The 57,671-nt window shown below is 40.6% G+C and carries 59 protein-coding genes (1 of these 59 running past the window's edge); 4 read left to right on the top strand and 55 right to left on the bottom strand.

Annotated features, from left to right (window positions below; genetic code table 11):
- Positions 1-980: the 3' portion of an LCP family protein gene (locus tag HCK02_RS03835; protein WP_167628805.1), read on the top strand. 76 nt of this gene lie to the left of the window's left edge; only the last 980 of its 1,056 coding nucleotides appear in the window; its start codon lies beyond the left edge, outside the window; the stop codon is at positions 978-980.
- 58 nt (positions 981-1,038) lie between these two features.
- Here HCK02_RS03835 and HCK02_RS03830 read toward each other — a convergent pair whose 3' ends face one another.
- The 36 genes from HCK02_RS03830 to HCK02_RS03655 all read right to left on the bottom strand — a co-directional run bounded on the left by HCK02_RS03830 (position 1,039) and on the right by HCK02_RS03655 (position 35,682).
- Positions 1,039-2,088, bottom strand: coding sequence for a glycosyltransferase family 4 protein (locus HCK02_RS03830; RefSeq protein ID WP_167628804.1), 1,050 nt, complete (start codon positions 2,086-2,088; stop codon positions 1,039-1,041).
- Positions 2,089-2,108: 20 nt separating this feature from the next.
- A complete protein-coding gene (menC, locus tag HCK02_RS03825; RefSeq protein WP_167628803.1) occupies positions 2,109-3,224 on the bottom strand; it encodes an o-succinylbenzoate synthase in 1,116 nt (371 codons plus the stop codon).
- Positions 3,221-3,970, bottom strand: coding sequence for a WecB/TagA/CpsF family glycosyltransferase (locus tag HCK02_RS03820; RefSeq protein ID WP_167628802.1), 750 nt, complete (start codon positions 3,968-3,970; stop codon positions 3,221-3,223). The genes menC and HCK02_RS03820 overlap by 4 nt, the downstream gene beginning before the upstream one ends.
- Before the next feature lie 95 nt (positions 3,971-4,065).
- Entirely contained in the window at positions 4,066-4,464 is a 399-nt protein-coding gene (gene ssb / locus HCK02_RS03815; protein WP_167628801.1) for a single-stranded DNA-binding protein, read from the bottom strand.
- Between the two features lie 243 nt (positions 4,465-4,707).
- Positions 4,708-5,139: a 3-hydroxyacyl-ACP dehydratase FabZ gene (gene fabZ, locus HCK02_RS03810; protein WP_167628800.1), complete on the bottom strand. Its 432-nt coding sequence runs from the start codon at positions 5,137-5,139 to the stop codon at positions 4,708-4,710.
- A gap of 29 nt (positions 5,140-5,168) precedes the next feature.
- On the bottom strand, positions 5,169-6,164 hold the full coding sequence (mreB, locus tag HCK02_RS03805; protein WP_167628799.1) for a rod shape-determining protein MreB: 996 nt from the start codon (positions 6,162-6,164) through the stop codon (positions 5,169-5,171).
- 157 nt (positions 6,165-6,321) lie between these two features.
- Positions 6,322-7,623 carry a UDP-N-acetylglucosamine 1-carboxyvinyltransferase gene (murA, locus tag HCK02_RS03800; protein ID WP_167628798.1) on the bottom strand — a complete coding sequence of 434 codons (1,302 nt, stop codon included), beginning with the start codon at positions 7,621-7,623 and terminating at the stop codon, positions 6,322-6,324.
- 212 nt (positions 7,624-7,835) lie between these two features.
- Positions 7,836-8,069 carry a DUF1146 family protein gene (locus HCK02_RS03795; RefSeq protein ID WP_167628797.1) on the bottom strand — a complete coding sequence of 78 codons (234 nt, stop codon included), beginning with the start codon at positions 8,067-8,069 and terminating at the stop codon, positions 7,836-7,838.
- Between the two features lie 114 nt (positions 8,070-8,183).
- A complete protein-coding gene (locus HCK02_RS03790) occupies positions 8,184-8,585 on the bottom strand; it encodes a F0F1 ATP synthase subunit epsilon (protein WP_115753932.1) in 402 nt (133 codons plus the stop codon).
- Positions 8,586-8,606: 21 nt separating this feature from the next.
- Entirely contained in the window at positions 8,607-10,028 is a 1,422-nt protein-coding gene (atpD, locus tag HCK02_RS03785) for a F0F1 ATP synthase subunit beta (protein WP_167628796.1), read from the bottom strand.
- 77 nt (positions 10,029-10,105) lie between these two features.
- Entirely contained in the window at positions 10,106-10,978 is an 873-nt protein-coding gene (locus HCK02_RS03780) for a F0F1 ATP synthase subunit gamma (protein ID WP_167628795.1), read from the bottom strand.
- 41 nt (positions 10,979-11,019) lie between these two features.
- Positions 11,020-12,534, bottom strand: coding sequence for a F0F1 ATP synthase subunit alpha (gene atpA, locus HCK02_RS03775; RefSeq protein ID WP_167628794.1), 1,515 nt, complete (start codon positions 12,532-12,534; stop codon positions 11,020-11,022).
- A 27-nt stretch (positions 12,535-12,561) separates the two neighbouring features.
- Positions 12,562-13,101, bottom strand: a complete 540-nt coding sequence (locus HCK02_RS03770; protein ID WP_167628793.1) for a F0F1 ATP synthase subunit delta — start codon at positions 13,099-13,101, stop codon at positions 12,562-12,564.
- The gene (gene atpF, locus HCK02_RS03765) at positions 13,098-13,610 is read right to left on the bottom strand and encodes a F0F1 ATP synthase subunit B (RefSeq protein WP_167628792.1); all 513 of its coding nucleotides are present in this window, start codon (positions 13,608-13,610) and stop codon (positions 13,098-13,100) included. Before atpF ends, HCK02_RS03770 begins: the two co-directional genes overlap by 4 nt.
- Before the next feature lie 94 nt (positions 13,611-13,704).
- Positions 13,705-13,923, bottom strand: coding sequence for a F0F1 ATP synthase subunit C (atpE, locus tag HCK02_RS03760; RefSeq protein ID WP_003723467.1), 219 nt, complete (start codon positions 13,921-13,923; stop codon positions 13,705-13,707).
- 52 nt (positions 13,924-13,975) lie between these two features.
- Positions 13,976-14,692 (bottom strand): F0F1 ATP synthase subunit A, encoded by a 717-nt coding sequence (gene atpB, locus HCK02_RS03755; protein WP_115753937.1) that lies wholly within the window; start codon positions 14,690-14,692, stop codon positions 13,976-13,978.
- Positions 14,693-14,698: 6 nt separating this feature from the next.
- A complete protein-coding gene (locus HCK02_RS03750) occupies positions 14,699-15,097 on the bottom strand; it encodes an ATP synthase subunit I (protein ID WP_167628791.1) in 399 nt (132 codons plus the stop codon).
- Positions 15,098-15,875: 778 nt separating this feature from the next.
- Positions 15,876-17,018, bottom strand: a complete 1,143-nt coding sequence (gene wecB, locus HCK02_RS03745; protein ID WP_167628790.1) for a non-hydrolyzing UDP-N-acetylglucosamine 2-epimerase — start codon at positions 17,016-17,018, stop codon at positions 15,876-15,878.
- Between the two features lie 15 nt (positions 17,019-17,033).
- Complete coding sequence (gene upp, locus HCK02_RS03740) at positions 17,034-17,663, bottom strand: uracil phosphoribosyltransferase (protein WP_167628789.1); 630 nt, start codon at positions 17,661-17,663, stop codon at positions 17,034-17,036.
- 133 nt (positions 17,664-17,796) lie between these two features.
- Positions 17,797-19,038, bottom strand: a complete 1,242-nt coding sequence (gene glyA / locus HCK02_RS03735; protein ID WP_167628788.1) for a serine hydroxymethyltransferase — start codon at positions 19,036-19,038, stop codon at positions 17,797-17,799.
- A 134-nt stretch (positions 19,039-19,172) separates the two neighbouring features.
- The gene (locus HCK02_RS03730; protein WP_167628787.1) at positions 19,173-19,580 is read right to left on the bottom strand and encodes an arsenate reductase/protein-tyrosine-phosphatase family protein; all 408 of its coding nucleotides are present in this window, start codon (positions 19,578-19,580) and stop codon (positions 19,173-19,175) included.
- Entirely contained in the window at positions 19,577-20,623 is a 1,047-nt protein-coding gene (locus tag HCK02_RS03725; protein ID WP_167628786.1) for an L-threonylcarbamoyladenylate synthase, read from the bottom strand. Before HCK02_RS03725 ends, HCK02_RS03730 begins: the two co-directional genes overlap by 4 nt.
- Positions 20,624-20,887: 264 nt before the next feature.
- The gene (gene prmC, locus HCK02_RS03720; protein WP_167628785.1) at positions 20,888-21,760 is read right to left on the bottom strand and encodes a peptide chain release factor N(5)-glutamine methyltransferase; all 873 of its coding nucleotides are present in this window, start codon (positions 21,758-21,760) and stop codon (positions 20,888-20,890) included.
- Positions 21,750-22,826, bottom strand: coding sequence for a peptide chain release factor 1 (gene prfA, locus HCK02_RS03715; protein WP_167628784.1), 1,077 nt, complete (start codon positions 22,824-22,826; stop codon positions 21,750-21,752). Before prfA ends, prmC begins: the two co-directional genes overlap by 11 nt.
- Before the next feature lie 19 nt (positions 22,827-22,845).
- Entirely contained in the window at positions 22,846-23,424 is a 579-nt protein-coding gene (locus HCK02_RS03710) for a thymidine kinase (RefSeq protein ID WP_167628783.1), read from the bottom strand.
- A 143-nt stretch (positions 23,425-23,567) separates the two neighbouring features.
- Entirely contained in the window at positions 23,568-24,434 is an 867-nt protein-coding gene (gene thrB / locus HCK02_RS03705; RefSeq protein WP_167628782.1) for a homoserine kinase, read from the bottom strand.
- Entirely contained in the window at positions 24,434-25,489 is a 1,056-nt protein-coding gene (gene thrC, locus HCK02_RS03700; protein ID WP_167628781.1) for a threonine synthase, read from the bottom strand. Before thrC ends, thrB begins: the two co-directional genes overlap by 1 nt.
- Before the next feature lie 2 nt (positions 25,490-25,491).
- Positions 25,492-26,778, bottom strand: a complete 1,287-nt coding sequence (locus HCK02_RS03695) for a homoserine dehydrogenase (protein WP_167628780.1) — start codon at positions 26,776-26,778, stop codon at positions 25,492-25,494.
- Positions 26,779-26,973: 195 nt separating this feature from the next.
- A complete protein-coding gene (locus HCK02_RS03690) occupies positions 26,974-27,219 on the bottom strand; it encodes a type B 50S ribosomal protein L31 (protein ID WP_115753950.1) in 246 nt (81 codons plus the stop codon).
- Positions 27,220-27,322: 103 nt separating this feature from the next.
- Positions 27,323-28,594: a transcription termination factor Rho gene (rho, locus tag HCK02_RS03685; protein WP_167628779.1), complete on the bottom strand. Its 1,272-nt coding sequence runs from the start codon at positions 28,592-28,594 to the stop codon at positions 27,323-27,325.
- A gap of 63 nt (positions 28,595-28,657) precedes the next feature.
- Entirely contained in the window at positions 28,658-29,929 is a 1,272-nt protein-coding gene (locus HCK02_RS03680) for a UDP-N-acetylglucosamine 1-carboxyvinyltransferase (protein ID WP_167628778.1), read from the bottom strand.
- Positions 29,930-30,022: 93 nt separating this feature from the next.
- A complete protein-coding gene (locus HCK02_RS03675) occupies positions 30,023-31,087 on the bottom strand; it encodes a lysylphosphatidylglycerol synthase transmembrane domain-containing protein (RefSeq protein WP_167628777.1) in 1,065 nt (354 codons plus the stop codon).
- An 8-nt stretch (positions 31,088-31,095) separates the two neighbouring features.
- Positions 31,096-32,118, bottom strand: coding sequence for a glycosyltransferase family 4 protein (locus tag HCK02_RS03670; RefSeq protein ID WP_167628776.1), 1,023 nt, complete (start codon positions 32,116-32,118; stop codon positions 31,096-31,098).
- Positions 32,111-33,388: a glycosyltransferase family 4 protein gene (locus tag HCK02_RS03665; protein WP_167628775.1), complete on the bottom strand. Its 1,278-nt coding sequence runs from the start codon at positions 33,386-33,388 to the stop codon at positions 32,111-32,113. The genes HCK02_RS03670 and HCK02_RS03665 overlap by 8 nt, the downstream gene beginning before the upstream one ends.
- A gap of 320 nt (positions 33,389-33,708) precedes the next feature.
- On the bottom strand, positions 33,709-34,563 hold the full coding sequence (fba, locus tag HCK02_RS03660; protein ID WP_036073218.1) for a class II fructose-1,6-bisphosphate aldolase: 855 nt from the start codon (positions 34,561-34,563) through the stop codon (positions 33,709-33,711).
- 201 nt (positions 34,564-34,764) lie between these two features.
- Positions 34,765-35,682: a diacylglycerol kinase gene (locus HCK02_RS03655; protein ID WP_167628774.1), complete on the bottom strand. Its 918-nt coding sequence runs from the start codon at positions 35,680-35,682 to the stop codon at positions 34,765-34,767.
- Between the two features lie 300 nt (positions 35,683-35,982).
- Between HCK02_RS03655 and HCK02_RS03650 the strand changes: the two genes are divergently transcribed.
- Positions 35,983-38,718 (top strand): GW domain-containing glycosaminoglycan-binding protein, encoded by a 2,736-nt coding sequence (locus tag HCK02_RS03650; protein WP_167628773.1) that lies wholly within the window; start codon positions 35,983-35,985, stop codon positions 38,716-38,718.
- A 116-nt stretch (positions 38,719-38,834) separates the two neighbouring features.
- On the opposite strand, the gene pyrG is transcribed toward HCK02_RS03650, so the two are convergent.
- The 6 genes from pyrG to HCK02_RS03620 all read right to left on the bottom strand — a co-directional run bounded on the left by pyrG (position 38,835) and on the right by HCK02_RS03620 (position 44,587).
- Positions 38,835-40,436 (bottom strand): CTP synthase, encoded by a 1,602-nt coding sequence (gene pyrG / locus HCK02_RS03645; RefSeq protein WP_167628772.1) that lies wholly within the window; start codon positions 40,434-40,436, stop codon positions 38,835-38,837.
- A gap of 360 nt (positions 40,437-40,796) precedes the next feature.
- Positions 40,797-41,345 carry a DNA-directed RNA polymerase subunit delta gene (rpoE, locus tag HCK02_RS03640; RefSeq protein ID WP_167628825.1) on the bottom strand — a complete coding sequence of 183 codons (549 nt, stop codon included), beginning with the start codon at positions 41,343-41,345 and terminating at the stop codon, positions 40,797-40,799.
- Between the two features lie 118 nt (positions 41,346-41,463).
- A complete protein-coding gene (locus HCK02_RS03635; protein WP_165849995.1) occupies positions 41,464-41,613 on the bottom strand; it encodes a hypothetical protein in 150 nt (49 codons plus the stop codon).
- Positions 41,614-41,753: 140 nt separating this feature from the next.
- The gene (gene argS / locus HCK02_RS03630) at positions 41,754-43,424 is read right to left on the bottom strand and encodes an arginine--tRNA ligase (protein ID WP_167628771.1); all 1,671 of its coding nucleotides are present in this window, start codon (positions 43,422-43,424) and stop codon (positions 41,754-41,756) included.
- Positions 43,411-43,857, bottom strand: coding sequence for a YwiB family protein (locus tag HCK02_RS03625; RefSeq protein ID WP_115753959.1), 447 nt, complete (start codon positions 43,855-43,857; stop codon positions 43,411-43,413). The genes argS and HCK02_RS03625 overlap by 14 nt, the downstream gene beginning before the upstream one ends.
- 73 nt (positions 43,858-43,930) lie before the next feature.
- Positions 43,931-44,587, bottom strand: a complete 657-nt coding sequence (locus HCK02_RS03620) for a site-2 protease family protein (protein WP_167628770.1) — start codon at positions 44,585-44,587, stop codon at positions 43,931-43,933.
- A gap of 73 nt (positions 44,588-44,660) precedes the next feature.
- On the opposite strand from HCK02_RS03620, the gene HCK02_RS03615 reads away from it, so the two are divergent.
- Positions 44,661-44,846, top strand: a complete 186-nt coding sequence (locus HCK02_RS03615; RefSeq protein WP_115753961.1) for a 2-hydroxymuconate tautomerase — start codon at positions 44,661-44,663, stop codon at positions 44,844-44,846.
- 32 nt (positions 44,847-44,878) lie between these two features.
- On the opposite strand, the gene HCK02_RS03610 is transcribed toward HCK02_RS03615, so the two are convergent.
- The 13 genes from HCK02_RS03610 to HCK02_RS03550 all read right to left on the bottom strand — a co-directional run bounded on the left by HCK02_RS03610 (position 44,879) and on the right by HCK02_RS03550 (position 56,580).
- Positions 44,879-46,192, bottom strand: a complete 1,314-nt coding sequence (locus HCK02_RS03610; protein WP_167628769.1) for an HD domain-containing protein — start codon at positions 46,190-46,192, stop codon at positions 44,879-44,881.
- A 17-nt stretch (positions 46,193-46,209) separates the two neighbouring features.
- A complete protein-coding gene (gene lipL / locus HCK02_RS03605) occupies positions 46,210-47,043 on the bottom strand; it encodes a lipoyl-[GcvH]:protein N-lipoyltransferase (RefSeq protein WP_167628824.1) in 834 nt (277 codons plus the stop codon).
- Between the two features lie 301 nt (positions 47,044-47,344).
- Positions 47,345-47,545: a hypothetical protein gene (locus HCK02_RS03600; protein ID WP_167628768.1), complete on the bottom strand. Its 201-nt coding sequence runs from the start codon at positions 47,543-47,545 to the stop codon at positions 47,345-47,347.
- A gap of 24 nt (positions 47,546-47,569) precedes the next feature.
- Positions 47,570-47,893, bottom strand: a complete 324-nt coding sequence (locus tag HCK02_RS03595; RefSeq protein WP_167628767.1) for a YxeA family protein — start codon at positions 47,891-47,893, stop codon at positions 47,570-47,572.
- Between the two features lie 187 nt (positions 47,894-48,080).
- Complete coding sequence (locus HCK02_RS03590; protein WP_167628766.1) at positions 48,081-49,562, bottom strand: DUF6056 family protein; 1,482 nt, start codon at positions 49,560-49,562, stop codon at positions 48,081-48,083.
- A gap of 11 nt (positions 49,563-49,573) precedes the next feature.
- Entirely contained in the window at positions 49,574-50,530 is a 957-nt protein-coding gene (locus tag HCK02_RS03585; protein WP_167628765.1) for a glycosyltransferase family 2 protein, read from the bottom strand.
- A gap of 147 nt (positions 50,531-50,677) precedes the next feature.
- Positions 50,678-52,342: a peptide ABC transporter substrate-binding protein gene (locus HCK02_RS03580; protein ID WP_167628764.1), complete on the bottom strand. Its 1,665-nt coding sequence runs from the start codon at positions 52,340-52,342 to the stop codon at positions 50,678-50,680.
- A gap of 156 nt (positions 52,343-52,498) precedes the next feature.
- The gene (locus HCK02_RS03575) at positions 52,499-53,113 is read right to left on the bottom strand and encodes a DUF1648 domain-containing protein (RefSeq protein WP_167628763.1); all 615 of its coding nucleotides are present in this window, start codon (positions 53,111-53,113) and stop codon (positions 52,499-52,501) included.
- Positions 53,114-53,140: 27 nt separating this feature from the next.
- Positions 53,141-53,773, bottom strand: a complete 633-nt coding sequence (locus HCK02_RS03570) for a nicotinamidase (RefSeq protein WP_167628762.1) — start codon at positions 53,771-53,773, stop codon at positions 53,141-53,143.
- A gap of 2 nt (positions 53,774-53,775) precedes the next feature.
- Positions 53,776-54,300, bottom strand: a complete 525-nt coding sequence (locus tag HCK02_RS03565) for a dihydrofolate reductase family protein (protein WP_167628761.1) — start codon at positions 54,298-54,300, stop codon at positions 53,776-53,778.
- Positions 54,290-55,315, bottom strand: coding sequence for a zinc-binding alcohol dehydrogenase family protein (locus HCK02_RS03560; RefSeq protein ID WP_167628760.1), 1,026 nt, complete (start codon positions 55,313-55,315; stop codon positions 54,290-54,292). Before HCK02_RS03560 ends, HCK02_RS03565 begins: the two co-directional genes overlap by 11 nt.
- Positions 55,316-55,431: 116 nt before the next feature.
- Positions 55,432-55,692 carry a hypothetical protein gene (locus HCK02_RS03555; protein WP_167628823.1) on the bottom strand — a complete coding sequence of 87 codons (261 nt, stop codon included), beginning with the start codon at positions 55,690-55,692 and terminating at the stop codon, positions 55,432-55,434.
- Positions 55,693-55,758: 66 nt separating this feature from the next.
- Positions 55,759-56,580, bottom strand: coding sequence for an HAD family hydrolase (locus HCK02_RS03550; protein WP_167628759.1), 822 nt, complete (start codon positions 56,578-56,580; stop codon positions 55,759-55,761).
- A 128-nt stretch (positions 56,581-56,708) separates the two neighbouring features.
- On the opposite strand from HCK02_RS03550, the gene HCK02_RS03545 reads away from it, so the two are divergent.
- The gene (locus tag HCK02_RS03545; RefSeq protein WP_167628758.1) at positions 56,709-57,563 is read left to right on the top strand and encodes an alpha/beta hydrolase; all 855 of its coding nucleotides are present in this window, start codon (positions 56,709-56,711) and stop codon (positions 57,561-57,563) included.
- Positions 57,564-57,671: the final 108 nt, after the last annotated feature.

Raw genomic sequence — 57,671 nt, 5'->3', positions numbered from 1 at the left:
TTCCGTTTTTACTTTTAATTCTTGTAGGAGTAGGTTACGGAACCTATCTTTTCAGCAAGACAAAGCTTGCGGCTGATAACTCTTTTGATGACGTACGAAACGGCCAAGCTTCAACGCTTAGAACCAAGGATATTGAACCCATTAAAGATAGTTTTTCTGTTTTAGTTATCGGTGTAGACACGAGTGAAAAACGCTCGTCTGACGGGAGACCACGTAGTGATTCACTAATTTTAGCTACATTCAACGTGAAAGACGCTCGCGTCGAAATGACAAGCATCCCACGAGATTCATACGTTCATATTGATTACCCGAAAAAGAATATAGATACTTATACGAAGATCAATGCCGCTCATGCCTATGGTGGTCCTGAACTAACTATGAAAACAGTGGAAGAAAAATTCCAGATTCCAATTGATTACTATGTTCGTTTCGATTTTGATGCTTTCCTAAAAATTGTAAACGCACTGGATGGAATCGATGTTGATGTTCCTGTATCCTTCACGGAGCAAAACTCTAAAGATGAGGCTGATGCAATCAGCTTGAAAAAAGGAAAACAACGTCTGAATGCAGAAGAAGCTCTAGCACTTGCACGGACAAGACATATTGATAATGACATTGAACGCGGAAAGAGACAGCAGCTCATCATTAAAGCAATTGTTAACGAGGCGACTAAAATCACATCTATTAATAAGTACTCCAGTATTATCGATGCGGTTGGCGACAATATGAAAACTAACTTGTCGTTCAATCAGATGATCTCGATCGCCAAATTTTCGATGACGAATGATATTAAAATGAAATCTCTCAACTTAAAAGGGACTGATGCTCCGCAAAACGGCGTTTACTACTATCAACTTGATGAAAATTCAGTTGAAAGTGTCGCAAACAAATTTGCGTCTGAGTTAGATATCTCGAAACCTTTCCCAAATGCACTACCTTACAAAGATTCTAAGTCTTCTACAACAGCAGATTCTGAATAAAAATTAAAAAGCGAGCCAACCTTTAGAACTCAAAGGTTGGCTCGCTTTTTAGCTTCTCTTATTTACGTTTCCGGTGAATCTTTTGCAAAACATTTAAAATCGGACGATAGTCTTCTCCGACAAGCCCAATAAATTCAACAATAACTTCCACACAAATAATCATGAGAAGTAGTAATATGATCGAACCCCATGCAGTAGAAACAGAAAAAACAAAAGCCGTTAAAGAAAACAATAACGCCATGCTGTAAATTAACAATACAGTTTGTCTTTCCGTAAATCCAAGCGCCATTAGACGATGATGAATATGCGAGCGATCAGCTGAAGAAATCGGCATTTTCTTTTTTAACCGTCGAACAATAGCAAAGAATGTATCCGATACCGGGACTCCCAAAATAATGAGAGGAACAAGCAGCGAAATAAAAGTGACATTCTTAAAGCCCATAAGCGAAAGGATTGCAATCATGTAACCCAGAAATAGCGAGCCCGTGTCACCCATAAAAATGGAAGCTGGTGGAAAATTAAAGATCAGAAAAGCAAAAACAGAAGCTACCAAAAGAATAGCAACAGGCGCGACAAATGCATCTTTTAAAAGAAGCGCCATCCCTGCAATTGTTGTTAGTGCAATGATAGATACCCCGCCAGCTAATCCGTCCAAGCCATCAATTAAGTTCACCGCATTGATAATAGCAATAATCCAAATAATAGATAATGGAATTGAAAACAAACCAAAATCAAGTTGTCCATAAAAAGGGACATTAATGAATTCAATCGTTACATTTCCCCAAACCGTTACACAAAGCGTCGCCACAATCTGACCAATCAGTTTAACCTTGGGCGAAAGCTCGATAATATCATCTACTATCCCTGTGGCAACCACAATTAGCGCTCCTATATATACCGGCAAGAAACCTGTCCGATCAATCGGAGCTAAAAAGAAAGCTATTGAAAAGCTAATAAATATGGCTAATCCACCAAGTGTTGGTGTAATTCGCTTATGATTATGCCGTTCACGTGGGGCATCTACAGCACCTACTACATTCGCAAACCTCCGAACGATAGGAATAAGAAGAACTCCCAGCGCAAACGCCAAAATGATCCAAATATACAAACTGATTTCAGCTCCGATCTTTAATCTAGCAAAATGGTTTCAACTGACTCAGTAAAGCGATTTAACGCTTGCTCATCAATATCAACACCAATTCCCAATCCATCCGGGACACAAATCTTCCCGTCTATAACCTCAAAATTCTGTTTCACTATATCTTGCTCAAAATATCGGCTAGTTGCCGAGATATCACCTGGAAACTGAAACTCATTCCGAGCAGCCAGTGCAACATTATACGCTCGTCCAATACCTGCTTCAAGCATCCCGCCGCACCAAACAATCATGCCCGTTTGCTTGCAAAACTTCGCGATTCGAAGAGCTTCAAGCATTCCTCCAACACGAGCCATTTTTAAATTAATCGCCCGGCAGCTTCCAAAAGCATGCGCCTGCATAACATCTTCTAAACTTCGAATATTTTCATCTAAACAAACTGCCGTTTTTTCTAATTTGTTTTGGAGTTTGGCATGCAACCACAAATCTCGTACGCCAAATGGCTGTTCAATCATTGTGATAGCCAACTGATCCAGTCTTAAAAGCTTGTTTAGATCTGCTTCCTCATAAGCAGAATTGGCATCAGCAATGAGTGGAATTTCAGGAAATTCATCGCGGATTGCTTTAAGATAAGAAAAATCTGCTCCTGGTTTAATTTTGACTTTTATTCTGCCATAACCAGCCGAAACATAAGTGCGAACTTTCTCCACAAGTATCCGTTCATTTTCCTGAATTCCTACACTAACACCTACAGAAATTTCCTTTTCCTGAGCTCCGATAAAATGAGCCAAACTAGTTTTATGTCTTTTAGCAGACAAATCATAACAAGCAGATTCAACAGAAGCTTTTGCCATTTCGTTTCCCCTAACCCAAGCAAACAACTGACTTACTTCCTCTACATCCTTGATTTCTTTTCCCCTGAGTTCTTCCAGCAAAAGGTTTACAACCACTTGTTTAGCGCCCTCGAGTGTTTCTTCCGTATAGTCAGGAAGCGGAAAAGCTTCTAGTTCCCCGTATCCTATATTTCCGAGCTCATCCTCAAGCATAATTAAGTAAAAACTTTTTTCTCGCAATACTCCATAACTTGTTCGAAACGGAGTCAAAAGCGGCAAATGCACTTTATACAAGCAAGCTTTATTTAGTCTCATTTAGTTACACTTTCTTTCCTTTTTCTTTCTCGATTGACTACGCGTAAGAATTGCGGAAGCGCTAAAAACCTACGCCATCTTGTTGGATTCGTGACAATTCGATATAGCCATTCAAGATGCATCTTGATCATAATCTTTGGCGCACGTTTAGCCGTCCCCGACAAAATATCAAATGAACCGCCAACGCCCATAAAGATTCCCTTTGAAAAAGACTCATAATGTGAAGCAATCCAGTTTTCCTGTGCTGGAGAGCCTAACGCAACAAATATAAAATCGGGTTCGCATTTCTGAATCTCTTGAACAATTTGTTCACTTTCGTCATCAGAAAAGTAGCCATGTCTACAGCCTACAACTTGAAGCTGCGGATAGCTTTCCTTAAGCACTAATCTAAGCGCTTGACTGACTTCTGGCTTAGCTCCAAGAAAAAAGATTTTTAATTTTTTCTGAGTAGCACGTTCCAAAATCCCAATCATAGTGTCAAATCCTGTCACCCGCTCATTCAGCGGAAGTCCGAGTTTTTCTGCAGCTAATATGATCCCAATACCATCAGCAGTAATATAATCCGCTTGCAAAATCGTTTCTTTAAATCGAGTATTTTTTCTTGCACTCATCACGATTTCAGGGTTTGCTGTTACTACAAATTTTTTTTCCTGATTTTCCGCTTTTTGAAGCAGCTCTTCAATAAACTGTTGCTGCGTAGTACGATAAAACGGAACTTCTAGGATTTCCACTGTTTTCTTTTCCATAATAAACTCCTAAAAAAATCTATATATCCAGTTTATCATAAAAGTATCCCGCTTCCTATTCCAAGTTCAATAAAAACCACTAGAAACTAGGATTATCATCCATCATTTATAGTTTCTGTTATTTCTTTTTTATTATTTTCTTTTATACTTGATTCCTTTTCTTTCAGGTTCTCTCTATTCGAGCTTAAATAACGAATTTTTCTTGCTAGTACCTCGACTACAAACACTCGCTTTTCTTCTTTGTTAAGATAACTTCTTGTCTGCAATTCTCCAACTACACCAATAAGCGTCCCTTTGTCACAATAATGGGTCATTTCCTCAGCTCGTTTCCCCCAGATGACACAAGGAATAAAATCAGCATCTTGTTCGTGTCGCTTTGCCTTTCCAAAACGATTCAAAGCTAATGTAAAATTTAGAACAGTTTTATCATCTGACGTAAATTGCAGCTCTGGATCCCTCGTCAGTCTTCCAACTAAAGTCACTTGATTAATCATAATTTCTAGCACCTCTTTCTTAGATTTAGATGCTAGTTTAGCTGTAATTGATTTACTTGTAAAAACATTAAAAACCTCTTTTGAGACTCATAATGTCTTACAAAAAATTATTTTCTATTTAAATAAAATAACCTTTTCCTATCTAAGTATCAATCTAAAATTCTTTTTTACTAAATTGGATAAATCTTTAAAGCGTGTTACTATACAAAAAACCCGATCCATAAATGAATCGAGTTCTCTTATTTATTCAGCATCACTCAAAGCTACCATGATCTCGGCTTCGCAAACCGTTTCACCTTCAACGCTTGCTTTCACATTTGCTTTCGCAATTGAAGCTCTAAATCGTGTGATTTCAGCTTCCAAACGAAGTTGATCTCCCGGAATTACTTGTCTTTTAAAGCGACATTTATCAATTCCTGCAAAAAGTCCAATTTTCCCTTGATTAGCGGGATCTTGAACTACCGCTAAGCCACATGCTTGCGCCAGTGCTTCTACTACTAACACTCCTGGCATAACTGGGTATTCTGGAAAATGACCATTAAAAAATGGTTCATTTACTGTCACGTTTTTAATAGCTACTACTCGCTTTCCTTCTTCTAATTCAATTACACGATCAACCAGTAAAAACGGATAGCGATGTGGCAACAACTCTTTAATTTGTTTAATATCTAACAAATTTATCCCTCACTTCTTCATTTGAAAAATTAAAGCCAGCTTCGTTTCTTTCTTCCAAGTGACTCTAGTAAAACGCCTGTTCCTAACGCCACAACATCAAGCGGACGTTCCGTAACTAATACCGGCACTTGCAGTCTCTCAGCCATCAAGTCCGTAAGACCATGAAGCATCGAGCCGCCTCCAGTCATAATAATTCCACGATCGATAATATCAGCTGAAAGCTCTGGAGGTGTTTTTTCTAATACTTGGCGAGCTGAAAGAACGATGCTCTCCAAAGACTCATGAAGGGCTTCTTCAATTTCATCACTAGAGATTGTAATTGTTTTTGGCAATCCACTTACTAAATCACGGCCACGAATTTCCATTGTTTCCGTTCTAAAGCCTGCTACAGCTGTTCCAATTGTCATTTTCAATATTTCTGCTGTTCGCTCACCAATCAAGAGTTTATATTTTCTCTTTATGTATTGCAAAATATCTTGATCCCACTGCGTACCAGCCACTTTAACTGATTGGCTAGTTACGATTTCACCCATGGATAAAACAGCGATATCTGCGGTTCCGCCTCCAATATCAATAACCATGTTACCACTTGGTTCAAAAATTTCCATTCCAGCACCAATTGCAGCTACTTTAGGTTCTTCCTCTAAGAAAATTTGCTTCCCTCCGCTTTTTTCAGCCACTTCACGAATTGCTTTTTGCTCAACAGAAGTAATATTAGTTGGACAACAAATCAATACTCGTGGTCGCGAAAAAAATGTTCTCAAATTCAATTTTTGTAAGAAAAAGTGAAGCATTTCTTGAACCATGTCAAAATCAGCAATAACTCCATCTTTCATTGGCCGAATGGCTGTTATATCTCCTGGAGTCCTCCCAACCATGTTGTAAGCCTCTTTGCCAACAGCAAGTACACGACCTGTTTTATTATTAATTGCAACAACTGAGGGTTCATTTACGACAATTCCTTGTCCTTTTACGTGAATTAATACATTTGCTGTTCCTAAGTCAATCCCTACGTCTTTTGCCAAAATTATTCCCCTTTCTTCAGTGTTTCGGACTTTCTTCATATCTCATTTTGAATTATAGCACAATTTATATCCTGCTGAAATGCTTTTCTTTACTTAATTTAACCTAAAAAAAAGAGGCCTCAAAATAAGGCACTCTTTTCAACATAAATCCAACTTATTATTTCATTTCAAAAACAGCTTCAAGACCTTTTTCTTTAACTACTTGGTCATCCACACGTTCAATGTCAGCGCCAAGTGCTCTAAGTTTCAAATGGAAATCCGTGTATCCACGATCTAAGTATTTTAATTCAGTAACTTGTGTATAACCATCTGCTTCTAATCCAGCAAGAACAAGCGCTGCTGCAGCACGCAAGTCAGTTGCAGCCACTTCAGCTCCTTGAAGTTTAGCAGGACCATTAATAATAACAGAATTTCCTTCAATTTTCATATCCGCATTCATGCGACGCATTTCTTCCACGTGCATGAATCGATTTTCAAAAACAGTTTCTGTCATTACGCTTGTTCCCTCACTAAGCATTTGAATAACCATCATTTGAGATTGCATATCAGTTGGGAATCCCGGATGCGGCATTGTTTTCACATCTACCGGTTTTAGCTTATCTGGACCAATTACTCGTAGCCCATTCGCTTCTTCAATAATTTGAACACCCATTTCTTTTAATTTCGCAATTAAGGAGCTTATATGCTCTGGAACAGCATCTTCTACAAGAACATTTCCTTTTGTGATAGCCGCTGCAATCATAAAAGTACCAGCTTCGATGCGGTCTGGAATAATAGAATGTTCTGTAGCTGTCAGTTCCTTCACACCTTCAATTCGGATAACTTCTGTTCCTGCACCAATGACGCGCGCGCCCATTTGGTTCAAGAAGTTCGCTAAATCAACAATTTCAGGTTCACGTGCAACGTTTTCGATGACAGTTGTTCCCTCAGCAAGAGTCGCAGCCATCATAATATTTTGAGTAGCACCAACACTTGGAAAATCAAGATAAATTTTTGCTCCTTGCAATTTTTCAGCCGTAGCTTCAATGTAGCCATTTTCTATTTTAACAGTTGCTCCCATTGCTTCAAAACCTTTTAAGTGCAAGTCAACCGGTCTCGAACCAATTGCACAACCACCAGGAAGAGCCACACGAGCTTTACCAGTACGAGCAAGCAACGGGCCCATCACCACAATTGAAGCTCGCATTTTTCGAACATATTCAAAAGGCGCATCAGATGAAATTTCACCTGTCGCATCCACTGTTACAATATCATCCTTAAATTGAACATCAGCTTGCAAATACTTTAGCACTTCATTGATCGTATAGACATCTGATAATCTCGGTACATTGCTAAGCACACTCGTTCCTTTGCTTGCTAAAAGCGTAGCAGCAATTACAGGTAAAACCGCATTCTTTGCTCCTTCGATTTTCACGCTGCCGTTTAACTGTTTTCCGCCACGAACTATTATCTTTTCCAACGCTATCCCTCCGTACTACTCAAACTTCTAATTATTTCTATGTCAACTATTTATCTTTGTCATCATTTCGTAAAATATAAGCACCTTGATCATTTTACCATCATTACGTATTACATTCAACTTTCTTTTCCCGGAACAGTCAATCTCTCAAATCCCACTAAATATTTATCCTTATCATTATTCACGGAAACTGCTCTTTTTAAACACAATAATTAAAAATTATGTGATAATTGTTTAAAAACAGCTAAAAAATCAATGAAAAAACTACTCAAAAAATAGCCAATTACAATTGCAAGAATCGCAAAAAGCAGTCTCGCTTGTACAACGTGATTTTTCCTTAAAAATTTTTCATAGTTAATGGATTGCAGCGCCCAAAACGTGATTATTATAAAAATCAAATGTGAAAGAATTACCGTAAGAGGTTGTTCCATAACAATATTGTACAAATCTATTCACTCTCCTCAAAACATTCTTTTATATTCTATCAAAAATGAGGCTCGAAATACATTTTCTTGCCCTCAAAAAAACTCTCAACCTTTTTGGTTGAGAGTTTTCGTATATTAATGATTTTTCGCGTGAATTCGATTGATTGCTTTTTGAAGAGCAACTTGTGCTGTAATAGCATCTACTTTTTGCTCTTTAGCTTCTTTCAATCGTTGTTCAGCACGTTCTTTAGCGCGCTCAGCACGATCAACATCAATATCTTGTTCACGCTCAGCAGTATCTGCTAAAATATTTACTTCTTCACCGTTTACTTCCATGAATCCTCCATTTACAGCAATCCACTCTTCTCCTGAATCTTGTTTCAAGCGAACAATATCAATTTTAAGCGGAGCTACAAGTGGAACGTGTCCATGTAAGATACCAAGCTCGCCAGCTTTTGTTCTGGCAATCACCATATTTGCATTACCTTCAAAAACAGGGCCATCTGGAGTAACGACACTTACTTTTAATTCGCTCATACGTATCTCCTCCTGTTTTTATCAGACTTCAATTCCTTGGCTTTTTGCTTTTTCAAGGACTTCTTCAATACGCCCTACAGAACGGAAAGTATCTTCTGGGATATGGTCATATTTGCCGGCTAGGATGTCTTTAAATCCTTTGATTGTTTCTTTGACTGGTACATAAGAACCTGGTTGCCCAGTAAATTGTTCAGCCACGTGGAAATTTTGAGATAAGAAGAACTGTACGCGACGTGCACGCCCAACTGCTAGCTTATCATCATCAGAAAGTTCATCCATACCTAGGATAGCAATAATATCTTGCAGCTCACGATAACGTTGCAATAATTGTTGTACCTGTGTAGCCACTTCATAATGTTCTTCTCCGACAATTTCAGGAGAAAGCGCACGAGAAGTAGAAGCTAGCGGATCAACCGCTGGATAAATCCCTTGTTCTGTCAATTTACGTTCAAGGTTAGTTGTCGCATCCAAATGGGCAAATGTAGTTGCCGGAGCCGGATCGGTATAGTCATCGGCCGGCACATAAATTGCTTGAATAGATGTAACAGAACCAACATTTGTTGAAGTGATCCGTTCCTGTAATTGCCCCATTTCCGTTGCAAGCGTTGGTTGATAACCAACGGCAGAAGGCATACGTCCAAGCAAGGCAGATACTTCTGAACCAGCTTGAGTAAACCGGAAAATATTATCAATGAAAAGTAGCACGTCTTGATGTTCTACATCACGGAAGTATTCCGCAATCGTCAAGCCTGTTAGCGCAACACGCATCCGAGCACCAGGTGGTTCATTCATTTGTCCGAATACCATCGCTGTTTTTTCAATAACGCCAGATTCTTTCATTTCGAAATAAAGGTCATTACCTTCACGTGTACGTTCACCAACGCCCGCAAATACAGAAATACCGCCATGTTCTTGTGCAATATTATTGATCAATTCTTGGATAAGAACGGTTTTACCTACACCCGCGCCACCAAACAATCCAATTTTACCACCCTTAACATAAGGAGCTAGCAAATCAACAACTTTAATACCCGTTTCTAGAATTTCAGTTGTTGTTGATAGTTCATCAAATGTAGGGGCAGAACGGTGGATTTTATTGCGTTTCACATCGCCTTCAATCGGCGCATCTAAATCGATTGTATCACCTAAAACGTTAAATACACGTCCAAGCGTCACTTGACCAACAGGAACCGTTATTGGACTCCCTGTATCAATTACGTCCATTCCTCTTTGCACACCATCAGTGGATGCCATCGCAATTGTACGAACAACATCATCACCCAACTGAATAGCTACTTCTAAGGTAAGACTTCTTGTAGTTTTTTCTTCTGACTGAGCTGGATACTCCACAGTAAGGGCATTGTAAATTTCAGGCAGTTCACCGCCGTCGAATTTTACATCGATTACTGGTCCCATTACTTGGATTACTCGTCCTTTCGTCATGCGATTATTCCTCCTCACTTACCTTCCCAAAAGGGTTCGCATGGGTTGAAGTCGGCTTCAAATAGCACAAATATAAGCTATTCGAGTGCGGCCGCACCACCAACGATTTCGGTAATTTCTTGCGTGATCGCCGCTTGGCGAGCACGGTTATATTGAAGCGATAGATCACTAATTAAATCGGATGCATTATCTGTTGCGCTGCGCATCGCTGTCATCCGAGCAGCATGTTCAGCAGCTTTGGCATCTAATAACGCACCAAAAATTAAGCTTTCCACATATTGTGGTAGCAAAACTTCTAAAATTTCTTGTTCTGATGGTTCAAATTCATACACTGTCATATCATGCTCAGCTTCTTCTCCTGCTTCATGGAATTCCGTGAACGGAAGAAGTTGTACATTTCGAAGTTCATTTGAAATCGAGTTGATATGATGGATGTAATGAATGAACAACTCATCATAAACACCATCTTCAAACATTTGAACAGCATTGCTTGCGATGTCTTTGATTTCGGCGAAAGCCGGGTGATCAGAAAGCCCTTCAATTTCTAGAACGATATTCATCCCACGAGCTTTGAAAAAATCTCGTGCAGTTCGCCCTACAACAATGAGTGCATACTCATCACTTGAATTATGCTTCGTTGTGATATCCTGATACACTTCTTTAATAACTGAGCTGTTATAAGAACCAGCAAGTCCTGTATCAGAAGTAATCACGATGTAGCCTGTCCGTTTTACAGGTCTTGAAACGAGCATTGGGTGATCTGAGCTATTTCCCGTTGCCGCAACATTTGTAACGACATCACGAATCTTCGAAACATAAGGTGCATAAGCTTTTGCGTTCGCTTCAGCACGACCCAGTTTAGATGCAGAAACCATTTGCATAGCTTTTGTGATCTGACTGGTTTTTTTCGTTGAATTAATTCGCTGTTTAATATCAATTAAAGATGCCACAGATTTTCACCACCTTGTTTCTTGCCACCTTTTAGAAGAAATTATTTTTCTTCACTAGGAACAAAAGTATTTTTGAATTCATCAAGTGCACTGTTCAGCTTTGCTTCATCTGGAAGAGATTTTGTAGTCCGAATTTCATCGAGTAATTCTGCATGATTGTGATCGAACCACGTATTCATTTCAGATTCAAAGCGTAGAACATCATGAACTGGGATGTCATCCAAATAGTTATGAACAAGTGCATAAAGAATGAGTACTTGTTTTTCAACTTTTAAAGGTTTGTGTAAATCTTGTTTCAACACTTCAACCGTACGTTTCCCTCTTTCAAGTTTCGCACGTGTTGACGCATCTAAATCAGACCCGAATTGCGAGAACGATTCAAGTTCACGATATGCAGCAAGGTCAAGCCGAAGCGTACCCGCTACTTTTTTCATCGCTTTAATTTGTGCTGAACCACCAACACGTGATACAGACAAACCAGCGTTAATCGCAGGACGAACGCCTGAGAAGAATAAATCAGATTGCAAGAAGATTTGTCCATCTGTTATCGAAATAACGTTTGTTGGAATATAGGCAGAAATATCTCCTGCTTGTGTTTCAACAAATGGAAGTGCAGTAATTGATCCTCCACCAAGTGCATCACTAAGTTTTGCAGCACGTTCTAAAAGACGCGAATGCAAGTAGAAAACATCCCCTGGATAAGCTTCACGACCTGGAGGACGACGAAGCAGCAAGGAAAGTTCACGGTATGCAGCCGCTTGTTTCGATAAATCATCATAAACGATTAAAACGTGTTTTCCGTTATACATGAATTCTTCACCCATTGCTACACCAGCATATGGTGCAAGGTAAAGCAGAGGTGCTGGTTGTGAAGCTGCCGCTGTTACAACGATTGTGTAATCAAGCGCTCCATACTTGCGGAGCGTTTCAACTGCTGTACGAACAGTAGATTCTTTTTGACCGATCGCGACATAGATACAAACCATATCTTGGTCAGCTTGATTTAGGATCGTATCAATTGCAACAGAAGTTTTCCCTGTTTGACGGTCACCAATAATCAGCTCACGTTGCCCACGACCAATTGGAACTAAAGCATCAATTGCCTTGATTCCTGTTTGTAGTGGTTCAGAAACAGATTGTCGTTGCATAACGCCAGGAGCCACTGCTTCAATTGGACGAGTTTTAGTCGTTTCAACTGCGCCTAAACCATCAACTGGTCGACCAAGTGGATCAACAACACGCCCTATGAGAGCATCTCCAACAGGTACTTCCATAATTTTCCCAGTACGACGAACTTCATCGCCTTCACGAATTTCTGTGTAAGGGCCTAAAATGATGATACCTACATCATTTGTTTCTAGGTTTTGTGCCATTCCCATTACACCATTTGAGAACTCTAACAATTCTCCGGCCATTGCATTATCAAGTCCATGTGCACGCGCGATCCCATCACCGATATAAGTAACTGTACCTACTTCACTTACTTCCAAATCGCTTTGATAGTTTTCGATCTGCTGCTTTATAATGGAACTGATTTCTTCAGCCTTAATGCTCATCAATTTCACCCCTTGAAAAAACGGGAACTAGGCTTTAATTTGCCGTTCCATGTTCTTTAATTTCGTTTTTAAACTGTCATCGTAAATGCGAGTCCCAATCACGACACGAACACCGCCAATAAGCGATTTGTCAACATGATTGTGGATATGGAGCTTTTTCTTGTCCAACTTCTTAGCAAATACAGCAGAAAGTGATTCTTTTTCTTGGTCTGAAAGCGGAATAACTGAGTAAACATCAGCTTCAGCGATTCCTTCCAGATTGTTGACTCGTTCTTTATAAAGATCGGCGATTACCATTAAATAATCTTCACGCCCACGGTCAATTAGCAAAAAGATAAAATCCCGAAGCGTTTCATTTACATCTTTAAAAACAGAACCAGCAAGTTCTTTCTTTTGCTCTGTTGTGAGAGTCGGATTTTCAAGTAGTTTTACAAAATTTTCATTTTCAGTTAAAACATGCTTAATAACGGAGAGTTCCCCACCAAATTCATGGATTTGCTTTTTCTCCTCAGCCACTTGAAAAATAGCTGTAGCATAACGGCTTGCGACTTCTAAATCTTTACTCATTTTTCATCGCCCAGCCTTTCGATATAATCTTGGATGATATCGTTTTGTGCTTTTTCATCCAGATTTTTTTCGATTACTTTCGAGGCAATCAGAACAGATAAGGAGCCGACTTGCTCGCGAAGAGCCGAAATAGCTTCTTCTTTTTCGCGAACAATTTCGTTTTTCGCTTCTTCTTTTAGGCGCTCTGATTCGGAACGTGCTTGTTTAACAATTTCTACACGCTCTTTTTCACCAAGCTGCTTAGCATTTTCAATCATTGTTTGTGCTTCTACACGAGCTTGTTTTAAAACTTCACGTTGTTCATCAAGAAGTTTTTCAGCTTGTGAACGGCTTTCTTCAGCCGAATCAATTTCAGATGCAATGTGCTCTTCACGTTCTTTCATAACATTCATTAGTGGCTTCCAAGCAAAAATGCGGATCAGCACTAATAAAAGTGCGAAAGTAAAGAGTGTAAATAGACTATCGCCTATTGTAAAAGCAGAACCTACTACTAAATGTGGTTGTAACACGCCTGTTTCACTCCTTTCCAAACATTCGCTAAAACTAAATTACATTTCAAGAAACGGGGAAAAACCCCGATCTCTTTGCGATTCGTGGTTTTAATTACTTATTTAGAACCATGAATGCAATAACGACAGCGATGATTGGAAGGGCTTCAACTAAACCGATACCAATGAACATGATCGTTTGTAGCATTGAACGAGCTTCTGGTTGACGAGCAACACCTTCAACAGTTTTCGAAACAATAAGACCATTACCAATACCTGCACCTAGTGCACCTAATCCTACTGCGATTGCAGCTGCAATAACACCTAAAGACATAATTTAATATCCTCCTTAAAATTCCTGTTTAATTTGTTTCATTTATTAAAGCTTAATGTTCATCACTAACTTTGTGTGACATATAAACCATTGTCAACATTGTAAAGATATACGCTTGGATAGCACCGATGAATACGGAGAATCCTTGCCATAAGAGCGCTGGAATGATTGCGAGTACCCCTGTAAAAATGTTGATGTGAGCGAGTTGAGTCGCAATAATAGAAAGTAAAACTTCACCAGCAAAAATGTTTCCGTAAAGCCGCAATCCAAGCGTTAACGTATTAGCAAACTCTTCAACTACTTTTAACGGGAACAAGAATTTCATTGGACTCAAATATGTGCCCATGAAATAATGTTTGAATCCACGCATCTTGACACCATAATAATGTGTAAGCGCAAGTATCATAATGGCAAGTGTTAACGTTACAATTGGATCCGCTGTGGGTGAACGCCACCAAACTTCATCGTGAACTGCAACGGACGTTACAACACCGAGCATGTTCGCTACAAAGATGAACATAATTAGCGTAATCCCTAAAACATGAAATCTTCCTCCAGTTTTCCAGTCCATGTTACTACCAATGATACCCCGGACAAAGTCCATTACCCATTCAATAAAATTTTGCTTCCCAGTTGGACGCCGTTTTAAATTACGGGTGCAAATAATAGCGATCAAAAGTACGATCACGCATGTAACAGTAATCATCACTAGGTTCGAAAGGTTAAAATCCAAGCCTAGAAAATGGACTATGGGAAAGTTTTCTTCCAATTTGGTTCACCCCTCTCTTTTTGTTAACTTTTTTCTCCGATATAAGGAATACAGTATAAAATCCAAGAAGATAACCGCATAAGCTATTCCTAGACCAATAAGCATACTGTAAACATGAAAATACTCGGGGAGTTGTGTGGCAATGATTGTCGCAAGTAGGACACTTCCCATTCTTGCAACCGTTCCGATCCCGTAAAAGTTTCGGTTTTCCGCAAGAGCCTTTGTCATCGCTTGCGTTCGTCTCATCAGTAGCCAGTAATTAAACCAGCCTACGACTAGTCCTAATTTCAAACCCAAGAAGATATGTACATACGGTGTAAGAAACCAGCCTACAAGACAAACTCCAATAAATGCAATGAGATACTTTTGATGGCGATGGTACATTCCTATCAGCGACTCTAACATATGATGCCGTCCTTTCTTTTTCATGCATGTCAATCGTCTTGTTTACAAATTAAATTTGCAAACTAATTCGGAGTGAGCAGCTTAACTTTGTGAAATACGACACACTTATAACCTTCTATCCCTTTTCTTTCAGCAATGAAAGCCTTAACACCGTGTCCTTTCTAGAATACAACAGCGAAAAGATAAAAGTCAATATCGTACCACATTTTATTCTGCGCCTACGTTCTTATAGTATCACATTTCCCAGGTGTTCAGAAAACATTTGATTGTTTTTTTGTTTACTTTTTTGTAAAGGTTTATCGAATGAAATCCGCAGCCTGGGTTTGTCTACATAAACACCTCCGATACTCAGAAAAGCCTACTCAGAAACAAGTATGTTTTTTCACAAACTTAAAAAAATAAAAAACCTTTCACAATTGTAAAAGGCCTTCGCTTCTTTAAAATCGAGAATCTGAAAGCACTTTTCTACTGAAAAAAGAACACAAAAGCGGTTCTTTCATCCCCCCGATTGATATAACCCTTCAAAGCCGCAACTTTATTTCTGTCAGCAAATTTTTGCCGGCGGGAATAAAAGAATGCTTCGCAGCGCTCTATCCCTTGATGAATGAAAGTACGTTTTCTAGGTTCATTTGATTGATAACATTGAACATATTATCACATGTTACTAAAAAGCTCTACCCTTAATCCCTTCTGTAATAAATATGTAATAATAAGGCGTTTTCATTTAACTGATAAATAAACAAACAGCTATCCAAACTGGATAACTGTCTACTTTGAATCAATTGGTTTTAAAATCTTCTGGACGTTTTGTTCCGTTAAAATAAGAAGAAATGGCTTCAAGAATTCGCTTGGATGCTTCCCCATCACCATATGGATTGCTCGCTTGACTCATTTTTTGATGTTCCGCTGGATTATCAAGCAACAGCAAAGCCTCTTTAATCAAAGCTGCTTTTTCAGTACCGATTAGTTTTAGTGTTCCAGCTTCCACGCCTTCAGGTCGTTCAGTTGTGTCACGCAAAACTAAAACGGGGACGCCCATGCCCGGCGCTTCTTCTTGCACGCCACCAGAATCGGTAAAAACTAAGTACGATTTTTTCAAGAAATTATGGAAATCGATTGCATCTAACGGTTCAATCAAATGAATTCGATCATGTCCACCGAGAATGCTGATAGCTTTTTCTCTTACCGCTGGGTTCTTATGCATCGGATAAACGAGCTCAACATCTGGACGCTCTTCAACGATCTCCCGCACACCTTCGAACATGCCTTGCATAGGTTCTCCAAGATTTTCTCGCCGGTGAGCTGTCATCGAAATCAAGCGATTATCGCCTAAGCCGTCTAAAATCGGGTGCGAATAGTTTTCTTGCACCGTCGTTTTTAACGCATCAATCGCCGTATTGCCCGTCACAAAAATCGCGTCCGCTTTCTTGTTTTCGCGCAACAGATTTTCTTTTGCCGTATCCGTTGGCGCAAAATGTAGATCTGCTAAAACTCCAGTAAGTTCGCGGTTCATTTCTTCAGGAAACGGGGAATACTTATTCCAAGTTCTAAGGCCCGCTTCCACGTGTCCGATTGCTGTTTGTTCGTAAAATGAAGCTAAGCCAGCAGCAAAGCTTGTTGTCGTATCCCCGTGGACAAGCACAATATCTGGCTTTTCTTGTTTAATTGTTTCAACCAGACCAGATAAAACTCGCGATGTGATATCACTTAGCGTTTGACCCGCTTTCATAATATCTAGATCAACATCCGCTTCGATATTAAAAATTTCCATAACTTGATCAAGCATTTCTCGGTGTTGCGCCGTCACAACTACGACCGACTCGAACTGATCTGGGTTTTCTTTAAGTGCATGAACGAGCGGTGCCATTTTAATTGCTTCAGGTCGTGTCCCGAAAACACTCATCACCTTAATTTTTGCCATATCCCTCAACCTCTTCTATTTTGTTCCGAATAAACGATCGCCCGCATCTCCCAAGCCGGGGATAATATATCCGTCTTCATTTAGTTTTTCATCAAGTGCAGCGATATAAATATCTACATCTGGATGCGCTTTTTGAAGTGCTTTAACGCCTTCTGGAGCCGCTACGAGACACATAAATTTCATGTTTTTTGCCCCGCGTTTTTTAAGCGAATCAATCGCCATAATTGCCGAACCGCCCGTTGCAAGCATTGGATCAACAACAATGAAAAGTCTTTCTTCGACATCAGAAGGAAGTTTCACGAAGTACTCTACAGGTTCAAGCGTTTCGTGATCACGGTATAAACCAACATGACCTACTTTAGCGGCAGGAATTAGCTTCAAAATTCCATCTGTCATTCCAAGTCCTGCACGCAAAATTGGAACAACGCCAACTTTTTTCCCTGCAAGCGACTTCGCTTTTGTTTTTTGAATCGGTGTTTCCACTACTGTGTCTTCCAGTTCCATATCACGAGTAATTTCATACGCCATTAAAGTGGCAACTTCATCGACAAGTTCACGAAATGCTTTCGTTCCTGTTTCTTTATCGCGAAGAATAGTTAACTTATGTTGGATTAATGGATGACTTGTTACATGTACTTCTGACATTTCCGTTCCGCTCCTTTTTCATATCGAAATTTCTCTTCTTAATTGTATCAGAAGACAGCTCAAGTGCAATAGAAAAATCATCTCCACATAAAAACAAGGCAGAAAAATTCATTTTCTACCTTGTTTTGCTTTTTTACACATGTTCATATAGCGGATAATTTTGCATAAAGCTCGTCACTTCTTCTTGCACTTCATCCAAAACAGCTTGTTCATTCAAGTTGTGCAATACTTTAGCGATAAGCTCGCCCACTTTAATCATCGCTTGTTCGTTAAAGCCACGCGTTGTAACTGCCGCCGTTCCAACACGAATCCCGCTTGTTACAAACGGGCTTTCCGTTTCAAATGGAATGGAATTTTTATTCACTGTAATACCAACAGAATCAAGTGCTGTTTCTGCATCTTTTCCAGTGATCCCGAGCGCTTTTAAATCAATCAATAACAAATGATTATCCGTTCCATTCGTTAGCACATCAATTCCATTTTCTTGTAACGTTGTAGCTAGTTGTTTCGCATTTTTGATAATTTGAGCTTGGTATTCCTTGAATTCTGGCTGCAAGGCTTCCCCAAACGCTACGGCTTTTGCCGCAATAATGTGCATCAGCGGTCCACCTTGAATCCCTGGAAAAACTGCTTTATCAATTTGTTGACCCCATTTTTCTTTTGCAAGAATCATTCCCCCGCGGGGGCCACGAAGCGTTTTGTGTGTTGTTGTTGTGACAAAATCTGCATATTCTACCGGGTTTTGATGAAATCCTGCAGCGACAAGTCCGGCAATATGCGCCATATCAACCATGAAAAGCGCATTTACTTCATCAGCAATTTCACGGAATTTCGCAAAATCAATCGCAAGTGGATAAGCACTCGCTCCCGCCACAATCAATTTAGGTTTCGTTTCAAGCGCAACTTTTCGCACTTCATCGTAATCAATTTGTTTTGTTTCTGGGTCAACGCCGTATTCTTCAAAATGATATAACACACCGCTGAAATTAACAGGACTACCATGTGTCAAATGCCCGCCATGCGCCAAGTTCATACCGAGCACCGTATCTCCCGGTGAAAGCACCGCCTGATAAACCGCCATATTGGCTTGTGCTCCTGAGTGAGGCTGAACGTTTGCATAATCTGCGTTAAAAAGTTCCTTCGCCCGGTCTCTCGCCAAGTTTTCAACGATATCAACATATTCGCACCCGCCATAATATCGTCTTCCTGGATACCCTTCCGCATATTTGTTGGTTAAGACTGATCCCATAGCTGCAAGAACTTGTTCACTTACAAAATTTTCCGATGCGATGAGTTCAATGTTGTTTCTTTGTCTTCCCAGTTCCAAGTGAATTGCGTTAAAAACCTCAGTATCTCCTTTTTGCAGATAAACCAATACACCCAACCTCCAATTTTTTTGTTTTTTATGTCGAATCCTACATTCAATTATCTCTATCATTACGCAAAAAAAATAGAAAATCAAGTGTTTTATTCGATTTTTTAGTAAATTTAGAAAGTGAACCCTTTCACTTATAGAAAGCGTTCGTAAATAGCCGTTTGAAGAGCGTCAAAAGCCAGCTGATATTCCACCTCGCCGCCAGAAAACGGGTCAAAAACATCTTTTCCCTCTGGCGAAATCAAAGCAAACTTCTTTTCTTCTGCAGGAAAAATCAACCGAAGTAAGGCTAACTGGGCCGCGGTCATCACAAAAATTTTATCCGCCCATGCCAGATCTTCTTGTTGAAGTTGATGCGCTTCATGAGAAAACAGCAAGCCTTCGTCACGCAGAATTCGCTCCGCTTCCGCCGAAAGCGGAGCCCCTTCTTTCGCACTAATTCCCCTTGACCGAACAAAAACATCAGGCCGAGCTTTCCGAAGAATCCCTTCTACCATGGGACTGCGACAAGTATTCCCCGTACAAATTAGTAGAATATTCATCGCGGCAACTCACTTGTTTCATTCAAGTATTTATTCCCTGCTGCTTTTTCAAGTCGGTTCATCACCGCATCTCCGATCCCATCTTTTGGAAAAGTTTCCGCGAGTATGAGAGTCGTATCCGTATGATCAAATAAGCGTAAACCATCATACAAACGCCTTGCAATTTTATCCATTTGAGCTCGGCTACCGATTTTAATTTTCATTACTGGCTCACGAATTTCTGCCGCTAATTCATCTGAAAGAAGCAATCCCACCTTTTCGCCACGGTCAAGACCGCGCTTAATTTGTTTATCCCAAAAAGCAGCACCGCCTTCCACAAGATAAACCGGCGCAAGAGGAGCATAATGTGTATATTTCATTCCTGGTGCTTTCGGAACTTCTTCCTTCTTCAGCGTATTTTGAGCGGACCAGACTTCACCGATCACTTCCTCGATTTGTTCCGTTGAAACACCGCCAGGTCTCAAAATCACTGGTATTTCGGAAGTAACATCAAGCACAGTCGATTCCAATCCAACTCCCGTACTTCCACCATCAATAATCGCTGAAATTCGACCACTTAAATCTTCTTCCACGTGACGCGCCGTTGTTGGGCTAGGACGTCCAGAACGGTTCGCACTTGGTGCCGCGATTGGACGATTCGTGACACGCAATAATTCAAGTCCAACCGGATGAACAGGCATTCGAACGCCCACCGTGTTTAAACCCGCTGTGACACTTTCCGCAAGTGCACCAGGCTTAATTGGCAAAATCAGCGTTAGCGGACCTGGCCAAAAAGCCTCCATTAGTTTCTCCGCTTTTTCAGGAACTTCGGCGATGAACTCTTGCATTTGTTTGGCATCTGCAATATGCACAATTAAGGGATTATCAGATGGTCGACCCTTTGCCTCATAAATTTTCTTAACCGCATCTGGATTTGTCGCATCAGCCCCAAGTCCATAAACGGTTTCCGTCGGAAAGGCCACCGTTTCTCCTGCACGAAGTAAATCTGCCGCTTCTTGATAGATTTCTTTTCCTTGATCAATATTCCAAAGTTTCGTTTCCATCTTTTTATACTCCTTTTTTCGCCTTCTTGTCTTATTCTAACTTCTTTTCACCTCGTTTTACAATCTTTTACGGCTAAAAAGTTATCCCCAAACTGTGGATAATAACTTATTCCTTGGGGATAACTTTATGTGGATTTGTGGATATCCATCCAAAACCTTGTTCTAGAGCAACTTATAATAGAATATTTTACATTTATCAGCTTCTTTTTGAAGAAGTTATCCACAAACAGATGCGTGATTCGCAATAAAAAAAGACACGACTTTTCAGTTCATGTCTCCATTTAATAAATTAGAACAAACGACAATGCGGTCTTTTTGATTGATATCTTTATGGATGTAGGTTTTCGCTTCTGGGAACGTGGATGCGAATAAGGCTTGCACCGCTTCCCCTTGCGTATAGCCAATTTCAACCGCTACCCAGAATTTATCATCAAGCACCTCTGGCAAGTCTTTTATTAAGCGTTCATAAATTGCTAAGCCGTTATTTTCGGCAAAAAGAGCGAGTTCTGGTTCGTTCGCTAGAACGTAAGTCGACATCTCTTGTTTCTCGCGCTCAGCGATGTAAGGGGGATTTGCGACCACCACCTCAAACGTTTGCTTTTCGTGCTTAAACGCCTCTAGCAAGTCGGTTTCCACAAAATTCACGGGCGTGTTCAGTGCCAAACTGTTTTTTTGTGCAACGGCAAGCGCCTGAAAAGAGATGTCAGAAGCCGAAACCGCCAGTTCTGGAAAAAGCTTCTTTAGCGAAATCGCAATGATGCCACTTCCTGTACAGACGTCGAGCACCGTTTTCTGTGGGTTTTTCTTCAAGAACTGCTCGCACAACAAGACGAGTTCCTCTGTTTCAGGTCTTGGAATCAACACATTTTGATCGACATAAAAATCGTAACCATAAAACGGAGCAATGTTTAAAATGTACTGCACAGGCTCACCATTTAAATAGCGATCAAAATCTGCTTTAAACTGCAACTCGTGTTTTTCTTCCAAAACGCGATCAAAGCTCGACCAAAGCTCCGTTCTTTTCAAACCGAGTCTCGTTTCAAGCAAAATCTCCGCCGCGTTTAAATCCAAGTTCCGCGCTTTTAAAATTTGCGCCGCTTCATGAAGGAGCATCCCGATCGTTTTTTTATTCGGCATCGTTTAAATGCTCCAATTTACTAGTTTGATCTTCTAAAATTAGCACATCAATGATTTCGTCTAGCTTCCCTTCCATGATTTGATCGAGCTTTTGAATCGTCAAACCAATCCGGTGGTCCGTCACCCGGTTTTGCGGATAGTTGTAAGTTCGAATCCGTTCAGAGCGATCTCCCGTTCCAACAGCTGATTTCCGGTTTGCATCATATTCTTCGCGTGCTTCCGTTTCAAATTTATCGTAAACGCGCGCACGCAAAACTTTCATTGCTTTTTCTTTATTCTTAATTTGAGAGCGCTCATCTTGCATCGAAACTACAATCCCTGTCGGAATATGCGTTAGCCTTACAGCCGACATCGTTGTATTGACACTTTGTCCACCTGCCCCTGTCGAAGCAAATGTATCCACGCGAATATCCTTATCCTGCAAATCCACTTCCACATCTTCTGCTTCCGGTAAAATCGCAACCGTTGCCGTAGACGTGTGGATCCGTCCGCCCGATTCCGTTTCTGGAACCCGCTGCACACGGTGAGCCCCATTTTCATATTTCAAGCGCGAAAACGCTCCTGCACCGTTTATCATCACGATAATTTCTTTGTAGCCACCAATTCCAGTCGGATTCGCATCCATCACATCCACTTTCCAGCCACGTGCTTCTGCATAACGACTGTACATCCGAAACAAATCTCCCGCAAATAAAGCCGCTTCGTCGCCACCCGCTGCCCCGCGAATTTCCATGATGACATTTTTATCATCATTCGGGTCTTTCGGTACAAGAAGCAATTTCAGCTTTTCTTCTAGTTCTGTTTTTTCTTCTTGCAGACCATTTAGCTCTTCTTTCGCAAGCTCGCGCATTTCATCATCCAGTTTTTCCGACAAAAGTTCCTTCGTTTCGTCAATTCCAGACGTTACTTCTTTATAATGGCGATACGTTTCTACTGTTTCTGCGATACTGGACTGCTCTTTTGATAAATCTCGCAATTTTTTCGCATCAGAAACCACTTCTGGGTCGCTTAATAGTTCATTTAGTTCATCATAGCGGTTCTCAACCGCCTGCAAACGATCATACATTGATCTCATCCCTCACCTTTCATTCACCAATCGGCGGATGCGCGTGACACTTCCTGCAGACCGGATAGTACTGGTCATTACCGCCAATTAAAATTTGTTCCCCCGTATAAACAGGGTTCCCTTCCTCATCAACACGTAAAACCATCGTTGCTTTTTTTGCACAAAACCAGCAAATGGTTTTCATTTCTTCAATTTTATCTGCATATAGCAACAGATATTTCGATCCCTCAAACAGCTCGTTCTTAAAATCATTTTTCAGTCCGTACGCAATGACAGGAATTCCGAGTTCATCCACAATATGTGCTAGTTGAAAGACATGGTGCTTCTCAAGGAACTGCGATTCATCCAGCAGAACACAACTTGGTCGCGGCTCAATTTCCTTGACCTGCTCAAAAATATTCGTATCAGAAAAAACTGGAATCGCATCTCGTTTTAAGCCAATTCGACTTGAAACGACTCCCACTTGGTCCCGATTATCAATACCCGACGTAAAAATTACAACCGGCTTATTTTGTTCCTCATAGTTATGCGCCACTTTCAAAATTTCAATCGTTTTCCCACTGTTCATCACACCATAACGAAAAAATAACTGTGCCATAAATCCATACCCTCTTTTCTAAAACTCTTTTCCTATTCTACCATAGTCCCAAAAAAAATTGGATAGGGAAGCAAGAAATTTCGGTTTTGCTTCAAAAAAAGAAGCTTAGCTACTTCTAGCCAAGCTCCCTTCATCATTTTATTTCACTTGAAAACGCGTGCCCCACTAGGCTCAGCACGAAGCTGTTTGACTTCCGCCTCCAAATCGAGCCCGCAAAGTTCTTGCCTAAGCGTTTCACTCACTTCGCGCGGCGCAAGCACAAGCACAGTCGGCCCTGCTCCGCTAAGAACCGCCGCATAGCCGCCAAATTCAGCCACTTTTTTCCGAATCTCGATCAAATGTGGCACAAGCTTCGCACGATACGTTTCATGAAACAAGTCGCGCTCCATCATTTCGCCCGCAAGCCGCAAGTCCCCAGCAACAAGTGCCGCAACCATCACATTAGCCACACTGCTCGCCTGAACCGCATCCGAATACGAAAGCTCGCGCGGTAAAACCGCGCGACTTTCACTTGTAAGAAGCGCTTCCTCGGGGATAACCGCTAAGATGGCCACATCCGGAAAAGCATGCTGCAAATAAAAATCTCGATCTGGCTGCTTCGCGCAAACGACTAAGCCGCCTAAAATTGCGGGCGCAATATTATCAGGATGGCCTTCAAATTCCGCGGCAAGCCTGACAATCTCATCGCAAGAAAGGCCAAGGCCCGCAAGTTGATTCGCTAACTCGATCCCAGCCACAATGGCCGCTGAGCTACTGCCAAGCCCCCTTGCAGGCGGGATATCCGATTCCATCACTAAACGGTGTGGCGTAAGCTCAGGCGCTAATTTTCTAGCTACTTGGATGACCATGTTCGTTTCATCCTTGGGAATATCTCCCGCAAGTTGATGCTCAACCCGCCAAGCTGAACTTTTTTCGCAGACGGTGAGCGTCAAATATAAATCAAGCGCAAGCCCGCAAGAATCAAAGCCAGGTCCAAGGTTCGCCGTTGTAGCTGGCACTTGGATGCGCATTAGGCTTTCACTCCATTTCGCAGATGTTCACGCATCGCTTCGATGGTTTCCATATGCGCAATATCGAAGGAATGCACATTCATGGCTGTATCCGGATCCTTCAAGCCATTCCCCGTGAAGACACAAACAACCTGAGAGCCTCGCTTGATGCGTCCTTCTTTCAAGCTCTTGATGACGCCTGCAAGTGAAGCTGCGGATCCTGGCTCAATGAAGACACCGTCGCGCGCAGCTGCAAGTTTATAGGCTTCAATAATTTCTTCATCTGAAACAGACGTAATTGCGCCGCCTGATTCATCACGTGCCGCCTCGGCCAGCTTCCAGCTGGCCGGATTTCCAATCCGGATGGCCGTCGCGATCGTTTCGGGCGCTGCGATTCGTTCACCTTTCACGATGGCTGCTGCTCCTTCTGCTTCAAATCCGTGCATTTCCGGTAGCCCTGTCGCATGTGCATCATTCCATTCCTTGAAGCCCTTCCAGTAAGCCGAGATATTTCCCGCGTTTCCTACTGGAATGGCAAGTACATCAGGCGCTTTTCCTAAGTCCTCGCAAATTTCAAAAGCAGCCGTTTTTTGTCCTTCAAGGCGGAACGGGTTCACTGAATTGACAAGAGTTACAGCTTCTGTTTCCGCCAGTTCCCGCACGGCGTCTAAAGCTTCATCAAAGTTTCCTGCAATCGCAATAATATCTGCCCCGTACATCACAGCTTGCGCTAGCTTCCCGAGCGCTACTTTGCCGTCTGGGATCACAATGTAAGCTTTCATCCCTGCGCGTGCCGCATAAGCCGCTGCCGACGCCGACGTGTTCCCTGTTGACGCGCAAATCACTGCTTCTGCTCCTGCTTCTTTCGCTTTTGCAACCGCCATCACCATGCCGCGATCTTTAAACGAGCCAGTCGGGTTGAGCCCTTCGAATTTCCCGTAAAGCTCTACGCCAAGCTCTTCTGACAAGTGAAGAAGTGGAATGAGTGGCGTGTTTCCCTCTGATAGTGAGAGAAGAGGTGTTGCTTCTGTAATTGGCAAATTATCCTTATATTTGTCTAGTAAGCCTTTGTACATTTTTATCCCTCCACGACGGCATACTGTGTAATGAGGCGCATCTCAGGTTCTTTGTTCACGCCGTCCACAGCTTCCTCAATTTGATTACGACTTGCAGCATGGCTAATAATCACTACCGTAGCCGTATGCTCGTCATTTGGTTCTTGCAAAATTTTATCAAAACTAACGCCCGCGTCAGCAAATATTTTCGTTAACTTCAGAAATGTGCCTGTTTTGTCGTCCATTTGCATCCGGAAATAATATTTCGAAAAAACTTTATCTGCCGGTGTATATTTAGTTTCATGGACAAAGCGATTGAATACATTCCCAATCGTTCCAAGTTTGGTATTTTTAGCGACTGTAATCAAATCACTCACAACGCTTGTCGCGGTAGGCATTTCACCTGCCCCTGGCCCATAGAACATCGTTTCCCCAACAGCTGCTCCTGTGACAAATACGGCATTATTTTCATCGTTAACGCCAGAAAGTGGATGTGCCGCTGGAAGAAGTACTGGTCCAACCGCAACGTCAACTGTATTGTCAATTTCCTCGGCTTGCCCGACTAGCTTTACTTTATAGCCAAGTTGCGAAGCAATTGCAATGTCTTTTTGGGAAATGCCACGAATTCCCTTTGTTTTTACGTCATCTAAATTGACATTCATTCCAAAAGCAAGCCTTGTTAAAATAACCATTTTACGTGCTGCATCAATCCCGTCAACGTCACTTGTCGGATCTGATTCTGCGAAACCTAAATCCTGCGCTTCTTTTAACGCTTCTTCATAGCTTTTATTTGAAGTCATCATTTGCGTTAGCATGTAGTTGGTCGTTCCATTGACAATCCCCAGAACTTTTTTAATGCGATCTGCTGCTAAACTATTCACAATCGTCCGCAAGATAGGAATGCCACCTGCCACACTCGCTTCATAAAATAAATCACAGTGGTTTTCCTGCGCCACGGCCACGAGCTCATCCCCGTGGATAGCGATTAAATCTTTATTCGCAGTTACAACACTTTTCCCAGCTTTCAGTGCATGCAAAATGTAATTACGCGCAGTTGTGATGCTGCCCATTACTTCTACAACAACAGCGATTTCCGGATCGTCTAGCACGTCTGTAGGATCGGTTGTTAAGGTAAACCCTTCTGCCTCGTAACGGCGATTCTTTTCTAAATCGCGCACAAGTACTTTTTTCACGGTGATATCATAGCCCGTCACTTGGCTGATTTTTTCTTGGTGTTCTTTTAAAATACGGATGACGCCACTTCCTACGGTGCCAAATCCTAACACACCTACTTGTAATTTTGCTTTCACATGAAAACCTCCTTTGAAAAGTATTGATCTCTCTTTTATTATACGCACGATGATTCAAAGATGTAAACCCTCTTATTTGAACCTTCGCATTTCTTCCACTTTACTGACTATTCTGCTTTGAAATAAGTCAAAAAAAATACACCTCTTGAAAGAGATGTATTTGTTCCTTCTTGATTAAGCTTCGTTTGTACGAACTTATTTGAGTCCGTATTTTTTGTTGAAGCGGTCCACACGGCCATCTGCAGTCGCATGTTTTTGTTTACCAGTATAGAATGGGTGCGAATCAGAAGAGATTTCGACACGTAGCAACGGATACTCGTTACCATCTTCCCAAGTGATTGTTTCATTTGACGGTTTTGTAGAACCCGACAAAAATTTAAAATCAGTACTAGTATCAACGAAAACAACTGGACGGTAATCAGGATGAATTCCAGTCTTCATTTCTTTTCAACTCCTTCGCCCTGAATCATCTGAAACAGAGAAATTCACTGCAAGAAACACACAGTATGATAATTATAACAACTGATGCGCAAACAAGCAATAGTTATTTTTTAAACATTTCTTCGTTCAACAATTCATGAAATTCTTGATTGGTCTTCGTTTTTTTCATGTAGCGAATGAACCGTTCTGACATATCAAGTGCATCGCCTTGCACCGGTAATACTTTCCGGATTTTCCAAAGCTGATCCAGTCGTTCTTTCGCGAGTAATAGTTCTTCTTTCCGTGTTCCAGATCTTCTAATATCAATCGCTGGGAACAACCTTCTTTCCGCAAGTGTACGATCAAGATGGAGCTCCATGTTCCCTGTACCTTTAAACTCTTCGTAAATCACATCGTCCATTCTTGAACCTGTATCAATCAACGCCGTTGCAAGAATCGTTAAACTTCCGCCTTCTTCGATGTTCCGCGCAGCTCCAAAGAAACGTTTTGGCCTATGGAATGCCGCTGGGTCAATCCCACCAGAAAGCGTTCGCCCGCTTGGAGGAATAACAAGGTTGTAAGCTCTTGCAAGCCGAGTGATGCTGTCCATCAAAATAATAACATCGCGTTTTTGTTCAGCCAGTCGCATCGCTCGTTCCAAAACAAGTTCTGCCACTTTAATATGATTTTCAGGTACTTCATCAAACGTCGAGCTTGCTACGTCAGCAGAAACCGAGCGTTCAATGTCAGTCACTTCTTCTGGTCGTTCATCAATTAAAAGTACAATCAACTCTGCTTCTGGATGGTTTTTCGTGATCGAGTTGGCAATTTCTTTTAACAAAATCGTTTTCCCAGCTTTTGGTGGCGCTACGATGAGTCCACGTTGCCCAAAGCCAATCGGAGAAATCATATCCACCATTCGCATAGAAAGCGGATATTGGCCTGTTTCCAATTCAATTTGCCGGTTGGGATAAAGCGGCGTGAGCCCAGGGAAATGAACTCGTTCTTTTGCAACCTCGGGGTTCTCGCCATTTACCGCTTCTACATGTAGCAAGCCAAAATAGCGCTCATTTTCTTTCGGCGGCCTCACCTTTCCAGAAACTTTATCCCCTGTCCGCAAATCAAAACGACGAATTTGCGAGGCAGAAATATAAATATCTTCCGAACTAGCGGAATAATTGATTGGTCGCAAGAATCCAAATCCTTCTTGCGGAATGATATCGAGCACGCCTTCCATGAAAAAGAAGCCTTCTTTTTCCGCATTAGATTTAAGCAATGCAAAACTTAGCTCTTTTTTAGTCAGCTTGCTGTAGTAAGCAATTTTATGTTCTTTAGCGAGCGCATAAATCTCTTTAATCGTTAAGCTCTCTAAATACGACATGGACAAATTCGCCATTAATTAACCACCTTTATGTTTAAAATAGTTCACACAAGAAGTCGATATTCGAACGTTCGTTTATCATGAGATAGATGGCTCGCCCGATTCTTTGCGAATATCTGCACCGAGCGCTGTCAATTTTTCAACAATATTGCCGTACCCGCGTTCAATATGTTCAATTTCAAGGATCTCTGTTGTTCCTTCTGCAACAAGTCCTGCAATAATCAGAGCAGCACCTGCACGTAAATCTGTCGCCGTAACTTTCGTGCCTTTTAATGGCGTTTTTCCATAAATGACAACACTGCGACCATTTTGCTTAGATTTACCACCCATTCTTTCCAATTCTGCAATTTGCTTGAAGCGATCCGAGTAAACCGTATCCGTCACAATGCCGCTTCCTTCTGCTTGGGTAAGAAGCGCGGTCATTGGCTGTTGCAAATCTGTTGCAAATCCTGGATACGCATATGTTTTAACGTCTACTTTGCTTAAATGCTTAGCTTCGCCAACGTAGATGGAATCATCCGAAACCTCGATAGGTACGCCCATTTCACTTAATTTGGCCGTAATTCCTTCCAAGTGATCTGGAATAACGTTTTGAATTTTAACTCCATCTCCAGCAGCTGCAGCAATAATCATATATGTTCCAGCCTCGATTCGATCTGGAATGATCGCATGCCTGCAACCTGAGAGCTTTTCAACGCCTTGGATGCGAATCGTATCCGTTCCAGCACCCTTAATGTTTGCACCCATATTATTTAAAAGCGTGGCAACATCAATAATTTCCGGTTCTTTTGCCGCATTTTCAATCACCGTTTTCCCCTCAGCTAAAACAGCTGCGAGCATAATATTGATCGTTGCGCCAACGCTAACAACATCTAAATAAATTCTTGCTCCGCGAAGCTTTTCTGCTCGCAAATAAATAGCACCTTGTTCGTTTGTTACGGTTGCTCCAAGTGCTTCGAAGCCTTTAATATGCTGATCAATCGGACGCGGTCCAAGATAACAGCCACCAGGAAGCCCCACCACAGCTTTTTTAAATTTACCAAGAAGCGCGCCCATTAAATAATACGAAGCACGCAGTTTTTTTACGTTTCCATTTGGAAGTGGCATATCCACAATTTCACTTGGGTCGATAATCGCTTGATTTTCATCGTATCGAACACTGCCACCTAGTTCACCTATAATTTGATAAAGAGTTTGAACATCTGAAATATTTGGCAACCCTTCTAAAATAACTTCTGAGTCTGCCATGATTGCAGCTGGGATTAAAGCGACAGCACTATTCTTAGCCCCGTCAATCGTTACAGTCCCCGAAAGCTTTTTGCCGCCTTGTATCACCAATCGATTCGCCATGACTAACCTTCTTTCTTTTCAATTTCTTCCTTCATTATCGCTGAAACCTGGTTTTTATGCAAGACTCTGCTCCGCATAAAAAGCCATCCTACTCTAGGACAGCTTTTCTTCAAGTGGAGTGCTTGTCGTTTTTTTTTTCGTCTCAGGTCTCTTATCCTGAATCATTAGGGCAATCGCCCCAAACACGATACAACTATAATATGTCACAATTCGCCATAGAATCAGCGCTGCAAGTAATTTAGCTGTTCCAAGAAACGGAGCAAACAAAAGTGTAAATGTGTATTCCGCTCCACCGCTTCCACCGGGAGTTGGCATTACCGTTGCAAACATCATAATGAAAGCATGGAATGTAATTACCATATACAGCTCCATCGTCGTGACGCCCAACCCTAGCATTATAAAGTAGGGAATTGCGAAATAAACCCACAGCTGCAATGTGGTATAGAAACTAGCCGATACCATAAGTTTCCAGTCTCTGCTAATTCGACCACTTTCTTCATGAAATGTATCAATTTTTTCATCAATGCTTTCTTCGATTTTAAGTACGCGCTCTTTCTTTAAAAACCAACCAACTGGTTTCAATAGTACATGTACCAATCGGGTTGTAAAGCCGCGACTCTTGCCAACAAGGACTAAAGCAATGATAACCAAAAGATGCACCGCAAAACCGATCACAACAAGATATTTAACTTGTGGAACCGCACCAGTCATCAAATAGTGAAATCCAAAGATCAAAATCAACAAAAAATTAATCACGATCATTGCTTGATAGATAATAAATTTAAACAATAAAACAGAACTTGCAGAGCCGATATCCATCCCCTTTTTGATAAGCGCATAGAGCTGAGCGGGTTGTCCACCAGCCTGCATCGGCGTAATCGTATTAAAAAATTGTCCGATCATTGTAATTCGAAAAGACGAAAAAAACTTTTGCTTTTCAAAACTCGGTTTCACACTTTTATGAAGGACAACGCCTTCAAATAGCCAATATAAAAACATGAACAAAAATGCTACCAAGATCCACCACAAGTTGACTTGATCCATCTCTTCGAAGAATTTTTTTAAATCGACGTCTCGAAACTGCCAAACTAAAAAGCCAATGCTAATCACAAGAATCAAAAAAATATTGAGCCAATTTCGTTTTGCAGTTTTGCTCATGCCGCCGTTCACTCCTTCACTAACTGATGGTAAAACTCATCCCAAATTCTTGTTAGTCGCTCTTCCGAATAATACTCTGCACCTGCTCTTGCCATTTGAACAAGCTTGTCGTAAGCAGAATGATCTTCTTTTAGTTCGCTTAGTTTTTGGATGAATCCTTGATTGTCACTCGCAGAATCATAATACCCTGTTAAAATATCCTTGTATAAATCTAAGTCGCGAACAAGCACCGGAACATCAGCGCTCATCGCTTCCAATATCGCCATCGGAAAAAGTTCATTATAAGACGGCATAAAAAAGACATCTGCCATGTTAAAACAAGCGTTCATTTCTGTTCGGTCGACGATTCCAATGAACTTAACATTTTCTGGAGGATTATCATAGATTTCTTTAAGCTCTGCATAGCCAGCTGTAATTTTCCCAAAAGAAAAACCGCCTGCCCAAACAAATTCGATTTCCGGAAGAGCACGTGCTACTTCAATAAAATCTAAAACGCCTTTTCGGTGTTGTACCTGCCCTACTCCAAGCACGACAAATTTGTCAGAATCAATATGATATTTTTTTCTAACTTCTTGTTTGGCTTCGTTTTTCATCGGATAAAATGTTTTTTTAGAAACAAAGTTAGGAATGTAATGGATCTTTTCACGAGCAATGCCATGCTGCTCAAGCTTTGGTATAAACGAAGAATTGACCACTACAATTTGATCCATTCGATTATAAAACGAAATTAAATATTTATAAAAAACAGCGCGGGCAATTTTGGGTAGCTTTAAACTTCCCTCCAAAGTTTCTGGCAGAAAGTGGACATAGCCAACCCGAACTCCGCGCTTTTTCTTGAAAAATGTCGAAAGATAAAAGTGAAAATCTACCGTATGATAATGTGTAATATCACTTTTACGGAAAGTATTAATCGAGAGATCAAACTTATCGTTTAAGTGTTCGGATACAAGGTTGACTAGCTCTCGATAGGCAGAAGCAACACCCTGTCCTTTTACCTTCTCTGCAGACGACAACATAGTTAATTTAATCACGCCTACTAGACCTTCCTTTCCTGATGTGCGAATTTGATGTTAGCGAGAAAACCTGCGACGCCATCTTACTTTTCAAAAGTGTTGGCTTTAAATCAACTGGTTTTCTCTCCGTCGACTGATAGGCCGCAATCACTTCCATATAAGTTGCTTCGACTGTTTTCCCAAAAGTTTCAGCTGAATAGCATAAAACCTCGCTCCGTCCATTTTGAGCAATTTGTTTGGCTCTTCCTGGATTTTTTAAGACAAACAGCAAACGAGCCGCTAAATCTTCATCAGAATCAAATAAAAAGCCAGTTTTTTCATCAATTAAAAAATCTTCAATACTCTCATCGCGCTTTGCAACAACTGGAAGTCCAGATGCCATCGCTTCGATGTAAGTCAATCCTTGCGTTTCGCTCGTCGAAGCACTGACAAACAAATGTCCTAGTTGATAATAATTACCAACTTTTGCCCATTCAACAGCGCCAGTAAAAATCACCGAATCGGCTAACCCAAGTTCTACAGATTTTTCTTCGAGTTCCGCTTTAACGGGGCCATCCCCAACAATCACAAGCTTTGCATTAGGGATTTCGCTTAAAACTTCTGGAAAAGCATCCAGAATGGCATCAATATTTTTCTCATAAGCAACACGACCTAACGAAAGAACAATTGGATCATCTTTTGAAATGCCAAGTTCAGACCGAATGGCGTCTAGAGTTTCCTCATCTGGGCGTTCAAATGAATGTAAATCTGTCCCAGTTGGGATTGTGTAAATTAATTTATTTAAACCACATTCTTCCAAATGATGGCGTACTTTTTGAGTCGGCGCAATGAGCGCTTGATAACTTTCACAAAAAGAGCGTGTCATTCTTTTAACCATATTTGGTTTTAAGATTTTCCCATTAGCAATATAATGTAGATAATCCACATACATCGTATGATAAGTATGGACAATCGGAATCGAATATTTCTTCGCAATTTTTTTCCCTAATAGCCCTAACGAAAATTCTGTATGTGTATGAATAATATCTAAATTTAGTTCTCCGACAAGACGAATAAACTTACTCATCCCTGCAATAGCAATTCTTCGCTCTGGAAAGAACACAAAAGGAATGCTCGGCAAACGAAATACACGTCCTTCTTCACTTGCTCTGTCAGCATTAGGATCGGTCGTCGTAAAAATATATACATTATGTCCTCTTCGTCTCAGTTCTTCTTCCAAGGTAGCAATTGAAGTTGCTACCCCGCTGATTTGCGGACTGTAGGTATCGGTAAAGATCCCTATATTCATTACTATCGCCTACTCTCTCCAAGTTGGTTCTCTGGATATCTGTTTCATCATTATAGCATAATTCACGATATATGTATGCCCAAGCTGACTATCTCTATTATGAAGCCATATCCTCACTTTTTCATACGCCCCTAGAATGATTTTTATCTAAATCTTTATTATTAAGTTCTTCCGCGCATCTTTTCCAACTGCTTTATTTTACAATCATTTTCGTTATAACACAATAACCATTATCCTAGATAGTTAAACTAATTACACGAGGGCAAATAAAAAAGGAGAGACGCGAAAACGCCTCTCCCTCAAAAAATTTAAAATTGTTCTTACGCTTTTCCGTTAGAACCAAATTCTTGAATTTTTTCTGTAACTGTTTTAATGATCGCATCAACACCAGGGCCGATAACTTTACGTGGATCATAAACATCTTTATCAGCAGCAAGTTTTTCACGAACAGCTGCAGTCCAAACAATTTGGCACTCAGTGTTAACATTGATTTTGCTGTGACCCAGTTCAATCGCTTTCTTAATTTGATGTTCAGGAATTCCTGATCCACCATGAAGTACAAGCGGTTTACCTGTAAGTTCGGAGATTTCTTTCATTTCGTCGAAGCCTAATTTTGGTTCGCCGTGGTAAGGGCCATGTACAGAACCAAGTGCAGCTGCAAGTGCATCAATACCAGCTTCTTTCACAACACGTAAGCATTCTTGTGGATCAGCATAGTTGATTCCACCAGTAACGCCGTCTTCTGTTCCACCAACAGTTCCAACTTCAGCTTCTACAGAAACGCCTTTTGGATGTGCATAGTCTACAACTTCTTTTGTCATAGCTACGTTTTCATCGATTGGATGGTGAGAACCATCAATCATTACTGATGTGAAGCCTGCATCAATTGCAGCTTTACAAGAATCAAAGCTTGAACCATGGTCTAAGTGGATAGCAACTGGCACTGTAATTTTCAAGTCTTCTACAAGACCTTGAGTCATTTTTACAACTGTGTTGAATCCTCCCATGTATTTTGCAGCACCTTCAGATACACCAAGAATTACAGGTGATTTTTCAGCTTCTGCAGCTTTCAAAATAGCTTGTGTCCATTCAAGGTTGTTGATGTTGAATTGACCAACAGCGTATTTTCCAGCCAACGCTTTGTTCAGCATGTCTGTCATGTTAACGATAGGCATAATACAATTTCCTCCCTCAGGAATTTAAGAAAACTTGATGTTCTCTTAACTTATTTGAATTTCCGCCGTGAAAAATAGTGGCAGCTATTTTTCCTAACAGGATTATCATAACAGATTTGTGAGCAATTTACCATAAAGAATACCTATTATTTTTCTGAAAACGCTTTACTCCCAAACCCTTCAAAAATGTATGGTTATCAGTCAATAAGACATACTTTTCAGCTTATCTTGATCGGCAAAAACTTCAAGCGCTTGGTGCAAACATTCAACTGTATACGGAGTTTCGCCGCCATATACTCCATCATAGCTAAAATTCAAAGGTGTATCTCCCGCCACTTTAACATTTTTCACCCGTCTGTAAATGACATCTTCGCTCTGCAAATGTGTTCCACGCTTGAGTAGTAGGAAAAGCGAAAACAGCCGGGCAGGACTTACTTTTTTTAAAATCAGCAAGTCAAAATAGCCATCATTGATTTTTGCGTCTCTGACAAGGGATTCGAGTCCACCAACTGTATGCGAATTGTTGATAAAACTAAGTAAAATAGGACCTTCAAAAGTCTCTCCATCAAACTCCATTCGCACGTCTACGGGCTTCAATTGAGGAAGCATTTTTAAGCCATTAAATAAGTAAGCAAGTCTCCCGTAACGTTTTTTCTCCCGTTCAGAGACCGCATATGTAATTTCTGTTATTTTACCTAACGCCGCATTATTAATAAAATATTCATCTTCATTGCCTTTTCCAATATCTACTTTCATTGTTTTTCGTTCAGCTATTTGTCTAGCAGCCTCAATAGGATCTTTGTGAAAACCAAGTGCTCGAGCATAATCATTTGTCGTCCCAAATGGGAGTATACCCAAAACAGGACGTTTATTAGAGCGCATGATACCATTCACAACTTCGTTAACAGTCCCATCTCCTCCAGCAGCAATAATCGCTTGCCACCCTTCATTTGAAGCTTGAAAGGCTATTTTTGTTATACTTTTTGGATCCTTTGTTGAAGAAACAAGTGTCACTTCATAACCTGCTTGATTCAACAGTTGTTCGACCTCAGGCATGGTTTTATGAAATTTATTTTGTCCTGCTGCTGGATTGTAGATTATCATCGCTGTTTTAAACACGTTCATTCCCCCACTTCTTCCTCTTAGTTTCCTATAGAAGATATTCGTCTGTCAACCTTAGGGCTTTGCACCCTCAACTTTTTTCCTAAACCCCTCTTTTTCTTTTCTTAAAGATCACTTTTTTTACACTAAATATTATATTTTCACTAAACATCCTGAAAAAAATCAGCCACTTTACCAGCCAAAAGAATCATTTTCTTTTGTTGTATTGACGCTACCTTACAGGATTGTCATAATAGAAGTGGAAAATGAAAAAGTTTTCGTTTTCAAACAATTAAAAAAAGAGGAGTTGATCAGCGTTTGAAAATACTTCTACACTCAGCATTTCTTGCTACAGGACTAGCGATTGTCGCTATCCCAAGCATTGCTTCTGCTGATGAAGTAAATACCCCACAACCGCATAATACTACTGACGACTTGAAATCTGCAGATGAGCAATCTATTTATGTTCCTCAAGCAATCCGTGAAGGTAAAGTAACGGAAGAAAATGACGGATTTGAAGATGGGTCAGATACAAATGTTTTAGCTGATGTCCCAATGCTTCGCGCTGCTGGATATCCAGATGTAAACAGCTATATTAAATCTAAAAACTTTAGCACAGCTAGTATTGAATATCAGTTAAAAAGCCAATTTCCAAAGTTCAACTATCGAAATGGTTATGGAAAACCTGAAGGAATCGTATTGCATGAAACAGCGAACAATAATTCCACTATCCAAAATGAAATTGACTATATGAGTAAAAACTGGCAAAATGCATTTGTTCACACCTTTGTCGACAAATCTCGTATTATTCAAATTCACCCGACTGATAACGCAGTTTGGGGTGCAGGGCAATATGCCAACGCTCGTTTCATCCAATTTGAGCTTGTTCGTTCAAAAACTTTTGACGATTTCGCTCGTTCTATCAATAACTATGCTTATTATTCAGCTTATTTGCTTACAAAATACAACATGAAGATTGATAGTGCGGAAGGTGATGGCAAAGGAACTGTTTGGTCGCATAATGCAGTAACCAAATATCTTGGCGGAACGACTCATACTGACCCAATTGGGTACTTCAATCAATATGGTTATAATTGGAACAGTATGATAGCACTCATTCAAGAAAAGTATAATCAAATTAACAATGGTGTTGTCCAATATGACAAGGTCATCTGGGCATACGCACGTGTGAAAACACCAAACACTGTTATCTACTCCAAACCAACTGGCGCAACAGGAGCTACATCCGTCGGTAACCTCTCTAGTTACTCGGGCAAGCAAATGCGACTCGTTCGTGAAGCTAAAGTGGGAAACACTATTTCTTCACAAATCAGCGTAGACGGAAAAGTCATCGGTTGGGTGAATAATGCTGCGCTTGATATTTTTTATAAAACAGCAAACGAAACTTCTCTTTCAGGCTATCGTATGGTGAAAACTGCAAGCCAAAACGAAGGATATTACATGTTGCCAGTTGCTGAACCAGTTGATAAAAAAGGAACTTTAAAAAACCTTTACAACAAGGTTCTGACTGTAGATCGGCAAGTTACTGTTGATGGCGTTGTCTGGAATCGCATGAAAAACGGAACAGCTATTGTCGGGTGGACGAAAGCAAGTAATCTAGGACTCACTGTTTCGACAAACGATGTCGTATGGGCTTACGCACGTGTGAAAACAGCGAATACAACCATTTATTCTGGACCAGTTGACTTTGCAACAGCTGTCTCCGTGGGTAACTTATCCAGTTATTCTGGTAAACAAATGCGACTTGTTCGACAAGCTAGAGTTGGAAACACTATTTCTTCGCAAATTAGCGTAGACGGAAAAGTCATCGGTTGGGTGAATAATGCTGCGCTTGATATTTTTTATAAAACAGCAAACGAAACTTCTCTTTCAGGCTATCGTATGGTGAAAACTGCAAGCCAAAACGAAGGATATTACATGTTGCCAGTTGCTGAACCAGTTGATAAAAAAGGAACTTTAAAAAACCTTTACAACAAGGTTCTGACTGTAGATCGGCAAGTTACTGTTGATGGCGTTGTCTGGAATCGCATGAAAAACGGATCAACCCTTGCTGGGTGGACAAAGGCGAGCAACCTAGGACTCACTGTTTCGACAAATGATATCATCTGGGCTTACGCACGCGTGAAAACAGCGAATACAACCATTTATTCTGGACCAGTTGATTTTGCAACAGCTGTTTCCGTAGGTAACTTATCCAGTTATTCTGGCAAGCAAATGCGACTCGTTCGACAAGCTAGAGTTGGAAACACTATTTCTTCGCAAATTAGTGTAGACGGAAAAGTGATTGGCTGGGTGAATAACTCTGCACTCGATATTTTCTATAAATCTGCCAACGAAAAGGCTGTTTCCTTAAAACGAATGGTCAAAGCTACAAGTCAAAGCGCAGGCTACTACATGCTTCCAGTTGCTGAAACTGCCGACAAACGCGGTACTTTGAAAGATATTTACGACAAAGAACTTACGGTTGATCGTGAAGTAACTGTCGATGGTGTGGTTTGGCAGCGAATGAAAGATGGCTCGAAGCTTCTTGGTTGGACTAAAGCTAGCGACCTTGGAGCTGCACCTTCATACAATAAAGCCATTTGGTCTTATGCACGTGTGAAAACGGCAAACACGGCCATCTATTCAGCACCAGTTGGTTCTGCTGTAGCAGCATCAGTTGGAAATTTGTCGACCTACTCTGGCAAGCAAATACGACTAATCCGTGAAGCTGAAGTTGGAAGTACCATCTCTTCGCAAATCAGTGTAGAAGGAAAGCTACTTGGTTGGGTTAACAACTCAGCACTCAACGTTTTCTATAAGTCTTCTATGGAAAAAATCATTTCTGTGAAGCGCACTGTAAAAAATACAAATGGTGTTTATTATCAATTGCCAGTTCCTGAACCGGTTGATAGAAAAGGGACGCTCGCTGCTTATGCCGGCAAGACTTTAACTGTTGACCGTGAAGTGACCGTTGATGGAGCTGTTTGGAACCGGATGAAAGATGGTTCAGTCATCGTTGGTTGGACACTTGCATCTAATCTGAAAGCTTAAATTTAAAAACCTCTTGAAGTGGCCTTGATCCACTTCAAGAGGTTTTTTACTGAACAAAAAAAGCTTAGTTCAACTCGGAACTAAATTCGAGCGAGCTAAGCTTTTTATTTTATATCTTAGTTTTGTGCCGCCAAAGCTGCACCGATAAAGCCATCAAACAAGCTTTGCGGGCGGTTAGGGCGAGAAATAAATTCAGGATGGTACTGACATGCCACAAACCACGGATGGTCTTTTAATTCTACAACTTCGACTAAGCGACCATCTGGACTTGTTGCTGAAACAATCATGCCCGCTTCTTCCATTTGCTCACGGAAATCATTGTTAAATTCATAACGATGACGATGACGTTCCTCAACAAGCGTTTCACCGTAAGCTTCAGCTGTTTTAGTTCCTTCTTTAATTCGAGCAGGATACAAACCTAAGCGGAGCGTCCCACCAAGATTTTCAATATTCTTTTGTTCTGGAAGTAAATCAATGATGTTATAAGGTGTTTCTGGATCGATTTCTGCAGAATGAGCGCCTTTAAGTCCCACTACATTCCGAGCAAATTCTACAGTAGCTAATTGCATTCCTAAGCAAATCCCAAAATATGGAACTTGATTTTCACGCGCATAGCGAATGGCAGTAATTTTTCCTTCGATTGCTCGATCTCCAAATCCACCAGGAACAAGAATACCATCAGCATGGCCAAGTAGTTCTGCCACGTTTTCATCTGTAACTTTTTCGGAGTCGATCCAGTCAATTTCAATTTCCGTATCATGTGCATATCCCGCATGGCGTAAAGCCTCAGCCACTGAAAGATAAGCATCTTGTAAGGACACATATTTGCCGACTAGCGCAATCCGCGTTTTCTTGGAAAGATTTTTCACACGATGTACAAGCTCTTTCCACTCTGTCATTTCCGCTTCTGGTGCTTCAAGTTTCAAATGATCTAGCACGATTTGATCCATTTTTTGTGCTTGAAGAGAAAGCGGCACATTGTAAAGCGTATCTTCATCACGGCTTTCAATGACTTCTGAAGCCTTGATGTCACAGAACAACGCAATTTTTTCTTTCATTTCCGTCGAAACAGGTTGTTCCGTTCTTACAACGATAATATTTGGTTGAATTCCTAAGCTACGCAATTCTTTTACACTATGTTGCGTTGGCTTCGTTTTCATTTCACCAGCCGCTTTAATGTATGGGATGAGCGTTGTATGGATGTAAAGCACATTTTCAGAGCCGACATCACTTTTAATTTGGCGAATAGCCTCAAGGAACGGAAGCGACTCAATATCACCTACAGTGCCTCCAATTTCCGTAATAATAATATCAGAATTTGTCATTCTTGCAGCTCGAAAAACACGATCTTTGAGTTCGTTTGTGATATGCGGAATGACTTGAACTGTCCCGCCAAGATAATCGCCTCGGCGTTCCTTTTTGATAACCTCGGAGTAAATTTTCCCAGTCGTTACGTTGCTGTAGCGGTTTAAATTAATGTCGATGAAACGTTCATAATGTCCGAGGTCTAAGTCAGTCTCAGCACCATCATCCGTTACAAACACCTCACCATGCTGATAAGGACTCATTGTACCAGGATCGACATTAATGTACGGATCGAACTTCTGAATCGTCACACTGAGGCCACGATTTTTTAACAAACGGCCTAGTGAAGCCGCCGTAATCCCTTTTCCGATTGAAGAAACTACGCCACCCGTTACAAAAATATACTTCGTCATCGTTTAAAATCTACTCCTTCCAAAAATAAATAAATCAGCGCTTTTTCTAAAACGCTTGGGGTAAGAACAAAACCGCCCTAAAAATAAAAGCACCAAATGCAAGAAACGCTGATTCTGCACTTGGCTATTTTATATCTATCCACGGATCCAATAAAAAAAGCGTCCCGAAAATAAATACGGGAGCGCTTTTTTCTTCCGATCAATTGTCCCATTTAAGGGAGCCCAATTAAAATACTACAGTTGAAACCCAAATAAGTCAAGCTTTTCTTTCAGCAAAGTTCCAAGCTAACAAGCAGAAAGCCGCTTGCTAAAGCCTTCGAAAAAACCAGCTGAAAAGTTTTCAGCTGGTTTTTTCTTCGATTACTCTTCTGGATCTTCTGTGTAGTCACCATCGCTATAATCATCTTCTACCGTTGCGAGATCCCCTTCGATACCGTCTGGTAAATGATCATCCATGTCTTCGTCTTCATCAACTAAGCCGTCAGAAAGTGAAACTTCTTCTTCCCCAAGTTCCTCAACCACATCTTCTTCTTCGTACTCGATGTCATCATCCATAAGATCATCTAATTCTTCATCTTCTTCGTCATCATCATCTTGATCTTTTTTACGTTTTTTCTTCGGTGCTGAATGTGTTTGAACTTCTTCGTCAATTGCATCGATTGGATACCAAGCACGAAGTCCCCACGTATTATTACCTAGCGAAATAAAGTTTCCATCAATGTTCATGTCCGTATAAAACTGAACAAGGCGCTCCTTCATTTCGTCATTTGAAACGCCTAAAAATTTCTCAATTTCTGTAACTAGTTCTTGAAAACTAATAACTTCACGTTTTTCTTCTAACACATAATGTGCGACCTCAATTAGTGAGACTTCTTTCCGTTCTTCTTGCGTTAACTTACTTAAATCCAAAGTTGGCACGCCCTTTCCTCACACGTTTTCGCTTCAATGACTTTTTCAACTCATCTATTCAACTTTTATCTCATTTCACTATTTTACATGTTACTAGACGCAAGCACAATCCGAAAATTCAACTTCGCTTTACAATTTGGTAGCCAATGTAAAAGAATAAGACTGCCATCAGTAAGATCGGAATCGATCCAAGTTGAAAATTATAGAGAACATAGATTGCGACGCACAGAAACACGAAAAGCAGCGTTAATATAATGATTCGCTTCATTTATTGCTCTCCCCGTCATTAAAATGCCTCTGTCTGTTTAACTTTAAAACATTTTATTTCTTCCGTCAATAACCAGCATTGACAGACTTAGAAGGCAAAAGCCATGAAAGAAGCTTTTCTCCTCTTGTCTTTGCACCTAATTACATTTTTTCCGGAGCTTCAACTCCAAGTAATTTCAAGCCATTTTTCAGGTTGATCTTCGCCGCTTTAATTAAAGCTAAACGCGCTTTTGTAAGCGGAACATTTTCTTCATCCAATACTTTATTTGTATTATAGAAGCGGTGGAACGCCGAAGCGAGATCATTTAAGAATCTCACAATACGATGTGGCGCTCTTTTCGAAGCAGCTTCAGCAACGACATCTGGGAAATCTCCAATAACTTTTAAGAGATCGAATTCGACAGCTGACGTAAGCAACGACACATCCGCTTGATCGGAAACTTGGATGCCTTTTTCTTCACCAGAACGTAAAATACTTGCGATCCTAGCATGGGCATATTGCACATAATAAACCGGATTTTCATTTGAAGTTGACTTCGCAAGTCCCATATCAAAATTCATATGCGTATCCGAACTCCGCATTGCGAAAAAGTATCTTGTTGCATCTAGCCCTACTTCTTCAATCAAGTCGCGCATCGTAACAGATTTCCCTGTTCGCTTACTCATTTTCACTTGCTCACCATTTTCATAAAGATGAACCAGCTGAATGATCTCTACTTCAAGTTGACTTGGTTTATATCCAAGTGCTTCAATCGCAGCGCGCATCCGTGGGATATAACCATGATGGTCAGCTCCCCAGACATCAATTAAAATATCGAAGCCACGATTTAACTTATCTAAATGATAAGCAATATCCGGGAAGAAATAAGTATAGCTTCCATCTGATTTAATCAGCACTCGATCTTTATCATCCCCAAAGTCCGTAGTTCGAAGCCATGTTGCACCATCTTGTTCGAACACATAACCATTTTCGCGTAACTTTTCAAGCGTCGGCAAAATTTTATTATTTTCATAAAGCGAGGTTTCACTAAACCAGCTGTCAAAGTGAACCCGAAACTCATCCAAATCCGCTTTAAGTTTCGCTGTTTCAAACGCTAGCGCATCCTTCCGGAATACATCACGACGTTCTTCCTCGCTTGCATCCACATACTTATCGCCGTATTTGCCTGCAAGTTCTTTCCCAAGTTCGATAATATCTTTTCCGTGGTAACCATCTTCTGGAAAAGGCTTGTCAATGCCCAAAGCTTCAAAATAACGCGCTTCAGCAGAAAGCACCAGATTTTGAATTTGGTTCCCGGCATCATTCACATAATATTCGCGTTCAACGTCAAAGCCGGCCATATCCATAATATTCGCAAGAGAATCGCCAATTGCAGCACCGCGCGCGTGGCCTAAATGTAAATCCCCAGTTGGATTCGCCGAAACAAATTCAATTTGAATCCGTTCCTTCTTACCAAAATCAGACTGCCCGTAAGCCTCACTCTCCGCAAGAACAGCAGGGATGACTTTCGTTAAATAACGGTTATCTAAGAAAAAGTTGATGAACCCAGGGCCCGCAATTTCAATTTTTTCGATTTGTGAGCTTTCCGTATCAAACTCTTGGATAATACTTTCGGCAATTGCTCTTGGTGCTTTTTTGGCAACACGAGCAAGCTGCATCGCAATGTTTGTCGAATAGTCACCATGCGATTTTTCCTTTGGTACTTCAAGAAGAATTTCTGGTACATCAGCTTCACTAATTCCAGTTGCTTTTAGAACAGCTTGCTTAATTTGTCCAATCAAATTCTCCTGTGTTTCTTTAATTAAATTCATTTGGGTCCTCCTCTATCCGCATCGTTACCTCATATGAACCCACATAGGTTCCTGCACTCAGCAAGTCATACTGAAATGCTACTTCTCCTTGTGCCGCATCTTGACTGAACGCTTCGCTATAGCCGACCAGTTCCGATTCAAACAAAAACTTGCCAGCACCAGACTCAACCGAAGCTGTACTTCTACTTTTATCTTTAAAAAAGTGTAGACGCATATTAACCGCGCCATTTCTTAACAAAAGAAGCTCTGTTTCTGAAACTTTAAGAACCGAGCGGATTTTCCCTTCCACTTGCTGTTCCTCGTATTGGAGATAAATATTCCCCTCGTCACGATAAAAAACGCCTGGAACAGTGATTTCCGTTTTTTCCAGAGCATCCATTTGCCGTACTAGATTGGTAATTTGAATTCTTACCGACTTACGTTCTTTTACCATCCTTCAGATTCCTTTCGAAGAGAAGTGTAGACGTACTATATTATAGAAAAAAAAGCACAGAAAAGCAAATCACCTAGAAGAAAATTCCTTGATAGAATCCCGTCATGCTATTGATGAAAAATGGGATTACCGTCCTAAAAATTGGCCCAATGGTAAAATTATATAACGGGGTTAGCACGATGATAAGAAAGATTAAAAAGGCATATTGCTCAAGTGGCGCAATTTTTTCACGGAAACGCATTGGCAGAAATTCAAGTACAATTTGATAGCCATCAAGCGGTGGAAATGGAATTAAATTAAACACAAATAGCACTAAATTTAATTGAATAAAAATCGTGAAAAAGTTAGGCCAAATCGCTCCATTTAAAATAGAATTATCATGGCTAGCGAGAAACACGAAAATGCCCATCGCAATAAAAGCTAACAATAAATTGCTGATCGGACCGGCAAGTGAAACTAGAATGCTCCCTAAGCGACGCTTTTTTAATTTAAACCGATTAACCGGCGTGGGTTTGGCCCAACCAAATCCAACTAAAATGACCATCAATAGCCCGATAAGATCTACATGTACAAAGGGATTTGGAGAGAGGCGCCCTTCTTTTTTGGCTGTATCATCGCCAAACAATAGCGCTGTAAAAGCATGAGCCCATTCATGGACCGTAAATGCAATTAAAATTGAGACAAGGACATATGGGAGCGTCTCAAGTGGGTAAGCTAAAAAGTTACTCATTCAATTATTCCTTTCGTTTCCCTAAAATTTATATTATAATGGCACTATCCAAATAATAGCAGAGGTGATAACCATGCCGATTGTAACCATTAAATTTCTAGAAGGCAGAAGTGACGACCAAAAAAAAGCACTCGTAAAAAATGTGACAGATGTCGTCTCAGCTGACTTAAATGCGCCTAAAGAGAAAATTCACGTTGTATTAGAAGAAATGAAGAAAACCGATTACGGTGTTGCGGGTATCCGCAGCTCAGACTTGTAATCACCAAACCTTGCCACGAGTGGCAAGGTTTTTTATTGCATCTCTTTTTTATGGATGAGCGACGCCATTTCTTTCGCCACGTCAATTGGAATCCGTCCATTTTCAATGAAATCAAGTGGGAAATACAACTTGATATCCGTTCGAATTTTACCTCCGATTGATTCTACAACGGGGGATTCTGTTGAAAGCTCGCGCAACTCACCATTTCGCATCAGAAGCTGAATCGGTGACTTTCCAGTGCTTGCTCCCGGTTTATAAAGGTCATATGGCAGATCCGAGGAGTAATCAATCACAAGATAGTAAGAAGGATCAACATCTGCTTTTTCTAGTAATCCCTTCATTTGATTGTAAAAGGCTTGATCTTGTGACGGTTCATAGTCAACATAATGTAGCAAGCGCCTTGTTAAAAACCGATTGCACAAGTCTCGCAAAATCTCATCTTCTTCTTTTTGCCAAATCGAAAAATAAAACATTAAAATAGAATCATCTAACGCTAAATATTCTTCAAGCGTCACATTTTCACAGAAAAACGGTAAAACTTCATTTGGTGTAACAGCAAACTCATATCCTTCTTGATAAAGCGATTTTGCTCGGTCTAAGATCTTCCATAAAAGCACTTCACCGCTTCGACTAACAGGATGGAAATAAACTTGCTGGTACATTTGATAGCGGCTCATCAAATAATCCTCGACCGCGTGCATACCTGATTCTTTAATAATCACGCCATTGCTGTCAGGACTTGGCCGTAAAACTCGCAGAATCCGCTCCAAATCAAATTTTCCATAGCTCACGCCTGTATAGTAAGCGTCTCGAAGCAAATAGTCCATTCGGTCAGCGTCAAGTTGGCTTGAAATCAGCTTTACGAGCGTTTGATTTGGATGCGTTTTGTTAATAACCGAAGCAACAAGAAACGGAAAGTCTTTCCCAGCACGCATGAGTACGTCTCTTACTTCCGATTTTCCCGTAATAATATTTTGTGTGAATTCCTCATGATCTGTGTGAAACACTTTCTCAAATGCATGCGAAAACGGGCCATGTCCAAGGTCGTGCAAAAGAGCCGCACAAAGCGCTGTAGCCCGTTCTGTTTCATCAAAGGTATCTTCGGCAAAAGTAACGTCTAAAATTTGTCTAACGATCTCATAGACCCCTAGAGAATGATTGAATCTACTATGCTCAGCACCATGAAAAGTGAGTGAAGTTGTTCCCAACTGACGAATCCGACGCAAGCGCTGAAATTCTTTTGTTGCAATGAGATCCCAAATAATTTGATCTTTTACATGCACAAGTCCATGGACTGGGTCTTTGAATACTTTTCCTTCAGGCACCTTTTGTTGTAAGTAACTCAAATTTCGTCACATTCCCTTCACTTGATTTTTCCGTTGCGTTGGATGATGCGTTCAAAATATTGGGGGAGCAAGTCAAGTTCCTCAGCGGTTAATGCGCTTGAGTAAAGTTCTCCCGCATAATAACGTAGACTGTTAAGCAAACGTAGGACAACATCATTGATTGTTAATTCTTGTTCTAACGATCCAGATAAAGTTCCCATCACTTTTGGATCAACATCTGGGAATTTATATTTTTCTTGCAAACCTTTTCCACTTCTCTGATAAAACTCGCGAATAAGAGCTGAGCGCTCATCTTGGTTTCCATTTACAGCAAGATAGATTTGTACAGAAATACCTTTCGCCATGCGTCTTTGCGCAATCCCAGCAAATTTTCGTCCTTCAATGCTTAAATCATAACTTCCCGGGCAGTAAGAATGTTCAATTTCACGCGCTTCAATGACTTGACCAAAATCAGCAAACATATCTTTAATTAATGTGAACATGGTTTCGTAACCACGATCAATCGCAATACCACGTTCTACGTCTGGTAAAATAAGAGATAAATTTAAAACGCCTTGGTCTAATACAACTGCAAGTCCTCCAGAATTACGCAAAACGACTTGATAGCCTGCTTCTTTCAAAAACGCGATGCCTTCTTGCAACTTAGGAAGCTTAGTATCTTGAATTCCTAACGAAATCGTTTTTTCATGAACCCATGCACGTAAAGTTGGTGGACTATCTTTTTTTCCAACAGTTCGACAAAGTGTATCATCTGTGGCGTAGGACTCGAGCGCACTAAAAGCAGGATTTACAATCGTTTGGTCAATAAATCGCCACTTCGGTTGCTTAAGCAAGTCTTCTTCCAATAAAATCACGGTGCAAACTCCTCTACTTTTCTTTTTTGCTATTATAGCACACCCAGCCTATCTATGGGAGCAAATCCCTTAAAATCGCCGTTTAGCTTCAAATCTGTTTTTTCACTTTACTTTTTTAGGTTTAAACCAAAGTAAGCAAAATATAGCTATTAAAAAGAAGATTTGTTTTTTCATATTTACCCAACTCTCTTGTTTCTTTCTCTTTTCCTTATCTTCTTTTACTTCAAACAAAAAACGAGACTCTTTGGGGAAAGTCTCGTTTTTTTATATGAAAAGCTAGGGAGCTTTTTAAGCGATATTAATACTCATAGGGGTCTCGTCCATTTTTATGGTTTTTACGAGTATCTCCAGACCACAATTTATAGAGTAAGAAGATAATCCCTGCCAAAATCAGAATTGGGAACAGGAAGTGTAAAGTGATCCCAATAAATTTTAAAACGATATTTAAACCAATAAGTGCTAAAACAACTGTTAAAAAGTATTTCCAAAAGTTATTCATAATCAATCTCCTCATTTCTTTTTATTATTTAGATGAAACAACCTGTATATCTGAAAGCTCTTTTGAACGAACAACCATCTGATTATCTTGAATAACTAAACGATATGATTTGTTCATTTCTAGCTTATCATTTGAATAAAACTTTAATTGTGTAGTTTTGCCAGAAGGCATTTTACATTCTTCTTTAAAAATATAGCCTTTAAACTTTGCTTTCTGAACTTTTTCACCTGAATGTTTTATTGTAACTGTGTATGTATCAGAAGCCTCTGCAAACGGTGAACTTAGTTCAATAAAAACCATCACGATTACAAAAACAGCAGCTAACAATCCAAATATTGCCCTTTTCATTTTTATTGCTCCCTTATTTGATTTGATAAACTTATTATAAAGGGAATGAAGCATTACCAAAAAAGGCTGTAGAATGAATCTTATATCATTCCTTAGTCTGATATCGGAATCAGCCCATAGAAAAACCGCTATACGTGCATTGCCCTTTATTATCGGGTCTACATACGCATAGCGGTTTTCTTATCATTTATTTAACAATCAATTTTATGTCTTTCGGAATTCCAAAATACACTTTAAATGTCTCTTCTTGGAAACTCCCCGGAACCGGCGTGCTGTTCCATAAAAAGTCCTCGTACGGAAGGCGCTTTAAGGTCACTGCTTTTTCTCCGCTCTTAACTTGTTGCTTCACTTCTTCCATTCGCTCGTTATCGGCAGTTTTGATGTGATAGAAAACAACACCATAGGCCAGCGCAACAACAATCGTTAGCCCAGCAATTGGAACCAGCCAATTCGAAAAATCAATCCAATCTGATTCATAAGCAAAAACGAGTAAACGAATAATATAAAGAACAAACATCAGGTACGGAATTACAAAACAGCGTGCACCGATTGGCGTAATCAAGAAAAGCGGCGCAGACACAAAGGCTGCCGAAAGTAAGTAAAAGGAAAGTTCAACTTTTAAATTACGATTCGAAATAAATAGAATGACACTTAAAATTAAAACTAAGTAAAACAAAACAGATAGCCAAGCTTCAAAATTTGCGTTTTTCACAGGATTTGTAAAAAAGCTTAAATGAAGTGTATTTTTAACAATCGGCACGTAAAATGCATAGATGGTTAAAATAAAGATAAAGCTATTTTTTAAAATCAATAATCCTGTTGAAAGGTTCCTACCTGCCTTAACAAGCAACAAGATTGTCACGAGTGCAAGCACAATGTTGAGCCACATATTGTTCATAATGAACAGCTTATACATATCCGTGTAGAAAACTTCATAGATTCTTGAAAAAAGTCCTTGGTTTGTTTCGACGGAGCGATAATTGTCGGCACCGCTGAAGATTTTCACATAGGCTCCATTTGTGAACATGATTACGGCACCTATAAGCGTCCCAACAAAGTACAAAGCCTGGAAGAAATAAAATTTGCGAAACTTCATAAAGCTATATACGATGATAAATAGCGCCGCAAACACATTATAAATAGTTGCATGCTCAACAAAAAGTTGCGAGACAACTCCTAATGGAAGAGCTATACAAACAACAAACGGGCTATACTTTGGTGCTTTATCGTAAAAGACATTTTTGATAATCAAAATATACAGCAAAATACAAAATATAGCTGTATTGTAATTAGCAAATCCTGCTGCCCAAGTAAAAGTAGATTTCAACATGCCAAGCGGAACTGAAAGCACGAGGAAAAAGCTCAGGAAGCTTAATGTCCACTTGCTGGTTCTTGCAATAAGTAGGGGTAAAACAACAAGTGCCGAACCCAAAATCCCCATTAATAAGTAGCGAATAAAGTTAGAGCGCGTAATTAAAATTTCTGTTAGATTTCCTAAATATCTGCCATTGTAGTCTTTAAACCAATCACCTAGACGGTCTGTCCCAAAGTGAATTGCCCATGTCCAGTCATCATGCGTAAGTGGCGTCAAATATGATAAAAAAAAGTAGAATACAAACAAGATAAAACTGAAAATCGCTAGATGCAAACTGTTGATTTTTTTTGCCATTATTTTTCTCTCTATCCCTTCTTGTTAACCGTTTCTTTGTCTTCGTTATAACTTTCTACAAAATAAAGTGGTCTCTTTTTAACTTCTTGGAAAATTCGACCCAAATATTCACCAATAATTCCTATACTAATAAGCTGTACGCCACCTAGGAATAGGATAATGATCATGAGCGAAGGAAAGCCGCTTGTATCTGTACCAAAAAGCAATGTTTTGATAAACAAATACACCATATAAATAAAAGCAGCAGCTGAAACAACAAAACCACTATATGTAGAAAGTCTGAGAGGAAAAGTTGTATAAGAAGTGATTCCTTCAAGCGCCAAGTTAATTAGTGACCTGTAGCTCCATTTAGATTCTCCATCATAGCGAGGAGCAGCATCGAACGCTACTTCTATTTTTTTGAAACCAATCCAGCTATAAAGGCCTTTTGTATAGCGGTTCGATTCACGCATTTGTTTGAGCGCTTCAACACAACGTTTATCTAACAAACGAAAATCACCTGCATCTGGAAGAACTGGAATGCGCGCGACTTTTTGAAGAATTCGATAATACAATTTTGAAGTGGCTTTTTTGAGCCATGTTTCACCTTCACGCCGATTCCTTTTAGCATACACATCTTCGTAGCCGAGCTCCCAAAGTTTAAGCATTTCTAGAATCACTTCTGGGGGATGTTGCAAATCAGCATCCATCGTAACAAGCGCATCGCCTTTCGCATAATCAAATCCCGCTGCCATAGCAACTTCTTTTCCATAGTTGCGTGACAAGTCAACAAATACTACTCGGTTATCTTTTTCGTGTAGGGCTTTCATTTGATCAAGTGTCGCGTCTTTACTTCCATCATTAATGAAAAGCAGTTCAAATGTATAAGATTCCTTCACTTGATCCATTACTTCCACAACACGTTCATAAAGCGGAACGATCATTGTTTCTTCATTGTATGCAGGAACAGAGATAGTCAAAAGCTTCAATTAAAGTTTTCCTCCTTTAATATTATTCTGCAGCTTTTCAAAATACAGTTACATTCACAGTTTATCACAAAAAATAGCTCATATAAATATAATTTTAGACAAAAAAACAGCAGCCCGTAGGTTGCTGTTTTTATTCAATCTCGATTTTTATTTTTTGTGTAGCCACTTATAATTTTCTGTTCCGATTGGATAAGCGATATAATCTCCTAAGCTAGCTTTCTCCAGATACGCGCGACCACCTTGATAAAGAGGAATTAAAACCGCATTATCCTTTAAGAGAATTCGTTCTGCTTCAAGAAGCGCATCAAACCGTTTGTTCAAATCATTGGCGAGCTTCCCTTTCGCGCCTAAAACAAGTTCATCATATTTTGCGTTTGAAAAACCTGTGTGGTTTCCAGGGCTACCTGTTAAGAACAAGTTGAGGTAAGTCAATGGATCTTGGTAATCCCCGCCCCAACCGCCAAGCAGTAATTCAAAGTCTTGCGTGACATCAGCTTTAAAGCTAACTTGCGTCGGAACATTTTTTAGTTTTACCGTTAAGCCAGGTAAATTGGATTCAAGTTGATTTTGAATGAATTCAGTTTGTTTTTTAATAAGCGATGTATCTCCCGCGGTCAAAGTAAGCGTTAATTCTGTTTTACCAAGTTCCTTTAGCCCTTTTTCGAAATAAGTTTTCGCCTCATCTTTGTTATAAGTTAAGAGCGGTCCATTAATCTTCCGGAAATCTTTTCCATTTTCAGGACTGAACATAATTCCACCTGGAACATCTCCATCAAGCGGCTTCGAACCATTTGCAAGTAACGTATCAACAAGCCCTGTCTTATCAATTGCCATCGCAAGCCCGCGTCGAATATTTAAATTAGCTAAATCGGTTTTCACCCCGTCTTTTCCTTGGTTCATTTTCATGTAAACCGATCGACCTGTTGTCATTTTGTGAAACTCTTTATCATTTTCAAATTGCTTCACAAAATCGCCATCAAGTTCAACACGATCGAGTTTTCCAGTGTTATATAAATTAAGCGCTGCATTCGTATCTTTCACAACTGTCACATGAATTTTATCTGCTTTTACGTTCTTTTTATCCCAATACTTCGGATTTTTGACATAATCAAACGTTTGGCTTGTACTATCCCAATTTTTCAAAAGGAAAGGTCCATTCGAAAGTAGTGTATCGCTATTTGTTCCGTAGCGATCACCTTCTTTTTTAAGTTGCGCTTCTTTTTGCGGAAAAAACGTCCCCGTTGTTAACAATTCTTTGAAGATAGGTACTGGGTTTTCTAAATCAATTTGGAGCTTCTTCTTACCTAAAGCTTTAATCCCCAATTCACTTGGCGGAAGCTCCCCCTTTAAAATTTGCGTGGCATTTTTTACAATTTCTTCCATTTGAGGCCCGTAAGCTGCTGCCGTTTTTGGATCCACGACTTTTTTCCACGCAAACTCGAAATCAGCTGCCGTCACAGGACTTCCATCCGACCAATTCGCATCTTTTCGAATGTCAAAAATAAACGTTTTCCCATTATTTTTAACAGTCGGCTCTTTTGCAGCAAGCGCAAGCTCAGGTTTTCCTTTTTTATCCAAGCGATACAACCCTTCAAAAACCTGATTAACCACCTTAAAACTGGCTCCGTTATCTGCTGTAATCGGATTGACACTAGGCACAGCAGTTGTTTCCATAACATTAACAACTTTGCTTTCTCCTGCCTGTTTGTCCTTGCTTTTTCCAGAATCCCCTTCATTCGCGCCACATGCCGCAAGCGCTAAAACCCCAAGTACCAAACTCCCCGCTAGAAACTTCTGTCCCCTTTTACGCATTTTATTCCTCCTTATATTCTTGTGTGTATTTCTCCTTTTCGGAAGCGCTTTCCAAAGAACTCAAAAAAAGACGAGAGACTTAAAAATTGGGATAAGCCTTCCGTCTTTCATTATAGTATCAACTGTACCTGTTGTAAACAAAATCTGTATTAATAATTATCTTTTATTCAAGTAAACACCAGATCCAACAACAATAATACACACTGCGGCGACCATAATCATCATAAAGTAACTTGGATCGTTTTTCATAAAAACAGCTAGAATCAAACACGCTACACCAAAAAAGACAAGCGATGCAATCGTAATTTTTTTCCATAAATTTTTAGCATATGCATCTGTTTTTTTAAAGCCAACAACCCTCAAGAAAAGAAATACCTTTTTTGAATAGCTAAGATAAACAGCAAGTAGCAATGTAAAAGCACTCGCCGCAAGTAGCGCAAAGCGTCCTGTTGGAATCTCATAGCCAAGCCCGTAAGCAATCAAGCTTAGTTGGACAATCGCGAGCAAGATCAGCAAAAGACGGAAGCAATATTCAAATTCCAATTTGCTTTCTTCTTTCACTTTCTCCTTGCCATAATACTCCGTCCCGGTGAACATTACCATCAAAAACGGAATCAGGATAAGTCCAAGCCATTTTTGCATGAACATATCGGGAGAGAAGTCACTGCCGAAGTGAACGGCCATTTCCGCCGGAAGTAGCGGATAACTGACTAGGGAAGCTGCCACCGTGATTAAAATAACCAAACTTGGAAACATCCCGATTTTTTTCATCTCCTTCACCTTCCTATACTCAAAAAATTAATTTAAAAGCACAGCGAGGTCATTCCGTGTTTCTACCAGTCTGATGTTCATCATTTCTTCTAGCTGCTTTTTCGTCTCCTGATAACCCTCACTTGTAAGTGCGCGTGTCGCTCCTAAATAAACAATCACTTGGAAACCCGCTCTTTCAAGCTGAATCACAGTTGTTTTAACACAAAAATCAAAAGCAAGGCCCCCAACAACGACAACATCCACATTCCTTTGCTTCAAAAATTCGATAACACCTGTTGAGAGTTTTTCCTTAATATCATGATAGCAAGCGCCATACGGATGCAAATCGGTCTCCATTCCCTTCCAAACAAAATAATCATATTCCGTTGGCTTTGGGAGGCCTTTAAGAAGTTCAAATCCCTTTGTTCCCGGCTCACAGTGCCTCACCCATGTTAAATCTGCATTTGGATAGTCAAGCGGCTTAAGCATATCTTCACTTTTATCCACCACCCAAACTGCGTTTGCCGGATGGGCATCTTTACTTGCCACACGAACATCCCCAAGTGACGCCATAAATTCGAGCTCTGGAACAATTTCTTCCGCTTCTGGAACGGGAAGCTCATCTGGACATACCGGACTAAATCCATTTTGCGCATCCACATCAAACGTTGCAATTTTCATCTTTATTCTTCCTCCAATTTCCCATAAGTTAATTGAGCGAATTCGCCAAAACGCGTAACATTTTCCAGTTTAAGGCTGTGCGGATGGTCTGCTTCAAATAGCGGAATCCCACTTCCAAGTATGACCGGTGCAATCGTGAGAACAAATTTATCGATTGCTTCTTCTTTTAAGAATTGCCGCACAAGACTTGCACCGCCAACTAGCCAGATGTTCGCTCCATCAATTGTTGTAAGCCAGTCCCGCACGTTTCCTGAAACAAAAGCAGCGTATTCATCCTCTGGCTCATTTTTCGAACGCGTAAACACATAGACATCTTTCTTACTGTACGGAAAAGTATCCGTTAATGAGAAAACTTGTTTATAAGTCGTCCGCCCCATGACAACGGTATCTACGCTATCAAAAAAAGCTTCATAACCGCTATTTCCCTCGCCTTGAATCTTCTCAAGCCATTCCACACTTCCGAGTTCATCCGCAATATAACCATCCAAGCTGACTGCAATATAAAGTGAGACACGTTTACTTGCCATCTTCATCAAATCCTTTCACAACCAGTTTTCCGATCATTTTTCCAGATTCTACAATTTTATGTGCATCTCGCATCGTTTCCGCATTGATTGGCGATAAAACTTTCGTTAGCGTGCTTTTTAACTCTCCCGATTCAAAAAGAGCACGTGCGTTTTCTAGGAGTTCATGTTGTCGAATTTGATCGGCCGTTTGATATTTTGATCGCGTAAACATAAATTCATAATGGAAACCCGCACTTTTATCTTTCAAAACACTCATTTGAACGGGATGACTAAGTTCGACGATCGTGCAAATTTGTCCTTCGGGCTTGATCGCTTGCTCCATTGCTTCAAAGTGTCGATACGTATCGTGCAAGCACAAAATATAATCGACATTTGGGAAGCCGATTTTTGAAAGCTCATCTGGAATCGACAAATGGTGGTCGATCACAAAGTCCGCGCCTTGCTTTTCCACCCAGTTGATCGTTTCTGGTCGACTCGCCGTCGCAATCACCTTGAGCCCCGCGAGTTTCGCCAGCTGCACGGCAATCGAGCCTACACCGCCTGCTCCATTGATGATCAAAATTGATTTTCCTTGATCTTTTTCTGGCGTAATTAGCAGTCGATCAAACAACGCTTCAGAAGCTGTGAGCGTCGTAAGCGGCATCGCAGCAGCTTCTTCATCCGTTAAATTTTTGGGCTTGTGCGCCGCAAGTCGTTCATCAATCCTTGTATATTCTGCATTGCTTCCTTGTCTTGTCACATCGCCTGCAAAGTACACCTCATCGCCGACCGCAAACAAGCTAACGTCGCTTCCGACTTGGACCACTTCGCCAACTGCGTCATAACCAAGAACCCGCGGTGTTGCTTCAATTTGCTCTTTTGGTGCACGCTGTTTCGTGTCGACTGGATTAACAGATACCGCCTTGACGCGAACGAGCAAATCATGCGCTTCTGGAACGGGTACCTCAAGTTCAAGATCCAGCAAACTTTCAGAATCCTCAATATCCAAATACCGATAAAGTCCTACCGCTTTCATCCTCTTCACCCTTTCTTCTTTTTTCTATTCCCCGATCTCACCAAAATAAAGCTTCCAATTTTAAATTCAGAAAAAGCCTGTCTAGAAATCGCATCTAAACAGGCTTTTTCGTTGTATTAACTTTTTTCATCCAGCAAATGGCTGTCGCTAAATTTCACTTTTGCTTCATATTCCGGCGTTTTCCATTTCAACTTTTTCCCGCCTGTTTTTTCACTACTCGTAAAAAGCAATTCACTACCTTTTTTTAGTAATGGAATCGCAATAATGACACCCACAAGCGTCAAAATGGCGATAAAGGCAACAAAAAACAAACTCAAGCTTGCCGCAACAACAAAAGCTTTTTTCAAGAAATAACCTAGGTCAAAACTTTCTTCCAATTTCATCAGCTCCTCCCATTTCCTTCCGTTTTTATCATATCACGAAGTAAAAGAAGGAAGCGACTGCTAGCCCTTTAGAATTTCACTGCGCACAAATTGCGCGAGCCCGCCTGCATCATTATCCGTTGTGATAAAGTCTGCTTTTTCGCGCGCAAGCTCAATCCCATTCCCCATTGCTACACCGACTTTGGCCAGTTCGATCATGCCAACATCATTTTCGTTGTCTCCAAATGCAGCCGTTTCTGAAAGATCAAGATAGCCATGTTCTGCTAGGTAGCACAAACCATGAGCTTTATCAATGCCCTTGTTCATAATATCCACCAAGTTTTTTCCGGAGGACATCACAGACAAATCAAATTCTGCCAAGGCTTCCTTGACTTTCTTGCGCTTATTTTCGTCTTCATCAACCGCTAAAATTTTGAGTGGGAATTCTCCTTCGCTAAGCTCTTCAAGCGGCGTTTTTGTGAGCGTGATCGGCACTTGTTCATTGTCTGGGAGCTGCTTATTTTGTTCATTAAAGAAAGCAATTTTCCCCGTATTCGAAGGCCCAAGAATTCGCTCTGTTGTATAAATATGATAATCGACTTCTAGCTCAGAAAGCACAGCGAGAACGGCTTCAATCGTTTCGCGCGCTAAACTGCTTTTATATAAAATTTCTCCCGTTGAAAAATCGCGAACGAGCCCGCCATTACACGAAATCACCGGAAGCGTAATTTTCAGTTCATGAATAAATGGCAAAATAGCTAAATCGAGCCTTCCAGTTGCTAAAAAGAGTTTTTTCCCTGCTTTTTGCCAGTCCAAAAGAACCGCTTTGTTGTTCGCTTCTATCTGATCTCCCTTAGTGACAAGCAGCGTTCCATCCATATCCGTTACAATCGTATTTATCATTCTTTTACACGTCCTTCTTTCAGGTTCAGTCTACTCGAATTATAGCCCGAAATGGCCAGTTTGTCACGTCTGCTTCTTGTTATTATGCTATAATAAAGCCACATTTTCAAAATCTGGAGGTCATTCTTTTGCGCAACTGCCTAAAAATCCTTTTCCTTACTGCTTCGCTTTTTCTCGTAGCCGGTTGTTCCGAGCCAGAAACACTCGAAGCGCCAGATTCCGTCAATTTGAGCAACACCGTCCCGATTATTCTTGTCCATGGGAGCGGCGGAAATGAACACACACTCGACGAAATCAGCGAAAACTTACAAGATAAATACCATTTTTCGAACGAGAAACTGGAGGTTTTGATTAGCTCGAAAGGCGAGCTCTCATATCGGGGGAAACTGACCAAGAATGCTAAGCATCCTATTATTGCGGTGGCGTTTGAAGACAATGAGGCGCCCATTAGCGATTGGGCAAAATGGCTCCGGATTGCGACGGACGACCTTGAAAAGCACTTTAAGTTCAAGAAAATGGATGGCGTGGGCTATTCAAATGGCGGCTTAGCGCTTTCCGCTTACGTGCAAGACAATCAAGCAACTCCGCGTTTTCAAAAAGTCATCACACTTGGCGCGCCATTTAATGACTTAAGCGAAGAAGACAACACGGGTGATGCCAATTTTAAAGACGTAGCGCATCAAACAACGATGCTCAAGAGTTTCCTATCCAAAAAGAAGCAAAATCCACGCGATTTAGAATTCCTTTCAATTGCAGGCATTTCAGATGCTGAGCACAATACAGACAGCGTTGTCCCGCTTCAAAGCGCACTTTCTTCACGGCTTATTTTTGACAACATCCATGTGTACATGGAAAAAATCGAGCGTGGCGAAGAAGCAAGTCACCATTCGATTTACAAATCTGCGGAATCCATCAAACTCATTCACTGGTTCCTAGCTGAATATACCTCCCCAGAAAAGCCAGTATATCAACTGTCTAAATAAAAAATCGTGGCTCTATTTGAAGAGCCACGATTTCAGACTGTAGACAAAGTAGTGAAAAACTTTGTTTACAGTCTTTTTTTAGATATACTTGTGATAGAACATACATAA

The organism is Listeria valentina (assembly GCF_011800755.1).
Classification (GTDB): Bacteria; Bacillota; Bacilli; order Lactobacillales; family Listeriaceae; genus Listeria; species Listeria valentina.
The sequence above is the reverse complement of the archived record's forward strand: the minus strand, read 5'-3'. Positions and strand labels throughout refer to the sequence as shown.

Bases quoted from the DNA above. Each gene is read 5' to 3' on its own strand.
- menC (WP_167628803.1), bottom strand. From the start codon at position 3,224: ATGAGACTAAATAAAGCTTGCTTGTATAAAGTGCATTTGCCGCTTTTG.
- HCK02_RS03820 (WP_167628802.1), bottom strand. From the start codon at position 3,970: ATGGAAAAGAAAACAGTGGAAATCCTAGAAGTTCCGTTTTATCGTACT.
- ssb (WP_167628801.1), bottom strand. From the start codon at position 4,464: ATGATTAATCAAGTGACTTTAGTTGGAAGACTGACGAGGGATCCAGAG.
- HCK02_RS03790 (WP_115753932.1), bottom strand. From the start codon at position 8,585: ATGAGCGAATTAAAAGTAAGTGTCGTTACTCCAGATGGCCCTGTTTTT.
- atpD (WP_167628796.1), bottom strand. From the start codon at position 10,028: ATGACGAAAGGACGAGTAATCCAAGTAATGGGACCAGTAATCGATGTA.
- atpA (WP_167628794.1), bottom strand. From the start codon at position 12,534: ATGAGCATTAAGGCTGAAGAAATCAGTTCCATTATAAAGCAGCAGATC.
- HCK02_RS03770 (WP_167628793.1), bottom strand. From the start codon at position 13,101: ATGAGTAAAGATTTAGAAGTCGCAAGCCGTTATGCTACAGCTATTTTT.
- atpE (WP_003723467.1), bottom strand. From the start codon at position 13,923: ATGTCTTTAGGTGTTATTGCAGCTGCAATCGCAGTAGGATTAGGTGCA.
- HCK02_RS03750 (WP_167628791.1), bottom strand. From the start codon at position 15,097: ATGTTAGAGTCGCTGATAGGAATGTACCATCGCCATCAAAAGTATCTC.
- wecB (WP_167628790.1), bottom strand. From the start codon at position 17,018: ATGGCAAAAATTAAGGTGATGAGTGTTTTCGGGACACGACCTGAAGCA.
- upp (WP_167628789.1), bottom strand. From the start codon at position 17,663: ATGTCAGAAGTACATGTAACAAGTCATCCATTAATCCAACATAAGTTA.
- HCK02_RS03730 (WP_167628787.1), bottom strand. From the start codon at position 19,580: ATGAATATTCTACTAATTTGTACGGGGAATACTTGTCGCAGTCCCATG.
- HCK02_RS03725 (WP_167628786.1), bottom strand. From the start codon at position 20,623: ATGGAAACGAAACTTTGGAATATTGATCAAGGAAAAGAAATCTATCAA.
- prmC (WP_167628785.1), bottom strand. From the start codon at position 21,760: ATGCCGAATAAAAAAACGATCGGGATGCTCCTTCATGAAGCGGCGCAA.
- prfA (WP_167628784.1), bottom strand. From the start codon at position 22,826: ATGTATGATCGTTTGCAGGCGGTTGAGAACCGCTATGATGAACTAAAT.
- HCK02_RS03710 (WP_167628783.1), bottom strand. From the start codon at position 23,424: ATGGCACAGTTATTTTTTCGTTATGGTGTGATGAACAGTGGGAAAACG.
- thrB (WP_167628782.1), bottom strand. From the start codon at position 24,434: ATGCGCATCCAAGTGCCAGCTACAACGGCGAACCTTGGACCTGGCTTT.
- thrC (WP_167628781.1), bottom strand. From the start codon at position 25,489: ATGTACAAAGGCTTACTAGACAAATATAAGGATAATTTGCCAATTACA.
- HCK02_RS03690 (WP_115753950.1), bottom strand. From the start codon at position 27,219: ATGAAGACTGGAATTCATCCTGATTACCGTCCAGTTGTTTTCGTTGAT.
- rho (WP_167628779.1), bottom strand. From the start codon at position 28,594: ATGGCGAATTTGTCCATGTCGTATTTAGAGAGCTTAACGATTAAAGAG.
- HCK02_RS03680 (WP_167628778.1), bottom strand. From the start codon at position 29,929: ATGGCGAATCGATTGGTGATACAAGGCGGCAAAAAGCTTTCGGGGACT.
- HCK02_RS03675 (WP_167628777.1), bottom strand. From the start codon at position 31,087: ATGAGCAAAACTGCAAAACGAAATTGGCTCAATATTTTTTTGATTCTT.
- HCK02_RS03665 (WP_167628775.1), bottom strand. From the start codon at position 33,388: ATGAATATAGGGATCTTTACCGATACCTACAGTCCGCAAATCAGCGGG.
- fba (WP_036073218.1), bottom strand. From the start codon at position 34,563: ATGCCTATCGTTAACATGACAGACATGCTGAACAAAGCGTTGGCTGGA.
- pyrG (WP_167628772.1), bottom strand. From the start codon at position 40,436: ATGACGAAGTATATTTTTGTAACGGGTGGCGTAGTTTCTTCAATCGGA.
- HCK02_RS03635 (WP_165849995.1), bottom strand. From the start codon at position 41,613: ATGAAGCGAATCATTATATTAACGCTGCTTTTCGTGTTTCTGTGCGTC.
- argS (WP_167628771.1), bottom strand. From the start codon at position 43,424: ATGAATTTAATTAAAGAAACACAGGAGAATTTGATTGGACAAATTAAG.
- HCK02_RS03625 (WP_115753959.1), bottom strand. From the start codon at position 43,857: ATGGTAAAAGAACGTAAGTCGGTAAGAATTCAAATTACCAATCTAGTA.
- HCK02_RS03620 (WP_167628770.1), bottom strand. From the start codon at position 44,587: ATGAGTAACTTTTTAGCTTACCCACTTGAGACGCTCCCATATGTCCTT.
- HCK02_RS03615 (WP_115753961.1), top strand. From the start codon at position 44,661: ATGCCGATTGTAACCATTAAATTTCTAGAAGGCAGAAGTGACGACCAA.
- HCK02_RS03600 (WP_167628768.1), bottom strand. From the start codon at position 47,545: ATGAATAACTTTTGGAAATACTTTTTAACAGTTGTTTTAGCACTTATT.
- HCK02_RS03595 (WP_167628767.1), bottom strand. From the start codon at position 47,893: ATGAAAAGGGCAATATTTGGATTGTTAGCTGCTGTTTTTGTAATCGTG.
- HCK02_RS03590 (WP_167628766.1), bottom strand. From the start codon at position 49,562: ATGGCAAAAAAAATCAACAGTTTGCATCTAGCGATTTTCAGTTTTATC.
- HCK02_RS03580 (WP_167628764.1), bottom strand. From the start codon at position 52,342: ATGCGTAAAAGGGGACAGAAGTTTCTAGCGGGGAGTTTGGTACTTGGG.
- HCK02_RS03575 (WP_167628763.1), bottom strand. From the start codon at position 53,113: ATGAAAAAAATCGGGATGTTTCCAAGTTTGGTTATTTTAATCACGGTG.
- HCK02_RS03570 (WP_167628762.1), bottom strand. From the start codon at position 53,773: ATGAAAATTGCAACGTTTGATGTGGATGCGCAAAATGGATTTAGTCCG.
- HCK02_RS03565 (WP_167628761.1), bottom strand. From the start codon at position 54,300: ATGGCAAGTAAACGTGTCTCACTTTATATTGCAGTCAGCTTGGATGGT.
- HCK02_RS03560 (WP_167628760.1), bottom strand. From the start codon at position 55,315: ATGAAAGCGGTAGGACTTTATCGGTATTTGGATATTGAGGATTCTGAA.
- HCK02_RS03550 (WP_167628759.1), bottom strand. From the start codon at position 56,580: ATGATAAATACGATTGTAACGGATATGGATGGAACGCTGCTTGTCACT.